General features: G+C 60.1%; 48 protein-coding genes, 2 tRNA genes and 1 pseudogene (1 of these 51 only partly in view). 9 read left to right on the top strand and 42 right to left on the bottom strand.

Annotated features, from left to right (window positions below):
• Window positions 1-78: 78 nt before the first annotated feature.
• From azu to rnr, 12 genes are all read right to left on the bottom strand, one after another.
• The gene (azu, locus tag AO065_RS14340) at window positions 79-525 is read right to left on the bottom strand and encodes an azurin (RefSeq protein ID WP_004883598.1); all 447 of its coding nucleotides are present in this window, start codon (window positions 523-525) and stop codon (window positions 79-81) included.
• 348 nt (window positions 526-873) lie between these two features.
• Window positions 874-1,764, bottom strand: coding sequence for a transglutaminase family protein (locus AO065_RS14345; protein ID WP_004883596.1), 891 nt, complete (start codon window positions 1,762-1,764; stop codon window positions 874-876).
• Window positions 1,764-4,271, bottom strand: a complete 2,508-nt coding sequence (locus AO065_RS14350; protein ID WP_004883594.1) for a circularly permuted type 2 ATP-grasp protein — start codon at window positions 4,269-4,271, stop codon at window positions 1,764-1,766. The genes AO065_RS14345 and AO065_RS14350 overlap by 1 nt, the downstream gene beginning before the upstream one ends.
• Before the next feature lie 88 nt (window positions 4,272-4,359).
• Complete coding sequence (locus AO065_RS14355) at window positions 4,360-7,638, bottom strand: transglutaminase family protein (protein ID WP_004883593.1); 3,279 nt, start codon at window positions 7,636-7,638, stop codon at window positions 4,360-4,362.
• Between the two features lie 421 nt (window positions 7,639-8,059).
• A complete protein-coding gene (locus AO065_RS14360) occupies window positions 8,060-10,375 on the bottom strand; it encodes a YgiQ family radical SAM protein (protein WP_004883591.1) in 2,316 nt (771 codons plus the stop codon).
• Between the two features lie 344 nt (window positions 10,376-10,719).
• The gene (gene dnaB, locus AO065_RS14365; RefSeq protein ID WP_004883590.1) at window positions 10,720-12,114 is read right to left on the bottom strand and encodes a replicative DNA helicase; all 1,395 of its coding nucleotides are present in this window, start codon (window positions 12,112-12,114) and stop codon (window positions 10,720-10,722) included.
• Window positions 12,115-12,237: 123 nt separating this feature from the next.
• Entirely contained in the window at window positions 12,238-12,684 is a 447-nt protein-coding gene (gene rplI / locus AO065_RS14370) for a 50S ribosomal protein L9 (RefSeq protein ID WP_004883587.1), read from the bottom strand.
• 19 nt (window positions 12,685-12,703) lie between these two features.
• Entirely contained in the window at window positions 12,704-13,600 is an 897-nt protein-coding gene (locus AO065_RS14375; protein ID WP_004883586.1) for a YybS family protein, read from the bottom strand.
• Window positions 13,601-13,639: 39 nt separating this feature from the next.
• A complete protein-coding gene (gene rpsR, locus AO065_RS14380; RefSeq protein ID WP_002551829.1) occupies window positions 13,640-13,870 on the bottom strand; it encodes a 30S ribosomal protein S18 in 231 nt (76 codons plus the stop codon).
• A 28-nt stretch (window positions 13,871-13,898) separates the two neighbouring features.
• Entirely contained in the window at window positions 13,899-14,324 is a 426-nt protein-coding gene (gene rpsF / locus AO065_RS14385) for a 30S ribosomal protein S6 (protein ID WP_004883583.1), read from the bottom strand.
• Window positions 14,325-14,569: 245 nt separating this feature from the next.
• On the bottom strand, window positions 14,570-15,331 hold the full coding sequence (gene rlmB / locus AO065_RS14390; RefSeq protein ID WP_004883581.1) for a 23S rRNA (guanosine(2251)-2'-O)-methyltransferase RlmB: 762 nt from the start codon (window positions 15,329-15,331) through the stop codon (window positions 14,570-14,572).
• Window positions 15,328-17,964: a ribonuclease R gene (gene rnr / locus AO065_RS14395; RefSeq protein ID WP_004883578.1), complete on the bottom strand. Its 2,637-nt coding sequence runs from the start codon at window positions 17,962-17,964 to the stop codon at window positions 15,328-15,330. Before rnr ends, rlmB begins: the two co-directional genes overlap by 4 nt.
• A gap of 224 nt (window positions 17,965-18,188) precedes the next feature.
• On the opposite strand from rnr, the gene AO065_RS14400 reads away from it, so the two are divergent.
• Window positions 18,189-18,275, top strand: a tRNA-Leu gene (locus tag AO065_RS14400).
• Window positions 18,276-18,436: 161 nt separating this feature from the next.
• Window positions 18,437-18,523: transfer RNA gene (locus AO065_RS14405), tRNA-Leu, on the top strand.
• 141 nt (window positions 18,524-18,664) lie between these two features.
• Here the strand turns inward: AO065_RS14405 and AO065_RS27840 are convergent.
• The 13 genes and pseudogenes from AO065_RS27840 to AO065_RS14465 form a co-directional block, all read right to left on the bottom strand.
• On the bottom strand, window positions 18,665-19,549 hold the full coding sequence (locus tag AO065_RS27840) for a methyl-accepting chemotaxis protein (protein ID WP_407072027.1): 885 nt from the start codon (window positions 19,547-19,549) through the stop codon (window positions 18,665-18,667).
• A 21-nt stretch (window positions 19,550-19,570) separates the two neighbouring features.
• Window positions 19,571-20,263: pseudogene (locus AO065_RS27845) on the bottom strand (methyl-accepting chemotaxis protein); the annotation flags it as partial.
• Window positions 20,264-20,842: 579 nt separating this feature from the next.
• Window positions 20,843-22,135, bottom strand: a complete 1,293-nt coding sequence (locus tag AO065_RS14415) for an adenylosuccinate synthase (protein ID WP_004883574.1) — start codon at window positions 22,133-22,135, stop codon at window positions 20,843-20,845.
• A 54-nt stretch (window positions 22,136-22,189) separates the two neighbouring features.
• Window positions 22,190-23,377: an ATP phosphoribosyltransferase regulatory subunit gene (locus AO065_RS14420; RefSeq protein ID WP_004883573.1), complete on the bottom strand. Its 1,188-nt coding sequence runs from the start codon at window positions 23,375-23,377 to the stop codon at window positions 22,190-22,192.
• Between the two features lie 284 nt (window positions 23,378-23,661).
• Window positions 23,662-24,531, bottom strand: coding sequence for a protease modulator HflC (gene hflC / locus AO065_RS14425; protein ID WP_004883571.1), 870 nt, complete (start codon window positions 24,529-24,531; stop codon window positions 23,662-23,664).
• Window positions 24,531-25,709: an FtsH protease activity modulator HflK gene (hflK, locus tag AO065_RS14430; RefSeq protein WP_004883569.1), complete on the bottom strand. Its 1,179-nt coding sequence runs from the start codon at window positions 25,707-25,709 to the stop codon at window positions 24,531-24,533. Before hflK ends, hflC begins: the two co-directional genes overlap by 1 nt.
• A gap of 96 nt (window positions 25,710-25,805) precedes the next feature.
• Window positions 25,806-27,107 (bottom strand): ribosome rescue GTPase HflX, encoded by a 1,302-nt coding sequence (gene hflX / locus AO065_RS14435; RefSeq protein WP_004883568.1) that lies wholly within the window; start codon window positions 27,105-27,107, stop codon window positions 25,806-25,808.
• A gap of 12 nt (window positions 27,108-27,119) precedes the next feature.
• Complete coding sequence (hfq, locus tag AO065_RS14440; RefSeq protein WP_002551819.1) at window positions 27,120-27,380, bottom strand: RNA chaperone Hfq; 261 nt, start codon at window positions 27,378-27,380, stop codon at window positions 27,120-27,122.
• A 91-nt stretch (window positions 27,381-27,471) separates the two neighbouring features.
• Window positions 27,472-28,443, bottom strand: a complete 972-nt coding sequence (miaA, locus tag AO065_RS14445; RefSeq protein WP_004883564.1) for a tRNA (adenosine(37)-N6)-dimethylallyltransferase MiaA — start codon at window positions 28,441-28,443, stop codon at window positions 27,472-27,474.
• Window positions 28,444-30,342 carry a DNA mismatch repair endonuclease MutL gene (gene mutL, locus AO065_RS14450; RefSeq protein WP_162234362.1) on the bottom strand — a complete coding sequence of 633 codons (1,899 nt, stop codon included), beginning with the start codon at window positions 30,340-30,342 and terminating at the stop codon, window positions 28,444-28,446.
• Window positions 30,343-30,404: 62 nt separating this feature from the next.
• On the bottom strand, window positions 30,405-31,829 hold the full coding sequence (locus AO065_RS14455; protein WP_004883560.1) for an N-acetylmuramoyl-L-alanine amidase: 1,425 nt from the start codon (window positions 31,827-31,829) through the stop codon (window positions 30,405-30,407).
• Between the two features lie 14 nt (window positions 31,830-31,843).
• A complete protein-coding gene (gene tsaE, locus AO065_RS14460) occupies window positions 31,844-32,314 on the bottom strand; it encodes a tRNA (adenosine(37)-N6)-threonylcarbamoyltransferase complex ATPase subunit type 1 TsaE (RefSeq protein ID WP_004883558.1) in 471 nt (156 codons plus the stop codon).
• Window positions 32,302-33,792, bottom strand: coding sequence for a bifunctional ADP-dependent NAD(P)H-hydrate dehydratase/NAD(P)H-hydrate epimerase (locus AO065_RS14465; protein ID WP_004883557.1), 1,491 nt, complete (start codon window positions 33,790-33,792; stop codon window positions 32,302-32,304). Before AO065_RS14465 ends, tsaE begins: the two co-directional genes overlap by 13 nt.
• 63 nt (window positions 33,793-33,855) lie before the next feature.
• Between AO065_RS14465 and queG the strand changes: the two genes are divergently transcribed.
• Window positions 33,856-34,938 (top strand): tRNA epoxyqueuosine(34) reductase QueG, encoded by a 1,083-nt coding sequence (queG, locus tag AO065_RS14470; RefSeq protein WP_004883554.1) that lies wholly within the window; start codon window positions 33,856-33,858, stop codon window positions 34,936-34,938.
• A 55-nt stretch (window positions 34,939-34,993) separates the two neighbouring features.
• Here queG and AO065_RS14475 read toward each other — a convergent pair whose 3' ends face one another.
• On the bottom strand, window positions 34,994-35,605 hold the full coding sequence (locus tag AO065_RS14475; protein ID WP_004883552.1) for a trimeric intracellular cation channel family protein: 612 nt from the start codon (window positions 35,603-35,605) through the stop codon (window positions 34,994-34,996).
• A gap of 112 nt (window positions 35,606-35,717) precedes the next feature.
• Window positions 35,718-36,251 carry an oligoribonuclease gene (orn, locus tag AO065_RS14480; RefSeq protein WP_004883550.1) on the bottom strand — a complete coding sequence of 178 codons (534 nt, stop codon included), beginning with the start codon at window positions 36,249-36,251 and terminating at the stop codon, window positions 35,718-35,720.
• A gap of 108 nt (window positions 36,252-36,359) precedes the next feature.
• On the opposite strand from orn, the gene rsgA reads away from it, so the two are divergent.
• The gene (gene rsgA / locus AO065_RS14485) at window positions 36,360-37,391 is read left to right on the top strand and encodes a small ribosomal subunit biogenesis GTPase RsgA (protein ID WP_004883548.1); all 1,032 of its coding nucleotides are present in this window, start codon (window positions 36,360-36,362) and stop codon (window positions 37,389-37,391) included.
• A 78-nt stretch (window positions 37,392-37,469) separates the two neighbouring features.
• Here rsgA and motB read toward each other — a convergent pair whose 3' ends face one another.
• A complete protein-coding gene (motB, locus tag AO065_RS14490) occupies window positions 37,470-38,492 on the bottom strand; it encodes a flagellar motor protein MotB (protein WP_004883546.1) in 1,023 nt (340 codons plus the stop codon).
• 3 nt (window positions 38,493-38,495) lie between these two features.
• Window positions 38,496-39,347: a flagellar motor stator protein MotA gene (gene motA / locus AO065_RS14495; RefSeq protein WP_004883544.1), complete on the bottom strand. Its 852-nt coding sequence runs from the start codon at window positions 39,345-39,347 to the stop codon at window positions 38,496-38,498.
• Between the two features lie 207 nt (window positions 39,348-39,554).
• Between motA and AO065_RS14500 the strand changes: the two genes are divergently transcribed.
• From AO065_RS14500 to AO065_RS14515, 4 genes are all read left to right on the top strand, one after another.
• Window positions 39,555-41,090, top strand: a complete 1,536-nt coding sequence (locus AO065_RS14500; RefSeq protein WP_004883543.1) for an HDOD domain-containing protein — start codon at window positions 39,555-39,557, stop codon at window positions 41,088-41,090.
• A gap of 45 nt (window positions 41,091-41,135) precedes the next feature.
• Window positions 41,136-41,951, top strand: coding sequence for a thiosulfate sulfurtransferase (rhdA, locus tag AO065_RS27195; RefSeq protein WP_004883541.1), 816 nt, complete (start codon window positions 41,136-41,138; stop codon window positions 41,949-41,951).
• 53 nt (window positions 41,952-42,004) lie between these two features.
• Window positions 42,005-42,883, top strand: coding sequence for an archaetidylserine decarboxylase (gene asd / locus AO065_RS27200; RefSeq protein WP_161627654.1), 879 nt, complete (start codon window positions 42,005-42,007; stop codon window positions 42,881-42,883).
• A 183-nt stretch (window positions 42,884-43,066) separates the two neighbouring features.
• Window positions 43,067-44,851 carry a hypothetical protein gene (locus tag AO065_RS14515; protein WP_004883537.1) on the top strand — a complete coding sequence of 595 codons (1,785 nt, stop codon included), beginning with the start codon at window positions 43,067-43,069 and terminating at the stop codon, window positions 44,849-44,851.
• 42 nt (window positions 44,852-44,893) lie between these two features.
• Here the strand turns inward: AO065_RS14515 and serB are convergent, their stop codons facing one another.
• Window positions 44,894-46,108 carry a phosphoserine phosphatase SerB gene (gene serB, locus AO065_RS14520; protein WP_004883535.1) on the bottom strand — a complete coding sequence of 405 codons (1,215 nt, stop codon included), beginning with the start codon at window positions 46,106-46,108 and terminating at the stop codon, window positions 44,894-44,896.
• A gap of 130 nt (window positions 46,109-46,238) precedes the next feature.
• Between serB and AO065_RS14525 the strand changes: the two genes are divergently transcribed.
• Window positions 46,239-47,795: a HAMP domain-containing protein gene (locus tag AO065_RS14525; RefSeq protein WP_004883533.1), complete on the top strand. Its 1,557-nt coding sequence runs from the start codon at window positions 46,239-46,241 to the stop codon at window positions 47,793-47,795.
• 85 nt (window positions 47,796-47,880) lie between these two features.
• On the opposite strand, the gene AO065_RS14530 is transcribed toward AO065_RS14525, so the two are convergent.
• The 12 genes from AO065_RS14530 to AO065_RS14585 form a co-directional block, all read right to left on the bottom strand.
• A complete protein-coding gene (locus AO065_RS14530; RefSeq protein WP_032651485.1) occupies window positions 47,881-48,576 on the bottom strand; it encodes a PqiC family protein in 696 nt (231 codons plus the stop codon).
• Window positions 48,577-48,759: 183 nt separating this feature from the next.
• Window positions 48,760-51,015: a DNA topoisomerase IV subunit A gene (gene parC / locus AO065_RS14535; protein WP_004883528.1), complete on the bottom strand. Its 2,256-nt coding sequence runs from the start codon at window positions 51,013-51,015 to the stop codon at window positions 48,760-48,762.
• Between the two features lie 10 nt (window positions 51,016-51,025).
• A complete protein-coding gene (locus tag AO065_RS14540) occupies window positions 51,026-51,547 on the bottom strand; it encodes a retropepsin-like aspartic protease family protein (protein ID WP_004883526.1) in 522 nt (173 codons plus the stop codon).
• Window positions 51,544-52,521 (bottom strand): esterase-like activity of phytase family protein, encoded by a 978-nt coding sequence (locus AO065_RS14545; RefSeq protein WP_004883524.1) that lies wholly within the window; start codon window positions 52,519-52,521, stop codon window positions 51,544-51,546. Before AO065_RS14545 ends, AO065_RS14540 begins: the two co-directional genes overlap by 4 nt.
• Window positions 52,518-54,422 carry a DNA topoisomerase IV subunit B gene (gene parE / locus AO065_RS14550; protein WP_004883522.1) on the bottom strand — a complete coding sequence of 635 codons (1,905 nt, stop codon included), beginning with the start codon at window positions 54,420-54,422 and terminating at the stop codon, window positions 52,518-52,520. The genes AO065_RS14545 and parE overlap by 4 nt, the downstream gene beginning before the upstream one ends.
• Window positions 54,423-54,495: 73 nt before the next feature.
• Window positions 54,496-55,113, bottom strand: a complete 618-nt coding sequence (locus AO065_RS14555; RefSeq protein ID WP_004883519.1) for a YqiA/YcfP family alpha/beta fold hydrolase — start codon at window positions 55,111-55,113, stop codon at window positions 54,496-54,498.
• 88 nt (window positions 55,114-55,201) lie between these two features.
• On the bottom strand, window positions 55,202-56,008 hold the full coding sequence (gene cpdA, locus AO065_RS14560; protein ID WP_004883514.1) for a 3',5'-cyclic-AMP phosphodiesterase: 807 nt from the start codon (window positions 56,006-56,008) through the stop codon (window positions 55,202-55,204).
• Between the two features lie 92 nt (window positions 56,009-56,100).
• A complete protein-coding gene (locus tag AO065_RS14565) occupies window positions 56,101-56,316 on the bottom strand; it encodes a hypothetical protein (RefSeq protein ID WP_004883512.1) in 216 nt (71 codons plus the stop codon).
• Between the two features lie 41 nt (window positions 56,317-56,357).
• On the bottom strand, window positions 56,358-56,861 hold the full coding sequence (locus AO065_RS14570) for a hypothetical protein (protein WP_231500853.1): 504 nt from the start codon (window positions 56,859-56,861) through the stop codon (window positions 56,358-56,360).
• Window positions 56,861-57,064, bottom strand: coding sequence for a DUF4926 domain-containing protein (locus AO065_RS14575; RefSeq protein WP_004883507.1), 204 nt, complete (start codon window positions 57,062-57,064; stop codon window positions 56,861-56,863). The genes AO065_RS14570 and AO065_RS14575 overlap by 1 nt, the downstream gene beginning before the upstream one ends.
• 26 nt (window positions 57,065-57,090) lie before the next feature.
• A complete protein-coding gene (locus AO065_RS14580) occupies window positions 57,091-57,540 on the bottom strand; it encodes a hypothetical protein (RefSeq protein ID WP_004883504.1) in 450 nt (149 codons plus the stop codon).
• On the bottom strand, window positions 57,533-57,671 hold the 3' portion of the coding sequence (locus AO065_RS14585) for a hypothetical protein (protein ID WP_004883500.1). Its footprint extends 185 nt past the window's final position; the window shows 139 of its 324 coding nt (coding positions 186-324); the start codon falls outside the window, past its right edge; its stop codon occupies window positions 57,533-57,535. The genes AO065_RS14580 and AO065_RS14585 overlap by 8 nt, the downstream gene beginning before the upstream one ends.

Here is a 57,671-nt window from a genome sequence, read left to right on the forward strand (position 1 = left end):
TGCTCCGCGTCGGTATGCAGCTCGTGACGCTCTGCGTCACATTCCAGCGTGGCGGACGATCATAGACACGGCGATCAATTACTTCAGCGTTACGCTGCCTTTCATCATCGCGATGTGGCCAGGGAACGTGCAGAAGAACTCATAGCTTTCGGCAGGGTCGAGCTTCGAAACATCGAATGTCACCGAGTCCTTCTCACCCGCGCCGATGATTTTGGTGTGGGCGATGACGCGTGGGTCGCCTTCCTTGATGTAGTCCTTGTCGATTCCGACGCTCATGCCGTCAGTGGTCACGCCTTGAGCGTCGGCCTTCTTGCTCAATACCCAGTTATGCCCCATGACGTTCTTCGGCAGGCTGCCGGAGTGCGTGAGGTTGACGGTGAAGCTCTTGCAGCTCTTGTCGATCTCGATGGCTTTCTTGTCGTACATCATCTGATCGGTAGAGTCGATGGTGGTGGAACACTCGGCCGCCAGCAGTTGACCACTGGCCAGCGTCAACAGGGAAATCGCTACAAGCTTGCGGATCATTTGAATCTCCAGGGCAGGTACTTCAGATTTAAAAGCGACGATTGAAAACAGAGCGTCGAATAGCGGCGGGGTTCCAATGGCGAGCGAAAGGCGCACGAACTATCGGTGCCATCGAAACAATCAAACAGCCAGACACGGAGCGTCACTCTACCATCGGCACATCGCCCTCCCCATGGAAAGACCTTCATGCAACTCAATAGTCTGTTTCGCAGTCTGCTCGCCGCTTACGCCTGTGGCGCAAGCGCCAGTTGTCCGCACGATGCGTACGACCGGGCCCGGCATAGCGTCTGAATGGGTCGATGCCGCCGAGTAATAAACGTTTGGCGGACACCGGGAATTAAGCGCGGCTCAGGCGACCGGCATGACCGTGACCCGCACTTCGGGGTCATGCGTGCCGCCGCCCAGAATGACACCGCGCAATGGCGATACATCGGAGAAGTCGCGCCCCCACGCCAGACTGATGTGTTCCAGCGCAGGCTGCACGTTGTTGGTCGGGTCGAAATCGACCCAGCCCGACGCAGGACAGAACACCGACACCCAGGCATGCGAGGCGTCCGCACCGATCAGGCGAGGCTGTCCGGGGGGTGGCTGGGTCAGCAGATAGCCGCTGACATAACGCGCCGCCAGCCCACGGGAACGTAGGCAGGCGAGCATGAGGTGCGCGAAGTCCTGACAGACCCCGCGCCTGCGCTCCAGCACTTCTACCAACGGCGTCGCCACTTGAGTGGCTTCGCTGTCGAAGGTGAACTCGTCGAATATCTTTTCCATCAGCGCCTGCACACCGAGCAGCAACGGCCGCCCCGGTGGAAAGCAGTCCTGCGAGAACTCGACGAACGAGCGTTTCAAGTGCACGTAGGGCGATTCGAAACGGTAGCGACAGGCTTCCAGCACATCAGCGGTCATTGGCTTGGCACTGTAGGTCAGCGCACTACGCGTGACTTCCCATTCCGGCGACAGGTTGAAGTCCAGATACGGCCGTTCCAGCACCTCGATCTGCAGACGCGCATTGACCTGCAATTCGTCGTGCGGACGTTCGAAGGCCAGCCGGGTCAGCGGATTGCCGAACACGTCCAGTTCATCGCGTCGCGTGGTAGGCGTCGGAAAAATCTCCAGGCTCTGTTCGATGCAACGCTGCCAAGGGCTGCTTCGCGGCCACAGGTGCGCCAGTTGCTGGGCCAGCGACACCGGGCTGTCGTACTTGTAGTGTGTGTCGTGAAAAATCTGGTAAAGGGCGCTCATCAGACGGACACCGTGCGTTGGCTGACGTCATCGACGTGGGCAAAGTGACGCAAGGCCAGACGATCAGAGGCTTGACCGGCGCTTTCGCCGATGCCTTGCAAGAGGTCCGCGAGACCGTCCAGCACCGCATCGATGCTGCTCTGACCGAACAGCGGATTTTCCAGACTGCCGAGATCGAAAGCCGCCAGACGCTGTGCCATAACCGTGAGGCTGTTGTCACGCGGCGCGTCGAAGTTGTCGCTCAAGCGGCGCAACGAGCGCTGCACCAGCTTGAGCTGAAACAGCACGGCGTGGGGGTTCTGGTCATCGAGCAACAAAAGGTCCAGCACCGGAATCAAGTGCGGCACCGCCATGTAGCGCGAGCGATACGTGATGCTGCTGTTGCCCAGCTCCAGCAGCCATTCCAGGCCTGCCTGATCCGACACGGTGGTGCCACGCAAGAACGCCGCCAGGCTCATGCTGAGAAACTTCAGGCGCTCGATACGCCGCCCAATCATCAGAAAGCTCCAGCCCTCGTCGCGGGTCATGTCATCCAGCGCAAAACCGGACAGCGCGGCCAGCGACATCACCAGACGGTTGAGGAAATCCAGCAGTTCGCCGAAGTCGGGATCTTCGGATTCCAGGCTCATGGCTTCGCGCTGCAACTCGACCAGTGCCTGCCAGTTCTCTCTCGACAGCTTGCCGCGCACTTGCGAGGCCGCCCACTGCAGACGCTGCAGGTTGGCGCGCAGGCTGAACGGCCACTCATCACCCAACAGTGCAGTCAGCAGCCGGTGTTGCAGCGTTTCGTCTTCCTCGGCCTCGGGCAGTACGCCGAGACTTTCGGCCAGCGTCACGGCAGCCTGCAAGGCTTGCGGATCATCATCGTCGACATAGCGGGTGAACATGATGCGCAGCAGGCGCGCGCTGTCGTCGCAGCGCTCGCAGTAACGCCCGAACCAGAACAGGTTTTCCACAACCCGCGACGGCAGGTAGGGATCACGCCGGATCAGGTCATAGACGCCCAAGGCACGCTGGCCTTTCAAAGGCTCGCCGGGATGCACGCCACTGTAGGAGCGCTCGCCCAGCACCCAGGTGTCCTTGCTGGCACCGCCACGCTGCATCGAAACCACATCGGCATCGGCATCGGCCGCCACGCGGGTCAGACCGCCGGGCAGGACACGATAACCGTCAAGGCCCGCGACGGCGTACACCCGCATGCCAATGGCGCGCGGCTGCAAGGCTTCGCCATCAGCCTGCAGAACGGGCGCGTGAGACAGCTGCGCCAGTTCCTGCGCGACGTAGGCATAAGGCCGGGCCTGCATGCGCGCGGCCAGTGCCTTGCGTTGTTCCTCGTCCAGGTCGCGGCCAAATACGGGCACGAAATGCTGCGACGGAAACGCAGGTTTGATCAGGAGTTCAGGAAGCTTTTCGAGTGCCTGTGCCAGCACGGGCGGCTCGCCGCACCACCAGGTCGCCACGGACGGCAGGATCAGTTCCTCGCCGAACAGGTACTCGCAGATTTTCGGCAGAAAGCCCAGCAGCCCCGGCGACTCCAGCACACCACTGCCCAAGGCGTTGGCCACCAGCACATTGCCTTGACGCACGGCTTCCAGCAGCCCCGGCACGCCCAGTGCCGAGTCAGTACGCAGCTCCAGCGGATCGCAGAAGTCATCGTCCAGACGGCGCATGATGGCGTGCACCCGGCGCAGACCGCTGAGAGTCTTCAGAAAGACCGTGGCGTCACGCACCGTGAGGTCGCCACCTTCCACCAGTGGATAACCCAGCTGCCGCGCCAGGTACAGGTGTTCGAAATAGCTTTCGTTGAAACGGCCGGGCGTCAGCAACACGATCAGCGGCGCTTCATTGCTGGTAGGCGCCTGGCGCGCCAGCGTTTGCTGCAAGGCACCGAAGAAACCGGATAGATGCCGCACCTGCAGATCACGGTAGGTTTCCGGCAAGGCACGGGCGACGATCTGGCGGTTTTCCAGCGCATAACCTGCACCAGAGGGCGCCTGGGTCCGGTCAGCCGTCACCCACCAGCGACCATCGGGCGTGCGCGCCAGATCAACGGCGTACATGTGCAGGAACGTGTCCTCGGGCGGCTTGACGCCCTGGCACGGCCACAGAAAGTTGTTATGCCCGAAGACCAGCTCGGCAGGCAGCAGCCCCTGGGCGATCAGGGTCTGCGGGCCATACAGGTCGGCAAGCACCGCATTGAGCAGCCGTCCGCGCTGAGCGATACCGGCCGCCACATGCGCCCACTCGTCAGCCGGAATGATGTGCGGCAACAAGTCCAGTTCCCACGGACGATCAGCGCCCTTGGGATCGGCATAGACGTTGTAGGTCACGCCGTTTTCCTGAATCTGCCGGGTCAGCAGTGCCTGACGCTGGGTCAGCTGCGCAGGCGAGCTGCGTCGCATGTGCTCGTAGAGACGCCGCCAATGAGGACGAACTGTCCCGTCGGCATCGAGCATCTCGTGGTAGGTACCCTCGGACAGCGGGTATCGGTCAAGCAAGTCGGGCATGGAAGGCTCGGCAGGGCAGCAAAAAGGACTTCAGATGAAGCGGTCAGGTGTCACGTCCGTGCGCACCCGACTCACTGTTGACGCAGACTCAGTGCAGGCGCATATCCAGCGTCATCGGCAGTTCGTCGTTAATGTTGAGCGACGGGACCTCCAATTTGCCCGGTGTATGGCCAATGCGGAAGAAACGCGACATGCGGCGGCTTTCCGCTTCGTTGGCGTTGACCGGCAAGGTTTCATAGTTGCGCCCGCCCGGATGGGCGACATGATACTCGCAGCCGCCCAGTGAGCGGTGCATCCAGGTGTCGAGCAGGTCGAAGACCAATGGCGCATGCACACCGATGGTCGGTTGCAGACAGTTGGCAGGCTGCCAGGCGCGATAACGCACGCCCGCGACGAACTCGCCTGCCTGTCCGGTTGGCTGCAGCGGCACGGGAATGCCATTGCAGGTCAGCATGTAGCGCTGCGGCGGCAGGCCGGTGAGATGCACCTGCAGGCGCTCCAGTGACGAATCCACGTAACGCACTGCACCACCGCCCGACCCCTCTTCACCCAGTACATGCCAAGGCTCCAGCGCCTGACGCAATTCAAGCTGGATACCATTGACGGCGTAATCACCGACTTTCGGGAAACGGAACTCCAGGTGCGCCGCGAACCAGTCGGCACGCACCGGATAACCGGCGCTGTTGAGGTCGGCCACGACGTCAGCGAAATCCTGCTCGATGAAGTGCGGCAACATGAACCGGTCATGCAATTGCGTGCCCCAGCGGGCCAGCTTGGCGGGCGCATAAGGTTCACGCCAGAAGCGCGCCACCAGTGCGCGCAGCAGTAATTGCTGAGCCAGGCTCATGCGCGCATGCGGCGGCATCTCGAAAGCACGCAGCTCCAGCAAACCCAGACGCCCGGTTGCACCGTCAGGCGAGTACAGCTTGTCGATGCAGAACTCGGCACGGTGTGTGTTGCCGGTCACGTCGATCAGCAGGTTGCGCAGCAAACGGTCCACGACCCACGGTGCCACTTCTTCACCGGGCTCGGGCATTTGCGAGAAGGCGATTTCCATCTCGTACAGCGAGTCGTTACGCGCTTCGTCGATGCGCGGGGCCTGCGAGGTCGGGCCGATGAACAGGCCGGAAAACAGGTACGACAGCGACGGGTGATTGTGCCAGTAGCTGATCAGGCTGCGCAGCAGGTCGGGACGGCGCAGGAACGGCGAGTCGGCAGGTGTTGCGCCACCCATGACGAAGTGGTTGCCGCCGCCTGTCCCGGTGTGGCGACCGTCGATCATGAATTTTTCGGTGGTCAGACGCGTCAGGCGCGCCTGCTCGTAAAGAAACTCGGTGCGTTCAACAAGCTGATCCCAACTGGCGGACGGCTGCACGTTCACTTCGATCACGCCCGGATCCGGGGTAATGCGGAAATTGCACAGACGCGGGTCGCTCGGCGGCTCGTAGCCTTCCAGCAACACCGGACACTTCAACTCTTCGGCCGTCGCTTCGATCACCGCGACCAGTTCGAGGTACTCCTCAAGCTTCTGCAGCGGCGGCATGAACAGGTACAGACGCCCTTCACGCGCTTCGGCACACAGGGCTGTGCGGGTCAGCCAGTCGGCAGACTCGTCAAGCTTGGGCGCGCGCTCGGCATCGGTGTCGGAGGACTTGAGCTGCTCGATCAGCGAGTCGCTGTCATCCAGTTCCGGGAAGGCCTGGTTGTGGTCGGTCGGATGAATGAACGGGTACTCCGCCGCCTTGACCCACGGCTGCGAAGCCAGCGGCAGACGATAGCCCAGCGCCGAATCGCCCGGCACCAGACGGCAATGATCGTCACGCAGGTACCAGCGCCCGCTCTGCCAACTGTCGCCATCAGCGGTACGCGCCAACGGCAGCACCTGACCGATGACCTTGTCCAGGCCCTGAGCGAAGACCTTGCGCAGACGAGCACGCTCCATCTCGTCGCCGAGCCTTGAATCCTCGGCGGTGACATTCACCGGCAGCGCGCCTTCGCGCCACAGGTAGTAGTAATTGTCTTCATAGGCCGGAAACACGAAGCGGGTCGGCAGCTTCAGCCGCTCGGCGACGCTGGCCAGAAAGCGCCCTGCCAGTTCGCCGGTGACACCGTAGTCTTCAGTCTCGCTGGCGATCAGCGCGTCGTTGTGCCAGACCGGCTGACCGTCCTTGCGCCAGAAGCAGTTCAGCGACCAGCGCGGCAGTTGCTCGCCCGGATACCACTTGCCCTGTCCGAAGTGCACGATGCCCAACGGTGCGTAATGCGCCCGCATGCGCTGGAACAGCTCGGCTGACAGCTCGCGTTTTTTCGGGCCGAGCGCGGCGGTGTTCCATTCCGCGCCGTCACGATCATCAATGGAAACGAAGGTCGGCTCACCGCCCATGGTCAGGCGCACGTCGTCGCGTTGCAGGTCAGCGTCGATCTGATGACCCAAGGCCTGAATGTCCTGCCATTGCTCTTCCGTGTACGGCTTGGTGACGCGTGGCGCCTCCCAGATCCGTTCGACCGACATTTCATGGCTGAACTGCGTTTCGCACGGTTCGACCAGCCCGCTGATCGGCGCCGCAGAAGACGGTTCCGGGCTGCACGCCAACGGAATATGCCCTTCGCCCGCAAACAGGCCGGAGGTAGCGTCCAGACCGACCCAGCCTGCGCCTGGCAAATAAACCTCGCACCATGCGTGCAGGTCAGTGAAGTCGACGTCAGTACCGGACGGACCGTCCAGTGCGGCAACGTCGGCCTTGAGCTGAATCAGGTAGCCCGACACAAAGCGCGCCGCCATGCCCAGGTGGCGCAGCAACTGCACCAGCAGCCAGGCCGAGTCACGGCAGGAGCCTGAGGCGTTTTCCAGGGTGTACTCAGGGGTTTGTACACCCGGCTCCATGCGGATCAGGTATGCGACGTCCTGGCTCAGGCGCTGGTTGAGCCCAACCAGAAAGTCGATGGCCGGTATCGGTTCGCGACTGATGCTGTCCAGGTACGCCTGGAATTTAGGCGTCAGCGGCAGTTTTTCCAGATACGGCGCCAGCTCGCGCTGCTCTTCGCTGGCGTACAGGAACGGGATGTTTTCGGCATAGGGTTCGAGGAAAAAGTCGAACGGATTGAAGACCGCCATCTCGGCGACCAGATCGACCTCGACACGAAACTCGTCGGTTTTCTCGGGGAAGACCAGACGTGCCAGGTAGTTGCCCTGCGGGTCCTGCTGCCAGTTGATGAAGTGGTTTTCAGGCTGCACTTTCAGCGAGTAGGACAGCACACGCGTGCGGCTATGGGCCGCCGGGCGCAGGCGAACAATCTGCGGACCCAGTTCGACGGCGCGTTCGTAGCGGTAATGCGTGACATGGTGCAAGGCAATATGAATCGACACGGCGTGCCTCCTGCGAGCCTGAACGGTAAATGATCCGCGCAAGACTTATGCCATCCGGCCAAAGTCCTGCGCCTGCGACGCTGGCATTACGTGCCTGAACGGACAAGGCACCAAAATCGCGCCAGCCGGCGCCGAGCGTGCAAGGGTCGCACGATAATGTGGCAGACAGTGTGGCAGAGGGATGAGACGGGAGGTGAAGTATCTGATTGACGCTAGGGAGCTGCGGGGAAGCGGACTGATCCGAGTAATCAGTGCCATTGGGACGCGGAGCGTCCCGTGAGGCCCCGACACTGATCGTTCCCACGCTCTGCGTCCGGCCGTGATGTGACGCAGAGCGTCACGAGATGCGCGCCCACGCGCGACGGGCACGATCAGCGTCGAGGCAGGCTTGTGTATAAGCCCGCGTTCGCTTGCAGGTGACCTAGCGCGGCACCACTGGCTTGCGGGGTGGCTTGCCGCCTTTGCCCTTCCCGCCCTTGGCCGCTTCCATACGTTCCTTGGCAGCCTGCTTGTTGCGGGCCATGGCAGCGGCCTTGGCTTCCTCGCGCTTGTCCCATGGCTTGCTGCCGTCACTGCCGCGTGGCGGCAGGCCGGTGTGCTGGGTCTGGATCAGCGTGGTCTTGGCTGCCTTGGCAACCTTGTGACTGCCCGCCGGTGTCGAGTTCTTGCGACGCGCACTCTGGTAGCTGTCGGTGGCAGGCTGATGCAGCGGAATCAGTTGATCCTTGCCCGAACCGATCAGGTCGGAGCGACCCATGCGTTCCAGTGCTTCACGCAGCATCGGCCAGCCTTTCGGATCGTGGTAGCGCAGAAATGCCTTGTGCAGACGACGCTGCGCCTCGCTTTTGACGATGGTGACCGCGTCGCTTTTGTACGTGACCTTGCGCAGCGGGTTCTTGCCTGAATGGTACATGGCCGTGGCGGTGGCCATTGGCGACGGGTAGAACGCCTGCACCTGATCAGCACGGAAGCCATTGCCCTTGAGCCACAGCGCCAGGTTCATCATGTCTTCATCGGTGGTGCCCGGGTGGGCCGCGATGAAGTAAGGAATCAGGTACTGCTCCTTGCCCGCTTCCTTGGTGTACTTCTCGAACATGCGCTTGAACTTGTCATAGCTGCCAATGCCCGGCTTCATCATCTGATTGAGCGGACCTTCCTCGGTGTGTTCCGGGGCGATCTTCAGGTAACCGCCGACGTGGTGCGTCACCAGCTCCTTGACGTATTCCGGCGATTCGACAGCCAGGTCGTAACGCAGCCCCGAAGCGATCAGGATCTTCTTCACGCCCGGCAAGGCACGCGCACTGCGATACAGCTGAATCAGCGAGGAGTGATCGGTGTTCAGATTCGGACAAATACCGGGGAACACGCAGGACGGCTTGCGGCACGCGGATTCGATTTCCGGGCTCTTGCAGGCGATGCGGTACATGTTCGCGGTCGGCCCGCCGAGATCGGAAATGACGCCGGTGAAGCCAGGCACTTTGTCGCGGATCTCTTCGATTTCGCGAATGATCGACTCTTCGGAACGGTTCTGAATGATGCGGCCTTCGTGCTCGGTAATGGAGCAGAAGGTGCAGCCGCCGAAGCAGCCACGCATGATGTTCACCGAGAAGCGGATCATGTCGTAGGCCGGAATTTTTTCCTTACCGTACGCAGGATGTGGAACACGTGCGTAGGGCATGCCGAACACGTAGTCCATTTCTTCGGTGGTCATCGGAATGGGCGGCGGGTTGAACCAGACGTCCACTTCGCCATGCTTCTGCACCAGCGCACGGGCGTTGCCCGGGTTGGTTTCCAGGTGCAACACACGGTTGGCGTGGGCATACAGAACGGCGTCGTTACGCACTTTCTCTACCGACGGCAGACGAATGACTGTCTTGTCACGGGTCATGCGCGGGCTGGCGAGAATCTGCACAACCTTGGGTTCGTTCGGGTCTTCAACCGGGCCTTTTTCCTGCTCGATGGCGCAGGCCTCAGTGTCCTGGGTGTTGACGTACGGGTTGATGATCTTGTCGATCTTGCCCGGACGGTCGATGCGCGTGGAGTCGACTTCGTACCAGCCTTGCGGCGTGTCACGACGAATGAACGCGGTGCCGCGCACATCCGTGATGTCTTCAACCTTCTGGCCATAGGACAGGCGCTGGGCAACTTCAACAATCGCACGCTCGGCGTTGCCGTACAGCAGAATGTCGGCGCAGGCGTCGATCAGGATCGAGTTGCGGACCTTGTCCTGCCAGTAGTCGTAGTGCGCAATGCGGCGCAGCGAGGCTTCGATGCCGCCGAGCACGATCGGCACGTGCTTGTACGCTTCCTTGCAGCGCTGGCTGTAGACCAGGCTCGCGCGGTCCGGACGCTTGCCCGCCATGCCGCCTGGCGTGTAGGCGTCATCGGAGCGAATTTTCTTGTCTGCGGTGTAGCGGTTGATCATCGAGTCCATGTTGCCGGCAGCGACACCGAAGAACAGGTTCGGCTCGCCGAGTTTCATGAAGTCGTCTTTGGACTGCCAGTTGGGCTGGGCAATGATGCCCACGCGAAAGCCCTGGGACTCGAGCAGACGCCCGATGATCGCCATGCCGAACGACGGGTGATCCACGTACGCATCACCGGTCACGATGATGATGTCGCAGGAATCCCAGCCAAGCAGATCCATCTCTTCCCGACTCATGGGCAGGAAGGGTGCTGGTCCGAAACATTCGGCCCAGTACTTGGGATAGTCAAATAACGGCTTGGCTGCTTGCATGTTCAGGACCTACGTTTGCACGTTGGAAAAATCGCGGGCGCGGAATATAGCACATTTTTTGATCAAGTCCGACTGCGGCGGTCGGAATTGAATGGAGCGATGCAACTCCATGATGTTCGCGAATCGGGACGCGGAGCTGCGCCTGGCGTTATACACAAGCCTACCTCGACACTGATCGTGCCCATTGCTCCGCGCTCGTCGTTATACACAAGTCTGTATCTACACTGATCGTGCCCACGCTCTGCGTGGGTATGCCGCCCGTGACGCTCTGCGTCACATTCGAGAGCGGACGCGGAGCGTTCTGGGCGGCGTTACCACGCTGGAGCGTGGGAACGATCAAATCCTCAATCGTCGTCGAAGTTGTAACTGCCCGGCGCGAGGTTCTCGAAGCGGGTGTATTTACCGATGAACGCCAGGCGCGTGGTACCAATGGGACCGTTACGCTGTTTACCGATGATGATCTCGGCAATGCCCTTGTGCTCGGTCTCCGGGTGATACACCTCGTCCCGGTACACGAACATGATGACGTCGGCGTCCTGCTCGATCGCTCCGGATTCCCGGAGGTCGGAGTTGATCGGGCGCTTGTTGGGGCGCTGTTCCAGCGATCGGTTGAGCTGCGACAGGGCGATGACCGGGCAGTTGAATTCCTTGGCCAGCGCTTTCAACGAGCGGGAAATCTCGGAAATCTCGTTGGTGCGGTTATCACCGCTCGATCCCGGAATCTGCATCAACTGCAGGTAATCGATCATGATCATGGCCACATCGCCATGCTCGCGCACCACACGACGGGTACGGGCGCGCATTTCCGAAGGGCTGATACCGGCCGTATCGTCGATGAACAGCTTACGGTCATTGAGCAGGTTGACGGCCGACGTCAGGCGCGGCCAATCGTCGTCGTCCAGTTGACCAGCACGCACCTTGGTCTGGTCGATACGACCCAGCGACGACAGCATACGCATGATCAGCGATTCGCCTGGCATCTCGAGGGAGTAGACCAGCACGACCTTGTCGCTGCGCAACACGGCGTTCTCGACGAGGTTCATCGCGAAGGTGGTCTTACCCATCGACGGACGACCGGCAACGATGATCAGGTCGGACGGTTGCAAGCCGCTGGTCTTTTCATCCAGATCGGTATAACCGGTGGACAGGCCGGTGATCGCGTTATCACTGTTGAACAGGGTATCGATACGGTCGATGGCCTTGGTCAGCAGGTCGTTAACGCTGACCGGACCGCCGGTCTTGGGCCGCGCTTCGGCAATCTGGAAGATCTGCCGTTCGGCCTCATCAAGAATCTCTTCGGCGGTACGGCCTTCGGGGTTGAACGCGCTGTCGGCAATTTCGGTGCTGATGCCGATCAATTGCCGCAGGGTTGCCCGCGCGCGAACAATTTGCGCATAAGCCTTGATGTTGGCAACCGACGGCGTGTTCTTGGCCAGCTCACTGAGGTAGCCAAGGCCGCCGACCTGCGAGGTCTGCCCTTCCTTGTCCAGTTGCTCGGCCAGCGTCACCACGTCGATCGGGCTGTTCTGGTCGGCCAGACGAGCGATAGCCCTGAAGATCAGGCGGTGGTCATGTCGATAGAAATCGCCATCCGAGACTTGATCGAGCACCCGCTCCCAGGCGTTGTTGTCCAGCATCAGACCACCGAGTACAGCCTGTTCGGCCTCGATGGAGTGTGGCGGCACCTTGAGGGCAGCGGTTTGCAGATCGTATTGCTCAGGGCTGGAGATTTCGTTCATGGCCACTTGAATTCGAGGTTTACAGAATAGGGATGCCACAAAGACAAAGGGCACGACCTGTGAACAGGATCGTGCCCGATGTTAATCCTCTGACGGCAATGCCGCCAGACGATTACGTACTGCTTAAGCAGCCACTACGACAACGCGTACGGTCGCTTCTACGTCGCTGTGCAGGTGCACGGCTACGTCGAATTCGCCAACGTTGCGGATAGTGCCGTTCGGCAGACGAACTTCGCTTTTTGCAACTTCAACGCCAGAGGCGGTCAGTGCATCAGCGATGTCGTGAGTACCGATCGAACCGAACAGCTTGCCTTCGTCACCAGCGGTGGCAGTGATAGTCACTTCCAGCTCAGCCAGTTGGGCAGCACGAGTTTCGGCAGATGCTTTCTTGTCTGCGGCCAGTTTTTCCAGCTCGGCACGACGCTCTTCAAACGCAGCCAGGTTGGCAGCGGTTGCAGCGGTGGCTTTGCCGTAAGGCAGCAGGTAGTTACGACCGTAACCGGCCTTAACGTTTACTTTGTCGCCCAGGTTGCCCAGGTTGGCGACTTTTTCCAGAAGGATCAGTTGCATGTGGAAATCCTCTTAACTTTTAACCTTCACCGTTCGCAGGACCATTGCCGGAATCTTTCGATACCCGGCGACCGCGAAAATCAATCAGGCTGTCGACAATGGCAATTACCACGAGCAACGGATAGATCAGCTGCATGAACACCAGCAGCGTGATGTACATCCCTACCAGCCAGAACCTGGACAGGCGCTTTTCAGCGACCAGTCCGTGTATCAATGCCAGCCCTGCAAATACCAGCGGTACGCTGCAGAGAGGTGTAAGCATTGCCATCTGCGGACCGAAATTCGGTCCCACCAGCATGCACACCAACAGCACCAACGACGGTACCAGCGGGAGTCTCACGGCGCGAAATTCACGCCCGAAACCACCAGGGTTGTACAACAACGCTTGCCAGTAGCGCCCAAGAATCAGGCTCAGCACACTGACGATTTGCAGCAAGGCCGCTATCAGGCCAATCAGGACGGAGGCAATCAGTGCTCCCAGACGCGCGCGTTCTTCTACGTTCATTTGCTCGTAGAGCCCAGAGAGCATCGCCGGCAGGTGTTTCTGCAACTCCTGCGACATTGCTTCAATGGGTTCGCCAAAAACCGCACCCAGAACCACTGCGTACACCACACCCAACGCTACGCTGACCAGCAGCACGCGGACCCAGGACTCGCTGGCACGCAACACCATTGCCAAGCTCAGCGAACCAGCCAGCACCATGGCTACACGTGGTTCGCCGAAATACCACCAGACCAAAGCCGGCAGCAGAGCCCAGGACAGGACACCAACGGCATCACTGAACCCGCGCCGCAGAAGCACAAGGCATCCTGCGGCAGCACTCAACCAGAAAAACAGCGGCAATGCCGCACATCCAGCCACTACGAGAGTGGCCTGCATACGGCCGCGCATGATGAATTCAGCCAGGGCACGCATGCTTTCTATCCCTTGTTACGTTTTGTCGACTACCTGGTCTCAGCGGCCGTGGCTGTCGGTGTAGGCCAGCAGGGCCAGGAAGCGGGCGCGCTTGATAGCGGTGGCCAGCTGACGCTGATAACGTGCTTTGGTACCAGTGATACGGCTTGGAACGATTTTGCCGGTCTCGGATACGTAGGCTTTCAGAGTGTTGAGATCTTTGTAATCGATCTCTTTGACGTCTTCAGCGGTGAAGCGGCAGAATTTACGACGACGGAAGAAACGTGCCATGTAATTGGCTCCTCAAAAGGTCCGTGGATTACTCGTCAGCGTTATCGCTAACGTCGCTGTTGTCGCCGTCATCGCCATCGGCGCTGTCGGAGTGCTCAGGACGGTCACGACGCTCACGGCGCTCACTGCGGTTTTCTTCAGCCTTGAGCATCTCGGACTGGCCAGTTACGGCTTCGTCGCGACGGATGACCAGGTTACGGATCACAGCATCGTTGTAACGGAAGTTGTCTTCCAGCTCGGCCAGAGCCTTGCCAGAGCACTCAACGTTCAGCATCACGTAGTGAGCCTTGTGAACATTGTTGATTGCGTAAGCCAGTTGACGACGGCCCCAATCTTCCAGACGGTGGATTTTGCCGCCGTCTTCTTCGATCAGCTTGGTGTAACGCTCTACCATGCCGCCGACTTGCTCGCTTTGATCCGGGTGGACCAAAAAGATAATTTCGTAATGACGCATGAATGCTCCTTACGGGTTGTAGCCTGCCGCCGAAAGCGGTCAGACAAGGAGTGAATGACACTGTTGGTCTTGCTCAGGAACAGGCACATGCGCGCCTGCCATGACAGCAAGGGGCGCAATTGTAGAGAAGGGGCGTGTGGGGCGCAAGGCAATTGGTGATTATTTGAACAGATCACCAGTGCCTAGGCGGAGCAGATGATCGTGTCCACGCTCAGGCGCGGACACGATCAATCAAAAGCTGATTATCAGCCTTTCTTGCCGGTCGCCTTGGCGCTGCGCTGACGCAGCGCTTCGAACAGACAAACGCCTGTCGCCACGGATACGTTCAGGCTACTGACGCTACCGGCCATGGGCAGGCGCACCAGATAATCGCAGTGCTCGCGGGTCAGGCGACGCATGCCCTTGCCTTCGGCGCCCATGATGATGATCGTCGGGCCAGTCAGGTCCTGCTGATACAACTCCTGCTCAGCCTCCCCCGCCGTACCGACAACCCACAGGCCGCGCTGCTGCAGTTTTTCCAGCGTACGCGCCAGGTTGGTCACAGCCACCAGCGGGATCACTTCCGCTGCGCCACAGGCCACTTTTCGTACAGCCGGTGTCAGCGTTGCAGACTTGTCCTTGGGCACGATCACTGCCAGCGCACCCGCCGCATCGGCGGTACGCAGGCAGGCACCCAGGTTGTGCGGATCGGTCACGCCGTCGAGCACCAGCAACAAAGGCGGGCCTTCGGTGCGGTCCAGCAGCTCATCAAGCATTGCTTCGCCCCAGACCTGGCTCGGGCTGACATCGGCCACAACGCCCTGATGCACACCCTCAACCCAGGCGTCCATTTCGCGGCGCTCGGCCTGGCCGATGGTGACGCGATTCTGACCCGCCAGCTCGACGAGCACCTGAACGCGCGGATCGCTGCGACCCTCAGCGAGCCAGATGTGCTTGACCCGCTTCGGGTGATGACGAAGCAACGCTTCCACGGCATGAACGCCGTAGATTTTTTCCAGCTGACTCATGACTTGGCCTTGGGTTTACGAACGCTACCGCCCTTGGACGATGACGCGGAGCCCGTTTTCGACGAGCCACCTTTACGATGTTTACTGGTCTTGCCTGAGGAAGGTGCAGAGCCCGAATCGGGCCTTTCAGACTTTCCCGACGACGCCTTGCTACCACCCTTCGCTTCCGCCAGAAGGGCTTTTTTCATTTCACGGCTCTTGCGCACTTCTGCGTTTTTCGCCGCCGCATCGCTCGGGCGATAGGCCTCGACCGGTGCTTCCTTGGTAGCCGCTGTACGACGCCCGGATTTGGCCGGAGCCTTTTCCTTTTCGGCCGCAGCGGCAGGCGCTGCAGTTTCCTGGCCACGGCGCTTACGGCCCGGCGAAGAAGTGGTCGCGGCAGACTTCTCGGAGATTTCGAAGTCGATCTTGCGCTCATCCAGATCGACGCGCATGACCTTCACTTCTACCGTGTCGCCCAGGCGGAAATTACGCCCGGTACGTTCGCCGGCAAGACGATGGTGCAGCGGATCGAAGTGGTAGTAGTCACCTGGCAAGGCAGTGACGTGCACCAGACCTTCGACATAGATATCGGTCAGCTCGACGAACAGACCAAAGCCGGTGACGGCCGTGATCACACCCGGGAACGACTCGCCGACGCGGTCTTTCATGTACTCGCACTTGAGCCAGTTCACCACGTCGCGAGTGGCTTCGTCGGCACGGCGCTCGCTCATTGAGCACTGCTCGCCCATTTGCTCCAGCAACGCTTCGTCGTACGGATAGATGCGCGCTTTCGGAATGGTTGCCGCACCGGCACGACGCACGTGCGGCGTGTCCTGCTTGGAGCGGATCACACTGCGGATTGCGCGGTGAGTCAGCAGGTCCGGGTAACGACGGATCGGCGAGGTGAAGTGCGTGTAGGCTTCATAGTTGAGACCGAAGTGGCCGTTGTTGTCCGAACTGTACACAGCCTGGCTCAACGAACGCAGCATCACGGTCTGGATCAGATGGTAGTCCGGACGGTCACGAACGGTTTCAAGCAACGCCTGATAATCCTTTGGCGTCGGACCATCCTTGCCCTTGTGCAATGACAGACCCAACTCACCCAGGAAAGCACGGAGCTTTTCCAGACGCTCTGGCGGCGGGCCATCGTGCACGCGATAGAGCGCAGGGATTTCGTGCTTCTTCAGGAACTCAGCGGTGGCCACGTTGGCCGCCAGCATGCATTCCTCGATCAGCTTGTGAGCATCGTTGCGCGTGGTCGGACGAATCTCCGCAATCTTGCGCTCGGAACCGAAGATGATCCGGGTTTCCTGCGTTTCGAAGTCAATGGCACCACGCACATGACGTGCACCCAAGAGCACTTTGTACAACGCATAAAGCTGCTTGAGGTGCGGAACGACATCGCCGTATTCGCCACGCAGACTCTTGGCTTCAGCCGTTTTCGGCTGTTCCAGAATCGTGCTGACCTTGTTGTAGGTCAGGCGCGCATGGGAATGGATAACGGCTTCGTAGAACACGTAATCCGTCATCTCGCCGGTCTTGGAGATGGTCATTTCACAGACCATGGCCAGACGATCGACGTGCGGGTTCAGCGAGCACAGGCCGTTGGACAACTGTTCAGGCAGCATCGGCACGACACGCTCGGGGAAGTACACCGAGTTGCCGCGCACCTGGGATTCGGCGTCCAGCGCCGAGCCGATCTTCACGTAGCTCGATACGTCGGCAATCGCCACGTAGAGTTTCCAGCCACCGGAGAACAGGCGCAGCTTGCCCGGCTTGGCTTCGCAATAGACGGCATCGTCGAAGTCGCGTGCGTCTTCACCATCGATGGTCACGAACGGCAGGTGACGCAGATCGACGCGGTGCTCCTTGTCCTTGTCCTCGACTTCCGGCTTGAGTTTCGCCGCTTCCTTGAGCACAGCCTCAGGCCATACATGAGGAATGTCGTAGGTACGCAGCGCGACGTCGATTTCCATGCCCGGCGCCATGTAATTGCCGACCACTTCAACCACATCGCCCTGCGGCTGGAAGCGCGGCGTTGGCCAGTGGGTGATTTTCACCTCGACGAACTGACCGATCTTCGCGCCATTGTTGCGACCCGGCGTTACCAGCACTTCCTGCTGGATTTTCGGGTTATCCGGAATGACGAAACCGATGCCGCTCTCTTCGAAGTAGCGACCCACAATGGATTCGTGACCGCGGGAAATAACCTCGACGATCACGCCTTCACGGCGCCCGCGACGGTCCAGACCGGAAACGCGAGCCAAGGCACGGTCGCCATCGAACACCAGACGCATCTGCGCCGGGCTCATGAACAGGTCATCGGAGCCGTCATCAGGGACCAGAAAGCCGAAACCGTCGCGATGGCCGGAGATGCGGCCGAGGATCAAGTCGAGCTTGTCCACTGGCGCATAAGTGCCACGACGTGTGTAGATCAGTTGCGCGTCGCGCTCCATCGCACGAAGGCGACGGCGCAGAGCCTCGAACTGGTCTTCTGTGGTCAGGCCGAACTCTTCGACCAGTTGCTCGCGACTGGCCGGCGAACCACGCTCGGCAAGGTGCTGAAGGATCAGCTCACGGCTGGGAATAGGGTTTTCGTATTTTTCCGCTTCACGAGCGGCCTCGGGATCGAGGGACTGCCAATCGGCCATTAGATAGTTTTCACCTTGTATATATAGGGGTTAGTTTGGCATAGACCTTATGAAACGGGAAATTTCACGCTCAATCAGCTCACTGAAAACGCTTGAAACTGCCCTGAAAGACCCGATTCACGCCGCTGGCGAAATTTTTGGAGTTTTTTTCATCGATGGGCTTTACAGCCCAAAAGACGCTCCGTATAGTGCGCGCCATCGACAGGTCAAGGCCTCAAGATACTGCCCAGATGGTGAAATTGGTAGACACGCCAGCTTCAGGTGCTGGTGACCGCAAGGTCGTGGAAGTTCGAGTCTTCTTCTGGGCACCAATTCAAGGCAACAGCCTACAACAGGTTGATGTCACACAAGAACCCGCGAAAGCGGGTTTTTGCATTCTGGGGTTTTGATTATTAAATCAAAACAGGGGTTTACAGAATAAAACGATCGCCGTATAGTGCGCCCCATCAGCAACGGCGACGTCGCTGATACTGCCCAGATGGTGAAATTGGTAGACACGCCAGCTTCAGGTGCTGGTGACCGCAAGGTCGTGGAAGTTCGAGTCTTCTTCTGGGCACCAATTCAAAAAAACCGAGCCAATGGCTCGGTTTTTTGCTTTTCGGTATTTGAAACTGTTGCCGTCTGCGCCACCTCGACCTCCATATACCAGAAGGCGCCTTGGCAGATGATTGCCATCCGCCAGCCCTGACCCAGCACGCAGTTACGCCCTGAACTGCCCAAGACTCGCCTTCAGACGCACCGAAAGCTTGTCCAGCGTTCGGCCGCTTGCCGTGGTCTCCACCACCGCCTGGGCGGCTTTCTCGGCCTGTGCATGAATCACTTCAACACGTCCTTTCACGGCATGAGCGCCCTGCGCCTGATGTTCCGCTGCTCGCGTGGCCAGACCAATTGCTGCATGCACCTGCTCGACCGAGGCCTGTACGGTTTGCTGCAGCCTTGCGCTGTCACGCAGCACGGCCAGCCCTTCCTTCGCCTGACGCCCGGCCAGACCGATGGTTGCGACCGCTTCTTTGGCACCGGCCTGCAACTTGGTGATGTGCTCCTGAATATCACCAGTTGAACTCTGGGTCTTGCTGGCCAGGGCGCGGACTTCATCAGCCACCACGGCAAAGCCGCGGCCGGTTTCACCTGCGCGCGCTGCTTCGATGGCTGCGTTGAGGGCCAACAGGTTGGTCTGCTCGGCGATGCCATGAATCACTTCAAGCACCACCTCGATCTGCTCGCTCTGCCGCGCCAGACGCTCGATCACCTGAGCACCGGTTTCCACCTGACCGGCCAGCGCTTCTATGAGCCCGCCAACCTGAGTGGAAGTACGCGTGTTTTCATCGGTGGCCTGTTTGATGTCGATGACCTGACGCAATGCTTCCTGCATGGCCTGGCTTTCCGCCTGAGCCTCATCAGCCATTTGTTCAAGCGCTTGCAGGCTCGCCGCCACCTCATCCCGCTGCAACGCAGCAGCGGCATCGGCGCCCGCGTTTCGCTGACTCATGGCGCCGATTTCGACACCGGTCAGTTGCGCCACCTCGCCTGCTTCTCGAACGATGGGCTGAAGCTTGTCGATGAAACGATTGACCGCCGCCGACATGTCGCCGATCTCGTCGTTGCTGTCGAGCTTCACGCGGCGCGTCAGGTCGCCCTCACCTGCTGCAAGGTCATTGAGCGCCGCGATCAGCAGATGCAGCTTGCTGACCACACGACGGCCCAGCACCACTGCCAACAGAAGCAGTACGCCGAGACCGATGACGGCAAGTCCGACGGCGATATTCCAGCGCAAGGTTTGAGCAGCGTCCTGAACGGCAGAACGGGTATTGCTGGCCATCGCGGTTGCTGCTGCTTGCGCGGACTCCAGACGAGTACGCAGCGCCGCTGAACTGTCTTTTGAAGCACCCGCCAGGCTTTCTGATACCAACTGCTCGCCACTGGTGATCAACGTGGCGAAACGCTTGTCCAGCGCAGCCAGGTTTTCCTCGACCGTCGCCGTCGAGACGCCCATGCGCACCTTGCCGATCTCGACACCGTTAGGACTGATGGAGGCTTCGACGTAATACACCGACGGATCGTTTTTCGCAGCGTTGAGAATCTTGTCCATCGCCCGCTCGCCCTCCCCCTTGGCGAGAAGCGCCTTGACCAGGGGATTGTCGCGGTTCATGTAGCGCGTCAGGTGCTCTCCCGCCGCATCGTCATACACCACGAACAGCACATTGGGATTGCGCTGCGCACGGCGGGCAAACTCCGACAGTGTTGGCGTGTCGTTGTCCCACATGGCACGCGGCGCAACCGCAGCCAGCAGTTCTGCCATATCTGTGGCGGATTCCCTGAGGTCTTTTTCCAGCGTGGCCCGCAGTTGCGCCTGCTCTTCTTTCAGGCGCGTGGACAGGCCGGTACTGAGACGCTGACGGGTACTGGTAGAAAGCGCATCCAGACTGGATGTCACTTCACTACTCGCCCGCTCCAGCTCGGACGAGACATGTTGCGAATCTACCCCCAGCCGATTGGCCAGATCCGCTTCAAGCGCGGTGACGGTGCTCCGGGTGAGCGCAACCGCGACCACCACCTGCACCAAAAGGGCGATGCCCAGTGCAATGAACACCGGGCGCAGCAAACGACTTTGCAAAAGAGATAACACAGCCGACACAGGAGAATCCCTCCAACCTGAGCGCCATTAAAATAGTGGCACTTTTCTGTCGTTTGTATAGCAAGGGCCGTGCCGTGATGCAATTCACATTTCGCCCGTCCCTAGAGGATCGGACGCGGAGCGTCCTGAGCGGCATTCCCACGCAGAGCGCGAGGAACGATCAGTGGTGCCGTGCCCATGCTCTGAATGAGCTACAAAAAAGGGCCGCACATGGCGGCCCTTCTTTTTGCAGCTGACGACGTGTTACGCGAAAGGGTGACGCAGAACGATGGTTTCGTTGCGATCAGGACCGGTCGAGATGATGTCGATAGGTGCGCCTACCAGCTCTTCGACACGCTTGATGTAAGCGCGCGCATTGGCTGGCAACTGCTCCAGCGTCTGAGCGCCCAGCGTGGATTCGCTCCAGCCTGGCATCTGCTCGTAGACCGGCTCCAGACCCAGGTAGCTGTGGGCATCGGTCGGCGCGTCGATCACCGCGCCGTTTTCATTCTTGTAACCCACACAGATGTTGATGGTTTCAAGACCGTCGAGCACGTCCAGCTTGGTCAGGCACAGGCCCGAGATGCTGTTGATTTCGATAGCACGACGCAGGATGACGGCGTCGAACCAGCCGCAACGACGGGCACGACCGGTGGTAGCACCGAACTCATGGCCACGCTTGGCCAGGAAAGCGCCAACGTCATCGAACAGCTCGGTAGGGAACGGACCCGAGCCGACGCGCGTGGTGTAAGCCTTGGTGATACCCAGAATGTAATCCAGGTACATCGGGCCGAAACCCGAACCGGTGGCGATGCCGCCAGCCGTGGTGTTGGAGCTGGTGACGTACGGATAGGTACCGTGGTCGATGTCCAGCAACGAACCCTGAGCGCCTTCGAACATGATGTCCTTGCCGTCGCGACGCATCTCATGCAGCGTGGCGGTGACGTCGAGCATCAGGGGTTCGAGCATGTCGGCGTATTCCATGCACTCGTCGAGTGTCTTCTGGAAATCGATCGCAGGCTCTTTGTAGTAATTGACCAGCACGAAGTTGTGGTAATCCAGCAACTCGCCCAGCTTGGACGCGAAACGCTCACGGTGGAACAGGTCGCCGATGCGCAGACCGCGACGTGCAACCTTGTCTTCGTAAGCCGGGCCGATGCCGCGACCGGTCGTACCGATCTTGAATTCGCCACGAGCCTTCTCACGCGCCTGATCCAGCGCAACGTGATACGACAGGATCAGCGGGCAGGACGGGCTGATGCGCAGACGCTCGCGCACCGGAATGCCTTTCTCTTCCAGCTTGATGATTTCACGCAGCAGTGCGTCGGGAGCAACCACCACACCGTTACCGATCAGGCACTGCACGCCTTCGCGCAGTACACCGGACGGAATCAGGTGCAATACGGTTTTCTCACCGTCGATCACCAGGGTGTGACCCGCATTGTGGCCACCCTGATAGCGAACTACGGCGGTAGCATGTTCGGTCAGCAGATCAACGATCTTGCCTTTGCCCTCATCACCCCACTGGGTGCCCAGGACTACGACATTCTTACCCATAACACTCGTCCTCATTCACGCAAACTTGGTGCCGGCGGCGGCCGGCAGGAATACTCAAGAAGCCAGCGGCATTACCTGCCAGTGCTCGCCATGCTGAATCAATTGCCGGTCACAGTCGGCTTCACGTGCCGCGCTTACCTGCTGCCCAGGCAACGCCTGAACCACACGTTGACCTTCGCTGCGCAACTGGCAAACCTGCTGCCAGAGTGCTGCATCCGTGCTGTCCGGCATCCAGATGCCACCGGACGGTAATACGATTTCTGCCTGTCCCAGCGTGACCAGGGTTTTCAGGTCAGTGGAAAAGCCGGTGGCCGGACGTGCACGGCCGAAGTCGGCGCCGATGTCGTCGTAGCGACCGCCCTGGGCAATCGACTGCCCGACGCCCGGCACAAAGACCGCGAACACGACGCCGGTATGGTAGTGATAGCCACGCAGCTCACCGAGATCGAAATACAACGGCAACTGCGGGAAGCGCGCTGCGAGGCGGTCGGCGATGCTCACCAGATCGTCCAGCGCAGCGAGCACGGGTTGCGGCGCACCGGCCAGACGATCACGGGCCGCAGCCAGGACTTCATGACCACCACAAAGGTCGACCAGCGCACGCAGCATCGACGCAAGCTCCTGCGGCAGATTGGCCGTCAGGGCGATCACTTCATCGATGGCCTTGCGTTGCAGCGCATCGAACAGCTGTTGCTCAACTTCGCCCGACAGACCGGCAGCACGCGCCAGCCCACGATAGATACCGACATGCCCCAGATCCATGTGCACATCCGGCACATCGGCCAGTTGCAGCATGGCGAGCATGAGGCTGATCACTTCAACGTCACTGCTCGGGCTTGCATCGCCGTACAGCTCGGCGCCGAGCTGGATCGGGCTGCGCGAAGACGACAGCGCGCGGGGCTGGGCATGCAGAACACTGCCTGCGTAGCACAGACGGCTCGGGCCTTCACGCTTGAGGGTGTGTGCATCAATGCGAGCAACCTGCGGCGTGATGTCGGCACGAAAGCCCATCTGCCGACCCGATTGCGGATCGATGACCTTGAAGGTGCGCAGATCCAGATCCGAGCCTGCGCCAGTCAGCAGAGACTCCAGATACTCGATATGCGGGGTGACGACGAACTCATAGCCCCAGCTCTGAAACAGATCCAACACCTGACGGCGCGCTACTTCAATACGCGCCGCTTCCGGTGGCAGTACTTCTTCGATGCCATCTGGTAGCAGCCAGCGGTCAACCGTTGCCATTACGCCATTCCCCTATGATCCGGGCGGCCAGCCTTGAGGCCAGCCTTGAGTGAAGCAGAAAGTGGTGCGCTGTATGACGGGCACGACAAACGCCCGAGACAGGCCTTGCAGACCACTTTCCTCGAAAAATCTTGCTGATCGCCACGCGGGCTTCAGCCAATCAATCGTGCAGACGCAAAAAAGCCGGGAATTTCCCGGCTGCCGCATGATACACACGTTTTACCGAACGATCACCCCACCGGACGGTTTTGCCGCCCGGCGGGGTAATTTATTACAGCCAGATATTACGGCTTGGCTTTTTCCAGATAGCGGAAAAACTCGCTGTTCGGGTCAAGCACCAGCATGTCACTCTTGTTCGCGAAGCTTTCACGGTAGGCGCGCAGGCTGCGATAGAACGCATAGAACTCCTGATCCTGACCGTAAGCCTTGGAGTAGATCGCCGCTGCCTGGGCATCACCGTCACCGCGCGCTTCTTCAGACTCGCGATAGGCTTCGGCCAGCAGCACACGGCGCTGACGATCGGCGTCGGCACGGATGCCCTCAGCCAGCTCGTTACCCTTGGCACGGTGTTCACGGGCTTCACGCTCACGCTCGGTGCTCATGCGCTCGAAAACACTGCGGTTCACTTCCTTGGGCAGGTCGATAGCCTTGACGCGAACGTCGACCACTTCGATACCCAGCTCTTTCTCGGCCATGCGGTTCAGGGAACCGGTGATGTCCGCCATCAGTGCGTCACGCTCACCCGACACGACTTCGTGCAGGGTGCGCTTACCGAACTGGTCACGAAGACCCGATTCCAGACGGCGCGACAGACGCTCGTCGGCAATCTGCTTCAGACCGGAAGTTGCCGTGTAGAAACGCTCGGCATCCTTCACGCGCCATTTGGCGTAAGCGTCGACCATCACGGCTTTCTTCTCCAGCGTCAGAAAACGCTGGGTCGGAGCATCGAGGGTCAGCAGACGGCCGTCGAACTTGCGCACCTGGTTCACGTAAGGAACCTTCACGTGAAGGCCCGGCTGTACATCAGCCTGCACCACGCGACCGAATTGCAGCAGAACTGCGCGTTCGGTCTGGGACACGATGTAGAAGCTGTTCCAGGCAATGACTGCCAGTACCACACCAACAATTAGGGTGATCAGCGATTTATTGCTCATCAGCGACTCTCCCTGGTACGTACATCGCGCTGCTGAGTATCGGTCGCTCGCACGCCGGCATCAGTTCCAGTCGCGGATGAACCACCGGTACTCGAGGTGTTACCGGTACCGCTGCGACTGTTTTCCATCATCTTGTCGAGCGGCAGATACAGCAGATTGTTCTGCCCTTTATCACCGGTCACGAGCACCTTGCTGGTATTGCTGAAGACTTCCTGCATGGTGTCCAGGTACAGACGCTGACGGGTCACTTCAGGTGCCTTGCGGTATTCGGCGACCAGCTTGGTAAAGCGGTCAGCCTCACCCTTGGCACGGGAAACCACTTCGTCGCGATAACCGTTGGCGTCTTCAAGAATACGCTGGGCCTGACCACGGGCTTCCGGGATCACACCGTTGGCGTAGCTTTCCGCCTGGTTGCGTGCACGCTGCTCGTCTTCACGAGCACGAATCACGTCATCGAACGCTTCCTGCACTTCACGCGGCGCAGCAGCACTCTGCACGTTGACCTGAGTCACGGTGATACCGGTGCGGTAGGTGTCGAGGAAACGCTGCAGGCGCTCCTTGATCTCGCTCGCCATCAGTTCGCGGCCTTCGGTCAGCACCTGGTCCATCGCCGTGGAACCCACGACATGGCGCAACGCACTTTCAGTGGCGTGCTGCAGGCTGATCTCAGGCTGATCGACGTTCAGGACGAAATCCTGAAGGTTGCTGATCTTGTACTGCACGGTCAACGGCACTTCGACGATGTTCTCGTCCTCGGTGAGCATCTGGCCCTGCTTGCTGTAGGCACGTTCGCGAGTCACGTTTTCCATGTACTTGCGATCGAACGGCGGGAAATAGATGTTCAGACCCGGACCCACGGTTTCGTGGTACTGGCCGAAACGCAGTACAACCGCCTGTTCCTGTTCGTCGACGACATAGATCGCGCTGTAAAGCCAGAAAGCGACGAGCACGACCAGGCCGATGCCGAGCAGGCCGAAGCCGCCGCCCTTGCCTGAACTTCCGCCACTGCCGCCATCACCACTGCGTTTCTTACCGCCGCCGAACAGCCCATTCAGGCTTTCCTGCAGCTTACGGAAGGCCTCGTCGAGATCAGGTGGCCCCTTGCGGTCGCCGCCACGGCGTTTACCACCCCAGGGATCTTGATTATTCGAGTTGCCACCCGGCTCATTCCAAGCCATAGCGCTCTCCATCTGATAAAGCAAAGACGCACCATCGGCGCGCCGCCCCATGCTACAGAATGCCCGCGAAAGCCGTACAACGGCTTTCTCGTGCTTTTATTGCAAAGTGTGTTGCTCGATGAACTCCAGCGGCTGCAATCCTTCGCGAGTCACCAGACGATTGAGTTCAACGCGCGGTATACGCACTGCCAGAAGACTTGAGCCTTCCTCGTCGTGCGTCTCGCTCTGCACGGCACCCAGCTCGAAGAACTGGGCACGCAGTCGGGCAAGACGCTGAGGCAGACACAGGGTGCCGACGAACAGATCGTCACCCAGCAGCTCGGCCACGGCCTGCTTCAGCAGGTCCAGCCCCCGACCATCACGGGCAGACACCCAGACACGTTGCGGCTTGCCATCGGCATCACGCTGTATCTGAGGCTCTACGCCTTCAAGCAGATCGAGTTTGTTATAGACCTCAAGTATCGGCAAGCCCTCGGCACCGATCTCGCCAAGCACGGCAATGACCTGCTCGATCTGCGACATGCGGTCCGGCTCGTGGGAGTCGATCACATGCAGCAGCAGATCGGAGTTGCTCGATTCTTCAAGCGTGGCGCGGAAGGCTTCGACCAGTTTGTGCGGCAGGTGGCGAATGAAGCCCACTGTATCGGCCAGCACGATCGGGCCCAGGTCGTCGAGTTGCAGACGACGCAACGTCGGGTCCAGCGTGGCGAACAGCTGATCGGCTGCGAACACGTCGGAATCGGTCACGGCGTTGAACAGTGTGGATTTACCGGCGTTGGTGTAACCCACCAGCGAAACCGAAGGGATGTCGGCGCGACGACGGCCGCGACGGGCCTGATCACGCTGACTGCGAACCTTCTCGAGACGGCCCTTGATCTGGCGCAGACGTACCCGAAGCAGACGACGGTCCGTTTCGAGCTGGGTTTCACCCGGTCCACGCAGGCCGATACCACCCTTCTGACGCTCAAGGTGAGTCCAGCCTCGCACCAGACGGGTACTCATGTGCTCAAGCTGGGCCAGTTCGACCTGCAGCTTGCCTTCATGGGTCCGTGCGCGCTGGGCGAAGATATCCAGAATCAGACCGGTACGATCAAGCACGCGGCACTCGAAAACACGTTCGAGGTTACGTTCCTGACTGGGCGTGAGGGTGTGATTGAAGATCACGATGTCGGCCTGCTCGGCCTTGACCTGGTCGCGAAGCTCCTCGACCTTGCCAGAACCAATCAGGTATTTGGCGGATGGCCGATGACGCGGCACGTTGATAAACGCGACGGTATCGGCGCCAGCCGACATGGCCAACTCCTGAAACTCCTGCGGATCTTCGCGCGCCTCAGGGTCCTGACCATCCAGGTGAACGAGAATCGCACGTTCACCACCGCTGTGGCGCTCAAAGAACAAGGCAGACTCCTATCAGGCGTTACCTGGCTCGGCATCGGCGCCGTCAGCGTCGGTGGCGCTGGGCAGACGAATCGGACGAACCGGTACGACGGTGGAAATAGCGTGTTTGTAAACCATCTGGCTGACAGTGTTTTTCAGCAAAATGACGAACTGGTCGAAAGACTCGATCGTGCCCTGCAGCTTGATACCGTTGACCAGGTAGATCGATACCCCGACCTTCTCTTTACGCAAGGTATTCAAGTAAGGGTCTTGTAGCGAATGCCCTTTTGACATGTGCCGCACTCCTTTAAGGATCAATAAATAATAAATCGAATTCGATTGGCTTACCGGCCACCCCCCAAGGATAGACGGCTATTGCAAGGACTCAGCCCAATATGGAGACCGATCCCAGGTATTTCAAGGCGCGTGGCAGATTGTCGCTGGCCAGGCTGTCCAACCAGTGCAAATTCTCCCAGCTGCGAAGCCAGGTAAATTGCCGTTTGGCCAGTTGGCGCGTTGCAATGATGCCGCGCTCCTGCATTTCATCCCGTGTCAGCTTTCCATCCAGGTGATCCCAGACCTGGCGATAACCGACGGCTCGTATCGATGGCAGACCTGAATGCAGGTCGCCTCGTGAGCGCAATGCCAGTACTTCGTCCAGAAACCCCTGGTCCAGCATTTGCAAAAAACGTAGTGCGATGCGGTCATGCAGTACCTTGCGATCAGCCGGAGCTATCGCAAGATTCGCGACAGTATAGGGCAATTGCTGACGCCCCGATGCCGCTGCTTCGGTACTTTGCGCAGTTTGTTGCTCGCGGTGTGCGGTCATGCTCGTTCCGCTGACGCGATAAACCTCCAGTGCACGGATCAATCGCTGCGGATCGTTGGGGTGAATACGTGCCGCCGACACCGGGTCGACCACCGCCAATTGATCATGCAACCACTGCCAGCCATGGGCCAGCGCATCGGCTTCGAGCTGTGCCCGAACCTGCGCATCCGCCGCCGGCATATCCGCCAGTCCGTCCAATAGAGCCTTGAAATACAACATAGTGCCGCCCACCAGCAAAGGAATATTTCCCCGGGCGGTGATTTCAGCCATGGCGGCCAGTGCGTCAGTACGAAAATCAGCCGCCGAATAGCTCTGAGACGGGTCGCGTATGTCGATCAGGCGGTGCGGAAATTCGGCCAGTTGCGCCTTGGAAGGCTTGGCCGTGCCGATGTCCATGTCGCGATAGACCAGCGCCGAATCGACGCTGATCAGCTCACACGGCAGGACCTTGGTGAGTTCGATTGCAAGATCGGTCTTGCCCGCTGCGGTTGGCCCCATGAGAAAGATGGCCGGAGGTAAAGCATTCATTCATTGTCCGCGCAGGAATAATTTATCCAGATCGTTGAGCCCCATCTGGGTCCAGGTAGGACGACCGTGGTTGCATTGCCCGCTGCGCTCGGTGTTTTCCATGTCGCGCAACAAGCCGTTCATTTCCGGGATCGCCAGACGACGGTTGGCCCGGATTGCGCCATGACAGGCCATGGTGCCCAATAGCTCGTTCATGTGCGCCTGCACCCGGTCACTGGTGCCATATTCCATCAGGTCTGCGAGCACATCACTGACCAGCCGGTTGGCCTCGGCCTGCTTGAGCAACGCCGGGATCTGTCGGATGGCCAGCGTCTCGGGGCCAAGACGCTGCAATTCGAAACCCAGGCGCTGGAAGGTCGCCAAGTGTTCTTCAGCACAATCCGCTTCACGCTGACTGACCGCGATGGACTCAGGCACCAGCAGCGGCTGTCCGCTCAGGCCTTCGTTGGCCATGGCGATTTTCAGGCGCTCGTACATGATCCGTTCATGGGCGGCGTGCATGTCCACCAGCACCAGCCCGTGGGCATTTTCAGCCAGGATGTAGATGCCTTTGAGCTGCGCGAGCGCATAACCCAGCGGTGGAATATCAGCAGGCGAATCTGGCAACGACGTCGGCGTGGTGCCCGGCAGCGGCGCGAAAAACTCGCGGTAGGCGCTTTGCACTTCGGCGACTGGCGCACCCGGCGAAGCAGGTCGCGGCGAGTATTGATACTGATAGCCGCCGCCCGAGCCGGAGCCTGCGGGACGTGCATAGGTCTCGCCCTGCGGCTGTTCGAGCACGTTATTGGCCAGACGCATCTCGCCCTGCGGCCCGAACTCGCCCGCTTCGGGGCCGGTCGGACGCACAATCGCTGTCACAGGTGCGCTGCCGGACAACTGATCTTCCGGCCGAACGTCACCCAGCGCACGGTGCAGCGTGCCGTACAGAAAATCGTGCACAGTGCGTCCGTCACGGAAGCGCACTTCGTGCTTGGTCGGGTGAACGTTGACGTCTACAGCCGCCGGATCGACTTCGAAAAACAGCACGAAGGTCGGGTGACGGCCATTGAACAACACATCGCGATACGCCTGACGCACCGCATGGGCGACGAGTTTGTCGCGCACCGCTCGGCCATTGACGAAGAAATACTGCAGATCTGCCTGGCTGCGAGAGAACGTCGGCAACCCGACCCAGCCCCACAGATGCAGACCGTTACGCTCGATCTCGATCGGCAGCGCCTGCTCCAGGAAGCCCGGTCCGCAGATGGCCGACACGCGACGCGCTCTGGCGGTGTCGTCATGGGCTTCGTGCAGACTGAGAATAGTCTTGCCGTTATGACGCAAATGGAAGGCCACGTCGAAACGCGCCAGCGCCATGCGCTTGATCACCTCCTGAAGATGATCGAATTCAGTCTTTTCAGCCTTGAGAAACTTGCGGCGAGCAGGCGTGTTGAAAAACAGATCACGCACTTCCACGGACGTACCGACCGGGTGCGCAGCGGGCTGCACACGGGGCGCCATGTCGCGACCTTCGGTCTCGACCTGCCAGGCCTGATCCGCGTTTCGGGTGCGGGACGTCAGGGTGAGACGTGCCACCGAACTGATCGATGCCAGGGCCTCACCGCGAAAGCCCAGGCTCATCACGCGCTCAAGGTCTTCCAGATCGCGGATCTTGCTCGTCGCATGGCGCGCCAGCGCCAAGGGCAGGTCATCCGAAGAGATACCGCTACCATCGTCGCGCACTTTCAGCAGCTTGATACCGGCCTGCTCTACATCGACGTCAATGCGTCGCGCACCGGAATCGAGGCTGTTTTCCAGCAATTCCTTGATCACCGACGCAGGACGCTCGACCACCTCGCCCGCCGCGATCTGGTTCGCCAGTCGCGGACTGAGCAGCTCGATGCGAGCGGCGTTCAGGATGGCCTGTTCGATTTGCGGCTCGACGCCTTCAAGCAGAAGGTCGCTGCTGGCGGCTTCTTCATTCATGGCTGTGTTGCAACCTCGGAGCTCGGAATGCGCAGGTCCTGACCGATTTTCAACTCATCGGTCTTCAAGCCATTGGCGCTGCGCAATGTGGCGATGTTCATGTCGTAACGTGCCGCCAGCATGGCCAGCGTTTCGCCGGAGCGTACGACATGATTGCGCGGGCCCTGGGCCAGCTTGCCGTTGTCTCGCAGCCAGGCGATGTAAGTGCCCTGTGGCGGGTTCTGCTGGAAGAACTGCTTCACGCCGGAGTTGATCGAACGCGCCAGTGCCTGTTGATGCGAGGCCGAGGACAACTTGTTGGCTTCGTTGGCATTGGAAATAAAGCCGGTTTCCACCAGGATCGACGGAATGTCCGGCGATTTGAGCACCATGAAGCCTGCCTGCTCGACACGGGACTTGTGCAGCGAAGTCACCCGGCCGATGTTGCTCAGGACTTTCTGGCCGACGTTCAGGCTCGACGACAGCGATGCCGTCATGGACAGGTCGAGCAGTACGCCCGCCAGCATGCGGTCCTTGTCATCGAGACTCACGGCACCGGCACCACCAATCAGGTCGGAACGGTTTTCACTGTCCGCCAGCCAGCGTGCGGTTTCGGACGTTGCACCACGATCAGACAGGGCGAACACCGACGCGCCAAAGGCCGCCGTGGACGGCGCAGCGTCGGCGTGAATGGAAACGAACAGGTCCGCCCCCTTGGCGCGGGCGATCTCGGTTCGTTTGCGCAACGGGATGAAGTAGTCGCCGGTTCGCGTCAACTCGGCGCGATAGCCCTTCTCGGCATTGATCTGACGTTGCAGCTCACGCGCAATCGACAGCACCACGTTTTTCTCTTTCTCACCGCCCCTGCCGGAAGCACCCGGATCTTCGCCACCATGACCTGCGTCGATCACGACCACGATATCGCGCTTGCCGTTGGGCACCGGCGTCAGCTTGACTTCAGGCTTGGACGGGCTGATCGGCACCGCTGGCGCAGTGTTCGCAGGGGTGTCTGCAATCGTCGGCACCGGCGTCGGGTTCGCGTCGGCAGCGTTGTCGAACAGATCAACCACAAGGCGGTTGCCATACTGCTGATTCGGCGCCAGCGTGAAACTCTTTGGCGTCACGGCCTTTTTGAGGTCGATGACCACGCGCAGATCGGTCGCAGTGCGCTGCGCAGAACGCATGCTGGTGATCGGCGTGTTGGCGGTCGACACATTGAGCGGTCCGCCCAATGTCGCGCCATTGATGTCGATCACCAGACGGTCAGGTGAAGTCAGGGTAAATACGCTGTGCTGGACAGGTCCTGAAAGGTCGAATACCAACCGAGTGTTGTCCGGCGCTCGCCATAAGCGGACACTTCGTACTTGCGTAGCGGCCAGCGCTTCGACAGCCAAGGCCATCAACAGCAGACCTACTACAGTAACCAGCGCGCGCATGCGCATACCTAACCCCATATCTATTTGAATTCCAAAGCCAAAGTGGCACACCAGCGTTCGCCAAGCGAACCCGTGGGGCTCAATATCACGGAACGACCTTCTCCGTGCGGGCTAATGGTAATGGTCAGGTCAGGCTTTGGCAAAAAGCCTGCACCACGCTGGGGCCACTCAATGAGACAAAGTGAGTCACCGTCGAAGTAATCACGCACGCCCATGAACTCCAGTTCTTCTGGATCGACCAGGCGATACAAGTCGAAGTGGAAAACCTTGATCGACCCTATTTCATAGGGTTCAACGAGGGTGAAGGTCGGGCTCTTCACAGCCCCTTCGTGCCCGAATCCACGTATCAGGCCTCGCGAAAGCGTGGTCTTGCCCGCGCCCAGATCCCCGTCCAGAAAAATGACGCCCACACCCTCGGTGACCTGCGCGAGGCGTGCGCCGAAAGCCATCATGGCCTCTTCGCCAATCACATGCAGCGTTAAATCAGACACGGTTTCAGCTCCTCCAGTAACTGACGAATGGCGGGAATACTATCGCTGGCTGCCATGCCACGACCCGATGCGCCGATTTTCTGGCCAGCGCTGGCATGCAGCCACACCGCCAGACAGGCCGCATCGAACGCACTCATGTGTTGAGCCATCAGCGCACCGGTCAGCCCGGCCAGCACATCGCCAAGGCCTGCTGTGGCCATGGCAGGGTGACCGCGATCACACAGCGCCAGTCGCCCATCGACATCAGCGATCAGGCTGCCTGAACCCTTGAGCACGCAGACGGCATTGAATGTACGCGCCAGCGCGTGAGCTGCAGCGGCGCGGTCGTTCTGCACCTCCTGAGTACTGATACCCAGCAGGCGCGCCGCTTCACCGGGATGCGGGGTGATAACGCTGTTCTTCGGCAGGACCACCTGCCCGGTTGCCAGTTGATTGAGCGCATCGGCATCCCAGACCTGCGGCCGATCTGCGTTGGCTGCCGCAGACAGCAGGCTGCGCCCCCAACTGTCCTGACCCAGACCAGGCCCGACAACCAGTACGCTGGCTGCCTCGATCAGCGTCATGAGCTGGTTGGCCGAGTGGATGCCAGCGCTCATGATCTCGGGCATGCGCGTCAGCGCGGCGGGCACATGTTCGGTGCGGGTCGCCAGCGTGACCATGCCTGCCCCGCTGCGTAACGCGCTTTCGGCGCTCAACAATGCCGCGCCGCCGAAACCGTGATCGCCACCGATGACCAACACGCGACCATACATACCTTTATGAGCAGTGCGCGGCCGAGGCGCCAGAAAAGGCAGGCTGGTTTTGTCGAGTCGTTTTGCGGTCACCGGCGCCTGGGCGACGATGGCCTTGTCGGCCTGTAGATCATCAAAGATCAGTTGCCCGATCAGGTCGGGGGCATCGCCGGTCAGCATGCCCATTTTCAGGCCGATAAATGTCACGGTGAGGTCTGCTCGGACGGCGACACCCAGGCAATGCCCGGTATCGGCACACAGCCCCGAGGGAATATCCACCGCCGCCACCGGCAAGCCGCTGGCATTGATCGCCTCGATAGCTGAACGATAAGGATCGCGCACATCACCCTGAAGCCCTGTACCCAGCAGCGCATCCACCACGATGCCAGCCATGGCCTGATTGGCCCAGGGCTGGATATTGACGCCCGACGCAGCGGCGTAGGCCAGTGCAGCGTCGCCCTTCAACGCAGCAGGATCACCGACGGCCAGTACACGCACCTGCCAGCCGGTCTTGTGGGCCAGCGAGGCCACCAGATAACCGTCTCCGGCGTTGTTGCCATGCCCGGCCAGCACCGTCAGCTCGCTCGCTTCGGGCCAGCGCCTGCGGATCGCCCGCCAGGTTGCGTGCGCGGCGCGCTGCATCAATTCGAAGCCTGGCGTGCCTGCGGCAATCAGCCGGGCATCGAGGTCACGCACCTGCGCAGCGCTGTACAGCGCGTCGGGTAATTCGGGTTTCGTGTCTAACATGCGTCTCTAGGCTCCGATGTCTGGCAGAATTATACGCACCTTGTCTCTGGTTTCTCTCTGCGCATGTCCGCTATTACCGCTGAACTTCCCACCGCTGACGACCTTGTCACCCTTGCGCAATCGATCAAGGCGTGGGGCCGTGAGCTCGGCTTTCAGGAAGTCGGCATCTCAGGGCTCGATCTGGCAGAGCACGAGCAGCATCTGCAGCGCTGGCTCGAAGCGGGCTATCACGGCGAAATGGACTATATGGCAGCCCATGGCAGCAAACGTTCCCACCCTGACGAGCTGGTGCCGGGAACGCTGCGGGTAGTATCGCTGCGTATGGACTATCTGCCAGGCGACACCGAAATGGCTCAGCGCCTGACCGAGCCTGAAAAAGCCTACGTGTCCCGCTACGCCCTGGGACGCGACTACCACAAGCTGATCCGCAAACGCCTGCAGCAACTGGCAGAGCGCATCCAGCAAGCCATCGGTCCGTTTGGTTTCAGGGCCTTCGTGGACAGCGCGCCGGTGCTGGAAAAAGCAATCGCCGAACAGGCCGGTCTGGGCTGGATCGGAAAGAACACGCTGGTGCTCAATCGCAAGGCCGGCAGTTTTTTCTTTCTCGGCGAGCTGTTTGTGGACATCCCGCTGCCGGTCGATCCGCCACACGCCACCGAACATTGCGGGCGCTGCACGGCGTGTCTCGATATCTGTCCGACGGCAGCCTTTGTCGGCCCTTACGTGCTGGATGCGCGCCGCTGCATTTCCTACCTGACCATCGAGCTGAAGACCTCCATCCCCGAAGAGCTGCGCCCTTTGATTGGGAATCGGGTATTCGGCTGTGATGACTGCCAGATCGTCTGCCCCTGGAACCGCTTCGCCCGCCCCACCGACCAGAGCGACTTTCAGCCGCGCCACAACCTGGACAACGCGGGGCTGGCCGAGCTGTTTCTGTGGGACGAGGATAAATTTCTGAGCAGCACCGAAGGCTCACCCTTGCGACGCGCCGGGTATGAGCGGTGGTTGCGCAATCTGGCGGTCGGACTGGGCAACGCACCTTCGACCATTCCCGTGATAGAAGCGCTGGAAGCCCGGCGTGATTATCCATCCGAGATGGTCAGAGAGCATGTGGCGTGGGCGCTGGGCAGGCATGGGCGCTCCTGACGCATGTGCGATCAGTTAAGCCCCCGCACCCACGCGCGTTAGAGCGCCCATCAGATCAAGGCTCATCCTTGTAGACGAACTTGGGCATTTCCCAGTGGAAACGGATCGCCAGCAGGCGCAGCAGCAGGCCGCCGAACAGGGTGATCAGCACGCTTTGCTCGGAGGGCAACTCCAGATAACCGCACAGCAGGAAGCACCACGCGGCGAGGAACGAGACGCTGGCGTACAGCTCGCGACGGAAGATCAGCGGAATGTCGTTGCAGAAGATGTCCCGCAGGATGCCGCCGAACACACCGGTAATCACCCCACACACCGACGCGATCAGCATGCCATGCCCAGCTTCAAGCGCAGTCATGCAGCCAATCAATGTGAAGGCCACCAGCCCGAGCGCATCGAGCACCAGAAACAGCGAGCGCAGATGCCGCATCAACGGGGCGATGAAAATGGTCACCAGCGCCGCAATGCTGGTCAGCACCAGGTATTCCGGGTGCTTGACCCAGGTCAGCGGGTAATGGCCGATCAGCACATCACGCACCGAACCGCCACCCAACGCCGTGACGCAGGCGATCAGCACCACGCCAAACCAGTCCATGCCGCGTCGTCCGGCCGACAGCGCGCCGGTCATGGCTTCAGCAGTGATTGCAATCAGGTAAAGCATCAGCAACATGGTGACGACTCGGCGACAAGGGCGCGCAGTTTAACCAGCGCCGTTGTGCGCCGAAAGGCTTATGCACTGAAAGGGTGCAGCGAAGGTTCATTCGCTGCACGGACCTCACGTGTTACTTGATGAAGTGCTCGCGGTAAAAGCGCAGTTCGGCAATCGACTCGCGAATGTCGTCCAGCGCCAGGTGCGTACTGCCCTTCTGGAACTTGAGGTTCGGCGACCAGCGCGCGGCCAGTTCCTTGAGGGTCGAGACGTCGAGGTTGCGGTAGTGGAAGTAGTGTTCCAGGGTAGGCATATGGCGATACAGGAAGCGACGGTCCTGGCAGATGCTGTTGCCGCAGATCGGCGAACTGCGCTCAGGCACCCATTGCATGATGAAGGCCAGAGTCTGCGCCTCGGCATCCGCCATCGTCACCGTGCTTTCACGTACGCGCTGGGTCAGGCCCGAGCCGCCGTGCTGACGGGTGTTCCACTCGTCCATTCGCGCCAGCGTCTCATCGCTCTGATGAATCGCGAGTACCGGACCTTCGGCCAGGGTGTTCAGCTCACTATCGGTGATGATCGTGGCCATTTCGATGATTACATCGGTGTCAGGGTCCAGACCGGTCATTTCCAGGTCGATCCAGATAAGGTTCTGCTTGTTCTGCATATCACGACTCCTCAGCGTAGGCGCGCAGTTTAGCTTACCCGGCCGTGCTAGACTGCCGCCCGATTCAACGTACTGCCTATTCATCTGCTTCATCACATCGGAACACCCATGGCCAAACGCCAACTCAATCGTCGTCAGAACTGGCGCATCGAAAAGATTCAGGGCGAACGTGCTGCCCGCGCCGCGAAACGCGAGTCTGTCGCGCTCGAAACACTCGAAGGCGGTGACCTCGGCCCGGAACAGACCGGTCTGGTGATCGCCCACTTCGGCGTTCAGGTCGAAGTCGAGGCCCAGGAAGGCGAACAGATCGGCCAGGTGTTCCGCTGTCATTTGCGTGCCAACCTGCCCGCACTGGTGACCGGTGATCGCGTGGTCTGGCGCGCTGGCAATCAGGGCATCGGCGTCATCGTCGCCCAACTGCCCCGCACCACCGAACTGTGCCGTCCGGATTCACGCGGCCAGCTCAAGCCGGTGGCAGCCAACGTCGACCTGATCGTCATTGTCTTCGCCCCGATGCCCGAGCCGCATGCCAACCTGATCGACCGTTATCTGGTCGCCGCCGAGCATGCCGGGATCCATCCGCTGCTGCTGCTCAACAAGGCTGACCTGATCGACGAGCAGAACGCTCCTGCGCTCAACGCCTTGCTGGCGGTCTACCGCACACTGGGCTACCCGGTGCTGGAAGTGTCTGCGCATCACGGCGACGGCATGCAGCAGCTGCAGGCGCGCCTGGATGGTCATATCAGCGTGTTCGTGGGTCAGTCCGGCGTGGGCAAGTCTTCGCTGGTCAACAGCCTGCTGCCTGAAGTCGGGACGCGTGTCGGCCCGTTGTCGGAGCTGTCCGGTCAGGGCACGCACACCACAACCACTGCGCGACTGTTCCACTTTCCGCGTGGCGGCGACCTCATCGACTCGCCGGGCATCCGTGAATTCGGTCTGGGGCATGTCAGCCGCGCCGACGTGGAGGCGGGCTTCATCGAGTTCAACGACCTGATCGGCACATGCCGCTTCCGCGATTGCAAGCACGACCGTGAACCAGGCTGCGCCCTGCTCAAGGCCCTCGAAGACGGACGCGTTCAGCAGCAACGCATGAACAGCTATCGCTCGATCATCACCAGCCTGCCGGAAGACAGCTACTGAGATACCTGTCTGCACCGACCTTCTGCCGAAAACAAAAAAATGCCGCGATGATCGCGGCATTTTTGCAGGTGTCAGGACTCAGTTCTGGGTCGGCTCGACCTTCAGCGTGCCCTGATCGAAGATGTTCAGCTTCTGCCGAATCTCATGGGGCTGGGCATAGGCCTGCGGATCGACCGGCGCAGGCGCCGCCGAAGCGCCAGGCACTGCACCCGGTGCTGGCGGGGCAGCAGGCGCCTGCGGGGCACCACCAGAGTTTTGAGCACCTTCAATACGTTCCTGAGCCTTTTTGGTCAGCACAACGATATCGATACGGCGGTTCACGGGGTTGGTCGGGTTTTCACGGTCATAAAGCGCCGATGAGGCATAACCGACCACGCGTGCCACCTGCGGATCCGGATAACTGCCTGCAACCAGAGCACGGCGCGCAGCGTTGGCCCGGTTGGCCGACAGTTCCCAGTTGCCAAATCCGCCATTGCCTACGAACGGCGTGGCATCGGTATGACCGCTGATGCTGATCTTGTTGGGCACGCTTTTGATGGTGTCAGCCATCGCCAGCAGAATGTCCTCGAAGTAAGGCTTCAAGCGCGCACTGCCGGAATCGAACATCGGCCGGTTGTCAGCATCCATGATCTGGATGCGCAGACCGTCCTGCGTGATCTCGAACAGAATCTGGTCCTTGAACTTCTGCAGTTGCGGGTTCTCTTCGACCTTGTTCTGCAATTCCTGCAGAAGCATTTCGAGACGTTCCTGCTCGACCTCTTCAGCCTTGGATTCCGAGGTGTCGGACTCTATCGGCACCGTATCCGGTGAAGGCGTGGTTTTCACTTCAGGGTTGAGCGTCTGGTTGGGCGACATTTCCGGCGAGCCGCCCAGGTCGATCACATAGGGCGAACCACTGTCTGAGAACCCGACCGGATCCTTGAAGTAACCGGCCACGGCAATCAACTGCTCGGGCGTGGCGGAGGACATCAGCCACAGCACCAGAAAGAACGCCATCATGGCCGTCGCGAAGTCGGCAAAGGCGATTTTCCACGCGCCGCCGTGATGCCCTCCACCGAAGCGCTTGACGCGCTTGATGATTATCGGCTGATTATTTTCCATGGCTTAGCGACCGCGAACCGCTTGTTCCAGCTCACTGAAGCTGGGGCGATGCAGCGGATACAGTACCTTGCGGCCGAACTCGACAGCCAGTGAAGGCGGCATGCCGGAGGCCGAGGCCACCAGAGAAGCCTTGATGCATTCGTAGACGTTCATTTCTTCCTTGGCATCGTGAGCCAGGGAAGTGGCCAGCGGACCGAAGAAACCATAAGCCGCGAGAATACCGAAGAAGGTACCCACCAGCGCCGCACCTACGTGCATACCGATGGCCGCCTTGTCGCCCGAACCCAGGGATGCCATGGTCACCACGATCCCCAGTACCGCCGCCACGATACCGAAACCGGGCATGCCGTCGGCAATACCGGTGATGGCGTGCGACGGATGCTCGAGCTCTTCCTTCATGCTCAGCAGTTCCATGTCGAACAGGCCTTCCAGCTCGTGAGGAGCCATGTTGCCCGAGGACATGATGCGCAGGTAATCGCAGATGTACGCCGTCATGCGTTCATCTTTCAGTACACCTGGATATTTGGCGAAGATGGGGCTTGCGGCCGGCTCTTCGATATCCCCTTCAATCGCCATCATGCCTTCGCGACGGCTCTTGTTGAGGATCTCGTAAACCAGCCCCAGCACCTCAAGGTAATAGGCGTGGGTGAAGCGTGTGCCGAACATCTTCAGCGACTTCTTGAACACGTGCATGGTCATGTGGCCAGGGTTGGCCTGCAGAAATGCACCCAGCGCAGCACCGCCGATGATCAACACCTCGTAGGGCTGAAACAGGGCCATGATCTTGCCGTGAGACAGGACGTATCCGCCGAGGACACTCGCGAAAACGACAATGATGCCGATAATTTTAGCCATAGGAGAAAATACTTTACTGAGTCGGGTTCAGGGACAGTCCGGAAGTTCTTGAAACTCTTCTTCTCCTTATCGGCCTAACTGGGCCAGACTATAGGCAGTTATTGCTAAAAAACCAGTTCCGCCCGGAATCGCGGGATCGAAAAAGGCTGTCGCGCCCCAGAACGCTGGCAGCCTCCCAGCTCGAAAATCAGCTGCACAGGGCATCGAATGTCGACAACGCATGTTCCACATCCGCCGGTTCCAAAGACGCTTGAATCCTGGGTCAGACTGCTCGACGGCGTCGATCTGCCAGTGCCTGCGGCCAACCACGACCGGGTTCGTGCGGCACTCAATGACAGTCGCCGCTCGTTGCGTGAAATTGCGGAAATGATGCAGGAAAGTCCTGCGCTGGTGCTCAGCGTGATGCGCGAGGCCAATCACCACACGCACGGCATCACTGAACAGGCCGAGAGCCTGGAAATCGCGATCAACCGGCTGGGGCTGGCGCGTACTGAAGTGCTGCTGGGTCGTTTGCCGGCCAAGCCGCCTGAAGAAATTCCGGCGGCATTCCGCCAGTTGATCCTGATCAGCCAGCACGCCACGCAGCAGGCCAACGGGCTGTTCGCCAGCCGTCTGGCGCGACTGTGGCAGGACATTCATCTGGGCAGCCTGTTGTTTCTGGCACCACTTTGGCCGATGGCGCTTGCTTACCCCAAATTGCTGGAAGAACTCGAACTTCGAGTCATTCACAAAGGCCATTCCAGCATCGCCGTCGAGAAGGAACTGTTCGGCGTCAACCTGCTGGAACTGGCGCTGGCGCTGGCCGAGTTCTGGCGTCTGCCGGTCTGGGTGACCCGCGGCTACAAACTGCTGCTCAGCGAGCGGCGTGATCTGGTCAAGGTGCTGCGCATCGCGCGCGAAGATCAGGATCCCTTGCTGCAACAGCAGCTGATGGATGCCGACCCCAACCTGCGTCGCTGGCTCAACCAGCCCGCCAATACCGTATTGCTGGGCAACGGACTGGCGCTGGCCGCGCAGCACGCCTGGAACAGCCCGCACTGCCTGCGCTGGGAGCGACTCACCAGCCTGTACCTGCAGCAGCCTCTGGATGACGTGCAGCAGCAGGCCCACCAGAATGCGGCCAGCAGCGCACGCAATCACAGCGAAAAGGACTTGTGGCATCCGGCCGAATCGCTGATCTGGCCGTGGGATGCGCGACGCGTAAGGCGAGACAACGATCCTGCACCACCGCCCTCGGCCGACGCTCTGCAGCTCTGGCGCAAGCAATGCGCGGAACTGCTGCAGGACCCTACGCCGTTCATCAATGCCATGCACTTGACCACTTCTGCGCGCGAAGCGCTTGTCGCCTGCGGGATGCAAAGGGTCATGCTGCTGATGATGGACAAGACCGGAGCGGCGTTGCGCGTGCATCAGTCTGCAGGACTGCCGCCCGAGGCTTCAGCGATGCAGCTGTTCCTGAAGGAAAGCACCGTGCTGCAACGGCTTCTGACCCAGCCGACCCAGTTGCGCATGACACCTGCCAACATCGCCCAGTTTTCTGCCCTGCTGCCTGCGCCGCTCAAAACGCTGTTCAGCGGTCAGCACTGGCTGATTCGCTCCCTGAGCAGCAACGGCAAAGTCATGATGCTGGTGGTCGCTGATCAGGGCGGCGGTGCACTGTCGGAAATTTCCGTTCAGGCATTCGGAAAAACCGCGCAATGCATTGAACGCGCGCTGGGCATCTTTAGTCATCGCAAAGCCTGAGGCCTGGCGTACAATTCGCATCTTTCTTTTCATCGGAGGCTGCAAATGTCCGTATTCGCTGGCTTACCGTTGGTCATCGAGCCCAACGATCTGCTTGAGCGCCTTGATGCCCCGGAACTGATTCTGGTGGATCTGACCAGCAGCGCTCGCTACGACGCAGGGCATATCCCTGACGCTCGCTTCGTTGATCCCAAGCGCACTCAACTTGGCCAGCCACCTGCGCCCGGCCTGCTGCCCGCGCACTCCGATCTGGAAAAGCTGTTCGGCGAACTGGGCCACAACCCCGATGCCGTCTATGTTGTCTATGACGACGAAGGCGGCGGTTGGGCCGGGCGCTTCATCTGGTTGCTGGACGTGATCGGCCACCATCGCTATCACTACGTGGACGGCGGCCTGCTGGCCTGGGAAGCCCAGTCACTGCCGCTGACCCGTGATGTTCCGCCAGTTAAGGGCGGTCCGGTCGAACTGAAACTGCACGACGAGCCGACGGCGACCCGCGAATACCTGCAAAGCCGACTGGGCGCTGCCGATCTGGCCATCTGGGATGCACGCGGACCCACCGAATACTCGGGTGAAAAAGTACTGGCGGCCAAGGCCGGGCATGTACCGGGCGCCGTCAACTTCGAATGGACGGCTGGCATGGACAAGGCACGCCAACTGCGCATTCGCGATGACATGCCACAGATTCTGCTGGACCTGGGCATCACGGCCGACAAGGAAGTGATCACCCACTGCCAGACCCATCACCGCTCCGGCTTCACCTATCTGGTGGCCAAGGCGCTGGGCTATCCCCGGGTCAAGGCGTATGCCGGCTCGTGGGGCGAATGGGGCAACCACCCGGACACGCCTGTCGAAAAATGACCAGGGCCGGGCTCACTTTTCGAGCACCGCCCGCTTCCTTATCAAGTTCAGGAATATCAATGAAAGATCGTTTGTTTATCCTCAGTCAGTACCTGTTGCCGCATCACCTGCTGTCCCGTATCGCCGGCCTGGTTGCCGAATGCCGCGTGACCTGGTTCAAGAACGCCTTCACCGCTTGGTTCGTTCGCCGCTATCAGGTCGACATGTCGCAGGCACTGGTCGAAGACCTGACCGCTTACGAGCACTTCAATGCCTTCTTCACTCGCGCATTGAAAGCCGATGCCCGCCCGCTGGACAACACGCCGGGCGCGGTGCTTTCGCCTGCCGATGGCACTATCAGCCAGTTGGGCTCGATCGATCACGGCCGCATCTTCCAGGCCAAGGGTCACAGCTTCAGCGTGCTTGAACTGTTGGGCGGCGATCCAAAACTGTCCGCGCCGTTCATGGGCGGCGAGTTCGCCACTGTTTATCTGTCGCCGAAGGACTACCATCGCGTGCATATGCCTCTGGCCGGCACGCTGCGTGAAATGGTTTATGTGCCTGGCCGTATTTTCTCGGTCAACCAGACCACGGCCGAAAACGTTCCAGAGCTGTTTGCCCGCAACGAGCGCGTTGTCTGCCTGTTCGATACCGAGCGCGGCCCGATGGCTGTCGTACTGGTCGGCGCCATGATCGTTGCATCGGTTGAAACGGTCTGGGCCGGGCTGGTCACGCCACCCAAGCGCGAACTGAAGACATTCAGCTACGACGAAGCCGCACGTGCACCGATCCATCTGGAAAAAGGCGCCGAGATGGGTCGCTTCAAGCTGGGTTCCACAGCCATCGTGCTGTTCGGACCGAACCAGGTGAAGTGGGCCGAGCAGTTGAGCGCCCTCTCCAAGGTTCAGATGGGGCAGGCGCTCGGCGCTGCGAAGCAAACCACCGAGGCTTGATGGCGTCAGGCCATAATAGCTGCGTGGTTGCACCGATACTGGTAGAGTCACAGCATCGGTGCGTAAGGATACGTTGCACTTTTTCAGTGGCACCGGGTCCACATCCTCCTACCGAAGGATGTGGCTCATTGCCAGCATGGAGTCGCCGTCCGGGCCAGAGAGTCGTTGGAGTTCACCTGTCACATGAGTAATTTGAGCCTTCCTCTGTTGTTGCGTGCCCCCACGCCAACGCAGTCGAGCCTGTCATTCAGTGAACCCACGCCCCGCGACCTCAAACGCTGGATCTCCCGACTGCCCAAGGCAAACCTCGGCGAAATGGCCCGTCAGTTGTATCAGGGGCTCAGCGAACTCAACCAGTTGATCACCCCAAGCGACAATCGCCTGCAGATGCTGGAATTGTTGCGCCCCGAAGTCTATTTCGTCTGCAAGCACCTTGAGCGGCACTTTCTCAATCAGGCCATCGTGCTCGACGAACGCCCGCGCAAGGTCGCCAACCTGTGTCAGGCGCTGCAAAACCACTTGGCAACCGGCTACAAGCAGGTCATCCAGCAGATCGCCCCGCGCTTCAGCAAGGACCAGAGCACGATGCTCGCCACGGCGTTGCAGCGGGCTCTGCATGGCCTGAATGGTCCCCTGATTCGTGCCAATCAACTGTATTGCCCGGTGCAGGAAGGCCTCTGGCTCGAACTGCACCAGCTCTACCAGATTGCCCGTCAGTTCCAGTTGCATCGCACCCAGGTAGATGAACCTCTGGCTCATCACACCCGCACGCTCAGCGCAGAGCAGACCTACGTGATCGCGCTGTTGATGGGGTGTTCGCGCTGCAACCAGATGCGCCAGTTGAACATCGGCAAGCTGGCCGACGCGCTTGAAGCGTGGAGCGCACTGGTGACGCTGCAGGTGCCCGCCGACGAGCACAGCCTGCTGGCTCTGGACCCTGCCAGCGACAAGCCACCGCTGTACCGGACGCTGTTTACCGACGAACAAATGCCCAGGATGCTGGGGATTCAGCCGCTGGCGCTGGCGGATGCAATCAATCATTACCTCGCTCTGCCGGCCGATCAGCGCGGTCCTGCCAAGCTGCTCATTCCCACCGGCGTCAACACCGACCTGCTGCAACACCTGGCAGCGGCCTGGGGTGATGTGGCCGAGCGGACCTTCCAGCGCACGGTGGGCCAGGGCACGCTGAAACTGTGCATCGGCATGAGCGCAGTCCATTACTACGTTGCCGGGCAGAAGTCGTTCAGCGAACTGCTGCAACTGAATGCGACCAGCCATATTGCCGATTTCGCGCTCAAGGTGGTCAACGAGAACGACGACGATCCCTGGTCGTCGGCGTTCGATACCCAGCGCGGCAATACCTCATCGGTCCTGCTGCCCTACGAAGAAATCGAATACCAGAAGTCAGACGCCGATGGCGACTCCGCCTCCAACGCACAGCGCACGTTTGCGACGTTTGATGTGAACATCGTCAACCACAGTCCGGGCGGTTACTGCCTGGCGTGGCAGAAGGACGTGCCGCAGCAGTTGCAGGCCGGCGAGCTGGTGGGCATTCAGGATGATTCCGGGCAAGGCTGGAGCATCGCCATCGTGCGCTGGGTCAGGCAGGTGCGCAGCGGCGGCACGCAGATGGGCATCGAGTTGATCGCGCCCTTTGCCCAGCCATGCGGCATGCAACTGATCCGCGAATCGCAGAACAGTCAGTACCTGCGCACCCTGATGCTGCCGGAAGTACGGGCGATGGACAAACCGGCGACCGTGCTTGCACCTCGCCTGCCGTTTCAGGACGACAGCAAGGTCATGATCAACGTCAATGGCGAAGAGCGGCGCGCGACACTGAGCAATCGCCGCATCAGCAGCGCCAGCTACAACCAGTTCGAATATCAGATCTACGACGCGCCCAAGGCAGCCGAGAGCGAAAAACCCAAACCGGGGCAGGAGTTCGATTCGCTGTGGGGCTCGCTGTAACGGCCGCGATCTCTTACGCGATCACGGCCTTACATTGCGATTTCAGCGACTGGCTTCGCGGTCGCGAAACCCCAATAGATAAAGAACCCCGTCCAGACCCAGCGTCGAGATCGCCTGTTTGGCTGACTGCTTGACCAGAGGCTTGGCGCGGAATGCAACGCCCAGCCCGGCAATCGCCAGCATCGGCAGGTCGTTGGCTCCGTCGCCCACGGCGATGGTCTGCTCAAGACTCAAGCCTTCATTGTGGGCCAGTTCGCGCAGCAGGTCCGCCTTGCGTTTGGCATCGACGATCGGCTCGACGGCCACACCTGTGACCTTGCCATCTTCCACCGCCAGTTCGTTGGCGAACACGTAATCGATGCCCAGCTTCGCCTGAAGCTGCTTGGCAAAGTAGGTGAAGCCGCCTGAGAGAATTGCAGTCTTGTAACCCAGACGCTTGAGTTCCGCGAACAGGGTTTCGGCACCTTCAGTGAGACGCAGCGACGCACCGATCTCGTCCAGCACGCTGACGTCCAGCCCTTTGAGCAACGCCAGACGCTCCTTGAAGCTGGCACTGAAATCCAGTTCGCCGCGCATGGCGCGCTCGGTGATTTCGGACACTTGCTCGCCAACGCCAGCCGCCTTGGCCAGCTCGTCGATCACTTCGGCCTCGATCAGGGTCGAGTCCATGTCGAAGACTGCCAGCCGACGATTACGACGGAACAGGGAATCCTGCTGGAACGCGATATCGACGTTCAGGTCCTGCGCGACGGCGAGAAACTCCGCCTGCATGGCCTTCATATCACCGGGTTCGCCACGAACGGAGAACTCGATGCAGCCCTTGCCCTTGTCGGCTGGCGTATCGAGGGGCATGCGGCCGGACAGGCGATCGATCTGGTCGATGTTCAATCCGTATTTGGCCGTGATGGAACTCACGCATTGCAATTGCTCGGCCGTCACCTTGCGGGTCAGCAGCGTCACGATATGACGCGCCTTGCCCTGACCTTCGACCCAGTGCTGGTAATCCTCTTCGGACACCGCCGTGAAGCGCACCTGCTGGTCCAGCTTGTAGGCCGTGAACAGGATGTCCTTGAGCACGGAAGAACCTTGCTCGGTACCCGGAATTTCAACCAGCATGCCGAACGACAGTGTGTCGTGGATCACCGCCTGACCAATATCGAGAATGTTCACGCCACCCTGGGCGAGGACGCCGGTGATGGCCGCAGTGAGACCGGGACGGTCTACACCGGTGATGTTAATCAGGACGATTTCGCGCAAGGCGCACCCCCGCAGTGGAAAAAAACCGCATTCTAACCACTTTCAGTGACCACCGGGCACAGGCAGCGCTTTGCCGCTACAAGGTCGGTCGTTATACTGCCCGGCAACTTCACCGAAAGAGCCGTGCTCTGTGAACCGGCCCACGCCCGTTAAAACCGATAATTTCTTCCTGCTCATCTTTCGTGCCCTGCGTCATCGCCGTGTACCGATCGCTTTGCGCATTGCCAGCCATAACGTGATCCTGGTCGCGTTGGCGTTGGTGATCTACGCCGGTGTCATGGGCCTGCAGTTCAAGCAGGCCATGCATGAACAGGCTGACGCACTGGGGCAGGCCCTGACGACCCAGACCGCCACCTCGGCTACCGAGCTGTTGGTGTCCAACGACATCCTCAGTCTCAACGTGCTGCTGGGCAATCTGGTCAAAAATCCGTTGGTGGCGCATGCCGCGATCTACAGCGTGGATAACCGCATCCTTGCAGAAGCCGGCCAGCGCCCGAAAAACGGGCTTCTGGGTGAAGCCCAGGGCCTGTACGAAATCAAGATCACGTTTCAGGACGTGATGGCGGGCCACCTGCGCATCAGCCTCGACATGTCGCAGTTCCAGCAGCCGATGACCATCAGCCTGCAAAGCATGGGCATCCTGGCGGGCATTCTGTTGGCGCTGGCGCTGGCCTTGAGTCTGCGTCTGGGTCGCCACATTTCTACGCCATTGATGCAGATGCGCATCTGGCTGCGAGATATCGATCCCTACACGCCGGCTACCGATCGCCAGGATGAAATCGGTGATCTGGCGCGTCAGCTGCGTACATCCTTCGCCCCGCCCGTTCCAGAGCCTGAGCCGGTGCCGGAACCCGAGTACGAAGAGGAAGACGAAGGCGAAGATCCTTATCTGGAGCCGGACGAAAAACCGGGTCCCTCTTTCTCTGCGCGCGATACCGCACCTGTGGCCAAGCCTCGACTGCCTGCGCCACCGGTTCAACGCCGTATCGTTGCCGAGGAAGATGAGGATGACGACGGCGATGATCCGTTTGCCGAGCTGCGTGACACGTCCGAAAGTGCCAGCTCCGCGCCCGTCGCCCGCCCTGTTGCAGCGCCCGTGGTATCGAGTGAACCTCAGCACAGCGCCGTTCTGGCAGTACAGCTGGGCGCGCAGGACCAACTGCGTCGCCTGCCTCGTGCCCGTCTGACTGAACTGCTGCAGCGCTACCGCGACTGCCTTGATCAAGCCGCCTCGCTGTACGAGAGCGAACTGCACACCCTGAACGATGGCAGCACGCTGATGCTGTTCCACAGCCAGGAAAGCGGCGACGACTACCTGACCAATGCCATCTGCTGCGGCGAACTGCTGCGTGCGCTGAGTCATGCCTTGCAGATTGAGGTCGCCGACAGCGGCATTACCTTGCAACTGCAATTGGGCCTGACGCTGGGTGAAGGCTTGGGCGGTCTGAGTCAGATCGACCTATTGCTGACTGAAACCGCGCAGGACGCACTGGCGCTGTCGCAACACAGCCGTAACCTGCTGCTGGTTGAGCGCAAGATCAACGACGATCCTCTGATCCGCCAGCGCGCCCGCATCCGCCCTATCGCAAGCCCGGAAGGCGCATGCTGCGTGGAGCGCCTGATGGAGCCCTACCCGTCCATGCTGGAGCGTCAACTGGCGCGCATGCACGAGACGAACAAGGTCTGACGCATACACACTGATCGCTGATCGCGCTCAGGATAAGGCCCAATAAAAAGCCCGCATCGCTGCGGGCTTTTTGTTGGCTGCACCTTTAGAAGCGGAACACTTCAAGGTCAGTGCGTATCGGTGAAGCCATTGGAATTCTAGGCTTGTCGGCCTCTTTGGCGCGGGCCACAGGGGCTTTCTTCGGTTCTTCGAATGGCTGCCAGGAGATCGGCTTGATGGCCGTACTGACCTGATCGGCCAGACGCTGAAGCAGCATGCCTTGCGCCTTGACTTGATCGGCCGAGCTGCCCGCATGGACCTGCTCAAGGTGCACCAGACGGCTGTCGCGCACGTGTCCCTTGCGGTCCAGCAGACGCCATTGCGCATCCAGCACCGCAGGCTGCTTTGCACCGGAATCAAGGCGGGTAATCGACAACACCACCTGAACATCAGGCGAGAAGTTGGCGACTGCCGGGGCCAGCACGACGCGCTGGCTGTCCAGTTTCCAGGCCAGTTGACGCAGCAATAGTTGATCGATATCCGACGACAGATTTCCCGCCCAGCGCCCATCGGGCGAAGCGGTCAGGGTGCCGTCAGGCTGTCGTTGCAGAAGGGTTTCGCGTTGCAGGTAGTCGGCCACCGAAACAGGGCCCAGCAAGACTGCCAGACCACTACTCTGTTTCGGCTGACCAGGCTCACCGCTGTCGAGTTGATAAAGCGCGGTCGGCTGGTGCACGCTGCAGCCAGCCAGACCCAGGACGCCGGTCATCAACAGGACAAGGGGAAGGCGTAGAAAATTCATCATCCCATCCAGGTGGCTGCCCCTCGGGAAGCCACAGTATAAGTACTTTCCAGACCCATGCAGGCACTGCGCCACGCTTGCGCCCCAAGACCCCATATCATCCGTGAATATTCGCCATGACTCCAGCGATTATGCATCGTACTTCATGGCAAAACGAAGAACACCCGCGTCAGATCAATGTTTTCAGCCATTTTCCACCAACAGGGCATCGACTCGCTGGAAGCCGCGCGGGAGTTTATTGCCGCGACGGCCGCGCTCGCCCTTGTAATGTTCCAGATCCTCGGGCTTGAGCGACAGCGTGCGTTTGCCTGCCTGAAGCACCAGCGTAGCGCCCTGTGCGATGACTGCAAGATCGGTGACGTATTCTTCACGACTTGCCACCCGCTCGCCGGGGATGCCAATGATCTTGTTGCCCTTGCCCTTGCCCAGTTGCGGCAGGTCGCTGATCTTGAACACCAGCAGACGGCCTTCAGTCGTCACCGCTGCCAGCCAGTTCTGCTCGCGGTCAGTCACCGGCCGAGGCAGGATGACTTTCGCGCCATTCGGCAGGCTCAGCAACGCCTTGCCCGCCTTATTCTTGGCCTGCAGATCCTCACCCTTCACGACGAACCCGTAACCAGCGTCGGAGGCGATCACGTACAGCGACTCATCGTCAGGCAGCAGCACGCATTCAAACGTCGCACCTGGCGGCGGCTGCAGCTTGCCGGTCAACGGCTCGCCCTGTCCGCGCGCAGACGGCAAGGTATGTGCGGCGACCGAATAGCTGCGTCCGGTGGAGTCGATGAACACGGCAAACTGATTGGAGCGCCCGATGGCTGACGTCTTGAAGCCATCGCCCGCCTTATAGGAAAGCCCGGTTGCATCGATGTCATGCCCCTTGGCACAACGCACCCAGCCTTTCTCGGAGAGCACCACGGTGACAGGCTCGGTCGGCATCAATTCGTTTTCGGACAGCGCCTTGGCTTCAGCACGCGCCACGATAGGCGAGCGACGATCATCGCCATAGGTTTCCGCGTCAGCAATCAGCTCGGCACGCACCAGCTTGCGCAGCTTGGACTCGCTGCCCAGCAGCGCCTGAAGCTTGGCCTGCTCCTTGCGCAACGCATCCTGCTCGCTGCGCAGCTTCATCTCTTCCAGGCGCGCCAATTGGCGCAAACGGGTATCGAGAATGTAGTCGGCCTGAATTTCCGACAGATCGAAGCGTGCAATCAGCTCGGCCTTGGGATGTTCGGCCGTGCGGATGATGTGAATGACTTCATCGAGGTTCAGGTAAGCCGTCAGCAAACCATCCAACAGGTGCAGACGATGCTCGACCTTGTCCAGACGGAACTGCAGACGACGGCGCACCGTTCCGATACGGAAGGTCAGCCACTCGCTGAGCAGTGTCTTGAGATTCTTGAGCTGCGGCTTGCCGTCCAGACCGATGATGTTGATGTTGACCCGGTAGCTGGATTCCAGCTCGGTGGTCGCGAACAGGTGCTGCATCAACTCGTCGAGCTCGACGCGGTTGGAGCGTGGAATGATCACGATGCGACACGGGTTCTCGTGGTCCGACTCGTCACGCAGGTCGGCCACCATCGGCAGTTTCTTGGCCTGCATCTGGGCAGCGATCTGCTCCAGCACCTTGGCACCGGAGACCTGATGCGGCAGCGAGGTGACCACGATGTCGCCGTCCTCGATGCGGTACACCGCACGCATGCGTACCGAACCGCGACCGGTTTCATAGATCTTCAACAGGTCGGCGCGAGGCGTGATGATTTCCGCTTCGGTCGGGTAATCCGGCCCCAGGATGTGCTCGCACAGCTCCTGAATGGTCGCCTTTGGCTCGTCCAGCAAGTGAACACAGGCGCTGGCGACTTCGCGCAGGTTATGCGGCGGTACGTCGGTTGCCATGCCCACGGCGATACCCGTGGTGCCATTGAGCAGAATGTTCGGCAAACGCGCAGGCAGGACTGCCGGTTCGTCCAGCGTGCCGTCAAAGTTCGGTACCCAGTCCGCCGTGCCCTGCCCCAGTTCGCTGAGCAGCACCTCGGAATAGCGAGACAGGCGCGCCTCGGTGTAACGCATGGCCGCGAAGGACTTGGGATCGTCCGGCGCACCCCAGTTGCCCTGGCCGTCCACCAGCGTGTAGCGATAGCTGAACGGCTGGGCCATCAGCACCATGGCTTCGTAGCAGGCCGAATCGCCGTGCGGGTGGAATTTACCGAGCACATCACCGACGGTACGCGCCGACTTCTTGTGCTTGGCATCCGCACCCAGGCCCAGCTCGCTCATGGCGTAGATGATACGGCGCTGTACAGGCTTCAGGCCGTCGCCGATATGCGGCAGGGCACGGTCCATGATCACGTACATGGAATAGTTGAGGTAGGCCTGTTCGGTGAAGTCAGCCAGCGAGCGGCGTTCTACGCCATCCAGGCTGAGGTCAAGGGAGTCGCTCATGCGGGCCTCATCATTGTGTTGACTGGCGCAGCAGCAAGTTGCCGCCGCGCTGTGTGAATTCGAGTTGTTTCATTGCGCTCATGCCCAGCAGCACCTGATCACCTTCCAGACCCGGCGCAACAAGGGCGCGCACGTTGGTCAGGACAATGTCGCCCAGTTGCAGCCGGTCGAGCGAGGTCCGGAAACCCTGGCTGTTGCCGTTGGCCGTGCTGACCGTCACCGGCATGCCGCGTTTCAGGCCCAGGCTGTCGGCCATATCACCGGGGATGGCGACGTCCGTCGCCCCGGTGTCGATCATGAACTCTACCGTCCGGCCATTGATCTGGCCGGTACTGACGAAATGCCCCTGACGATTGCCTGCCAGCTGCACTTCGATATAACCGTCACCGTGCTGCGAAGAGACCACAGTATTGGGGTTCTGCTGTTTTTCTTCCCACTCGCCGAAAAAGCGCGTGGCCAGAAAGATACCGGCCGCCCAGGCCAGAATCATCAGGACCTTGCCCGCGCGCCTGCCGGGAACCGCCTGGTTCATTGAACTTCACTCCAGCCCGCCGCAGGTGCAGCGAAACGCCACACAATCGGGCGTTCTTCGCCATCGGCGCGGGCACCGGAATTGTTGTCGATGCCAATCCAGGCGCCAGTCTCATCCACCACCAGCGCCTCGGTCAGACCATAAGGCTGATCATAGCGACGCGACGGCAGCATGGCTTCCTTGGAAAACGACCAGCAACGCTCGATCTGCCCGCTTTCCAGCTCCCGGCGACAGATGCGATACACCGAACGCTCCAGGGTGAACAGCTTGCCGTTGTACAGCGAGATATCGGAAAAATCCGTCGAGACCTTCTTGCGATTCTGTTCCGGCGGCAGCGTATCTTTCCCCGCTTCGGCCAGCAGCACGCAACTTTGCCCACAGGTCCACTGATCCTTGTCACGCTGCACTACCAGCAGCCCGCGCTTCTCGCGTTCGGCCGCCAGCCAGATCCGGTCGCCCGCAGCATTTACCGCAATGCCCTCGAAGATCGCATTGAAGTGCTGCAACATCCCGTTGGCACGCGCCTGTTCAACCAGCGCTGCTGGCAATGGCAGCCAGACCGGAGCACCTTCCACCGGCACTTTCAGCACCGTGCCGTAGGCCTCACTGACGAGATAACGATTGCCCGCCGCATCGCAGCTGATGCCTTCGAAATCCATGCTGCCACCGCGCACTATCGACGACAGATTCGCCAGCGAGCGCAGACTCAGCGGCAGATAGCTCTCAGGCTTCGGCATATCGATGACATGCGGTTCGGCCTTCCAGGTGCGATCTGACACATCAAGGCTGTAAAGCAGGCTGTCGTCACGGTCGGAAACCGTCCACAACCGGCCATTGCACGAGGCAAGGCCCGAAAGATTGCCGCCGACCATACCGTCTACCGGATGCTCGGATTGCAGTTTCAGGGCCTCGAGCGGCGCCGCAAAAACCGGCGCGACCACAAGGGACAGGGCGGCGAGCCAGGCTCGTATCAAATCATGACCTCGGCGAGGTTGCCTTTCGATTCGAGCCAGCTTTTGCGATCACCGGCGCGCTTCTTGGCCAGCAGCATGTCCATCATTTCCGAGGTCGCCGCGTAATCATCCAGCGTGAGTTGCACCAGACGCCGGGTGTTCGGGTCCATGGTGGTTTCACGCAGCTGTGGCGGGTTCATTTCGCCCAGGCCCTTGAATCGGGTGACCTGCGGCTTGCCGCGCTTCTTCTCGGCCACCAGACGATCAAGAATCCCGTCGCGCTCGCTCTCATCCAGCGCGTAGTAGATTTCCTTACCCAGGTCGATGCGATACAGCGGCGGCATGGCCACGTACACATGGCCTGCGTCGACCAGCGGACGGAAGTGCTGAACGAACAGCGCACACAGCAACGTTGCGATGTGCAGACCGTCCGAGTCGGCGTCGGCCAGGATGCAGATCTTGCCGTAACGCAACTGACTGATATCGGCCGCGCCCGGATCGACACCGATGGCGACCGCGATGTTGTGCACTTCCTGACTGGCAAGCACTTCGCCGCCGTCCACTTCCCAGGTGTTCAGAATCTTGCCGCGCAGGGGCAGAATCGCCTGAAATTCCTTGTCGCGCGCCTGCTTGGCCGAACCGCCCGCAGAGTCACCCTCGACCAGAAACAGCTCGGAGCGCGCCGGATCCTGCCCGGCACAATCGGCCAGCTTGCCCGGCAATGCCGGACCTTGGGTAATGCGCTTGCGCTCGACCTTCTTGCTGGCCTTCAGGCGGCGACCGGCGTTGTTGATCGCCAGATCGGCCAGTTGCAGGCCCAGCTCGGAGTGGGTGTTGAGCCACAGGCTGAATGCGTCCTTGACCACGCCAGAGACGAACGCGGCCGCTTCACGTGAGGACAGACGCTCTTTGGTCTGGCCGGAGAACTGCGGTTCCTGCATCTTCATCGACAGCACGAACGCGATGCGCTCCCAGACGTCTTCCGGCGCCAGCTTCACGCCACGCGGCAGCAGGTTGCGGAATTCGCAGAACTCGCGCATCGCATCCAGCAGGCCCTGGCGCAGACCGTTGACGTGGGTGCCGCCCTGCGCGGTCGGAATCAGGTTGACGTAGCTTTCCTGAACGCTGTCGCCACCTTCCGGCAACCAGAGCAAAGCCCAGTCGACCGCTTCCTTGTTGCCCGCAAAGCTGCCGCAGAACGGCTCGTCCGGCAGACGCAGGAACTCGGTGACGGAGTCCTGCAGATAGGAGCGCAGGCCGTCTTCGTAATGCCACTCGACTTTTTCGCCGGTGGATTTGTCTTCGAAGCTGACCAGCAGGCCCGGGCACAGCACAGCCTTCGCCTTGAGCACATGCTTGAGGCGGCTGACGGAGAACTTCGGTGTGTCGAAATACTTGGGATCGGGCGCGAAATACACGCTGGTACCGGTGTTGCGCTTGCCAACCGTACCGATGACCGCCAGCTCAGTGGCCTTGAAGCCATCGGCGAAGGTCATTTCGTATTCGTTGCCATCACGCTTGACCCGCACCCGGACCTGAGTGGAAAGCGCGTTGACCACCGAAATCCCCACGCCGTGCAGGCCGCCGGAAAACTGGTAGTTCTTGTTGGAAAACTTGCCGCCCGCGTGGAGCTTGGTCAGGATCAGCTCGACGCCCGACACGCCCTCTTCCGGGTGAATGTCCACCGGCATGCCGCGACCATCGTCGGACACTTCAAGAGAGTTGTCGGCATGCAGAATGACCTGCACCGACTTCGCATGACCGGCCAGGGCTTCGTCGACACTGTTGTCGATGACTTCCTGCGCCAGGTGGTTGGGCCGCGAGGTGTCGGTGTACATGCCCGGACGTTTGCGAACCGGATCGAGGCCCGAGAGGACTTCGATGGCGTCTGCGTTATAAGAGCTAGCGCTGGGATTGGCCATGGGTTCTCGTTATCAATCGTTCATTAAATTTCGGGAGTTGAATGTTCTTTATATGCCTTTGATCGGCAGTCATTTACAGCGCTGACAGATCAATCCCTTGCAACAGGCTCGGGGCAAACCCGGCAAAACTAAGCAGCGCCGGCATTTGCTCGGCAAAACCCTGATAGCTGTGGTCGCCACCGGGCTGGATGCGCAATGCGCAGGCACGGTAGAAAGCCTGAGCGCGGCGGTAATCCAGCGTCTCATCGCCCGTCTGCAGCCAGACCTGAATCTGCTGCGGATCCTGGGGAGCAGGCACTTCCAGCCCCGCCAGCGCGTCGATATGGTCTTGCGTCAGTTGCCACTGCTCACCGGTGTACAGATTCTGCTGCGTGCCAAGAAACCCGTCGAACAGTTGATGCGGATTGACAGCCGGGTTGATCAGCACGGCCTTGAGACCGTGGCACTGCGCCAAATGAGTCGCATAGTAGCCGCCGAGCGAGCTGCCGACCAGCAAAGGCCGACCCAGCGCAGCAATGGCCGACTCAAGCTGAACCATGGCCTGGCGCGGATGATGATGCAGTTCAGGGACTTGAAGCTGTTCGGCGAGACCCAGCGTCTTCATCAGCGCGAGCAGTTGGCAGGCCTTTCTCGACAAAGCCGAGCTGTTCAGGCCATGGATGTACAGCAATGAGGGGGTTTCACTGGTCACGCTGCCGCTCCTGGGTGCAAAGCAAAGCCGCGCAGTTTACAGGGACTAACGCGACAAAACCTTACTGGAAATAGTTACGTAAGACGATTCAGTAGCCGGTGCCGCCGTAATCGGCCTCGAACACCATGCCGACCACGCGGGAAACCCCCGTTTCAAGCTGTCCGTCGTCGTGCAAACGCAGCCATCGATAGCCTGGCGCAAGGGTGTCCAGCTTGAAGTCTTCACTGCCCGGCGCGAACTGAATGCAGGTCGAAGGTGAAGCCAGCAACCTCACACCCTGGCGCATCTGGTCGAACTCCTGATGCACATGCCCCCAGAGCACGGCGCGGACCTGTGGAAACCGATCCACAACCGCGAAAAACGCCTCGGCGTTGCGCAAACCAATCGGCGCCATCCATTCACAGCCGATCGCCACCGGATGGTGATGCAGGCAAACCAGATGATGCCGGTCGGGCGCTTCGCTCAACGACTGCGCCAGCAGCTGCAACTGTGATTCAGCCAGAAAACCCGGCACCGAGCCCGGTACCGCAGAATCCAGCAACGTGACACGCCACTGGCCAATATCCAGCACCGGCTCCAGCAACCCGGCCCCCTGCGCCACCTGTTCCATCTGCGGCAACTCATCGTGATTGCCGGCAAACCAGCGCGCAGGCGCTGCGATCTGTCCGCTGAGCCGACGAAACGCCTCATACGACTCCACGCTGCCATCCTGGGAAATATCCCCACTGGCAATCACCGCATCAATATCCGACTGCTCGGCCAGCACCCGCTCGACCACCTTTTCCAGGCTGTCACGGGTATTCATGCCCAGCAACGTGCCGTCCGCCTCGGCAAACAGGTGGCTGTCGGATAGCTGGACCAGCAAAACTGACGATGAAGGGGCTGCGCTCGGCAAGGCCGTCTCCTGGAAGGGATTCAGCGCGATTATGTGACGGCGAGCGATACGGGTAAACCCGGAATGTGGGTGTGGGTCACATTTGCAGGATGTCAGGGGAGACGTTGGCTCTTGGCTCGAGCTTTGCGAACTGTCTGTGCAATCAACGCACCCAACGCCATACCTGCCAACCCGGCAAAGGACAGATAGCCCAGCGCCTGTTCGTAGGGCATTTCAGGCCAGTAGTGACCGAGGATCAGCACTGTAAAAACCAAGCCAATTAGCAGACCGGACAGTGACGCCAATAAAGCTCGTACTATACCCATCATCGCCTCACACCTTAGTGGCTCCCGTGTACATCAGATCAACATCAAGCCTTGCACAGGGTCACCCAGACCTCATCCAGATCATCTTCCAGACATAGCAGCGCCTCAAACCCCGAATCCGGGAACAGCCGATTGAGCTTCGCGCCCCAACAGTCCCGAATAACCGCGCCCAGCTCAGCAGCCTCCTCGTAACCGATATCACCCAGCAAGCTGGTGATTTCGACCATATTTATCCAGTACGGTATCTTCTGAAGAGGCACCTGCCGCTCCAGCGAGTCTTCATACTTGGAATATGTGAAGTTCTCTTCGATGAAGTACCCGCCTTCATGAACAATGATCGTGGGGTTGAAGAGCGCGGCGAAACTTTCGATGAAGTCCGCCGGGAAATCCAGACGCGACAGATTCATGTACAGATAACAGAACTTTGATGTATTGGTCCTACCCCCCACCACATAATCCGCATAAGGATAGATGATCGGCACATCACCCCGGGCCGAAGACTCCGACCGAAAGAGTCCCTTGAGTCGTTTAACTACTTTTAAGCTCATCATATCCGCGCCAAAAGAGACAACTGCGAAGGAAGCAATGTCAACTGCGCCGTCGTTCTGCCTTGCGAATCGGCAAACTCGACCTCGTACGCAATATCCGGAACAAAGAACTCATGCACAATCGTCCCCATTGCACCCTTGACCAAACCTTCATCAGGAACATTCACTTCAAGCCTGACCACGTCGAGCAACCTAAAATCCATTTGGCACATCCAAAACCCTTCAAGCGTTAATCCGAAAAGCCAATCGTCACAAATACCTCGCAACCCTCATCATCGACAATCGCTCTGGCTTGGGCAAAAGACGGGCCGAATTCAGAGGCAAGCTTGGCGTTCCAACTTCCTGCCAATGCATTCGCGACGACCGTCGATTGAGGCATCGAAAGATTTTCAAAAAGTCCCGTCACTTCGAGCAGATTCGTCCAGAACTGACTCTTGGCTGGCGAATTATCCGATTCCAACAGCGAGAGATAATAAGCCTCATCAAAGTTTTCCTTAACAAAAATCCAACCATCCACACGCATGAACTCGGGCCAGTACAGCTTTGCCATACAGAGCGCAAAATCTGCCGACAGCCGCTGCGTATGATGAACCGCATGAATGTAATCGAAGCCTGAGACGAGATGATGAGCGTTATCGGCCCGGAACGACGCAAAATCAAAAGTTTCAAGCTCAGCCATTTAACTCACGCAACGCCGAAAACGGATTCAGCAGTTCAGGAGCATCACTCCATATAATCCACTCATGACTGTCAAAGGCCTCAAGCGCGATAAAACAGTTCTGCGGCGGTTCATCCACCTCGATGGGTTTC

The sequence above is a fragment of the Pseudomonas viridiflava genome (assembly GCF_001642795.1).
Taxonomy (GTDB): Bacteria; Pseudomonadota; Gammaproteobacteria; order Pseudomonadales; family Pseudomonadaceae; genus Aquipseudomonas; species Aquipseudomonas viridiflava.

Bases quoted from the DNA above. Each gene is read 5' to 3' on its own strand.
- azu (WP_004883598.1), bottom strand. From the start codon at position 525: ATGATCCGCAAGCTTGTAGCGATTTCCCTGTTGACGCTGGCCAGTGGT.
- AO065_RS14345 (WP_004883596.1), bottom strand. From the start codon at position 1,764: ATGAGCGCCCTTTACCAGATTTTTCACGACACACACTACAAGTACGAC.
- AO065_RS14350 (WP_004883594.1), bottom strand. From the start codon at position 4,271: ATGCCCGACTTGCTTGACCGATACCCGCTGTCCGAGGGTACCTACCAC.
- AO065_RS14360 (WP_004883591.1), bottom strand. From the start codon at position 10,375: ATGCAAGCAGCCAAGCCGTTATTTGACTATCCCAAGTACTGGGCCGAA.
- dnaB (WP_004883590.1), bottom strand. From the start codon at position 12,114: ATGAACGAAATCTCCAGCCCTGAGCAATACGATCTGCAAACCGCTGCC.
- rplI (WP_004883587.1), bottom strand. From the start codon at position 12,684: ATGCAACTGATCCTTCTGGAAAAAGTCGCCAACCTGGGCAACCTGGGC.
- AO065_RS14375 (WP_004883586.1), bottom strand. From the start codon at position 13,600: ATGCGTGCCCTGGCTGAATTCATCATGCGCGGCCGTATGCAGGCCACT.
- rpsR (WP_002551829.1), bottom strand. From the start codon at position 13,870: ATGGCACGTTTCTTCCGTCGTCGTAAATTCTGCCGCTTCACCGCTGAA.
- rpsF (WP_004883583.1), bottom strand. From the start codon at position 14,324: ATGCGTCATTACGAAATTATCTTTTTGGTCCACCCGGATCAAAGCGAG.
- rlmB (WP_004883581.1), bottom strand. From the start codon at position 15,331: ATGAGTCAGCTGGAAAAAATCTACGGCGTTCATGCCGTGGAAGCGTTG.
- rnr (WP_004883578.1), bottom strand. From the start codon at position 17,964: ATGGCCGATTGGCAGTCCCTCGATCCCGAGGCCGCTCGTGAAGCGGAA.
- AO065_RS27840 (WP_407072027.1), bottom strand. From the start codon at position 19,549: ATGTCGGCGGCGGTCAATCGTTTCATCGACAAGCTTCAGCCCATCGTT.
- AO065_RS14415 (WP_004883574.1), bottom strand. From the start codon at position 22,135: ATGGGTAAGAATGTCGTAGTCCTGGGCACCCAGTGGGGTGATGAGGGC.
- AO065_RS14420 (WP_004883573.1), bottom strand. From the start codon at position 23,377: ATGGCAACGGTTGACCGCTGGCTGCTACCAGATGGCATCGAAGAAGTA.
- hflC (WP_004883571.1), bottom strand. From the start codon at position 24,531: ATGAGCAATAAATCGCTGATCACCCTAATTGTTGGTGTGGTACTGGCA.
- hflK (WP_004883569.1), bottom strand. From the start codon at position 25,709: ATGGCTTGGAATGAGCCGGGTGGCAACTCGAATAATCAAGATCCCTGG.
- hfq (WP_002551819.1), bottom strand. From the start codon at position 27,380: ATGTCAAAAGGGCATTCGCTACAAGACCCTTACTTGAATACCTTGCGT.
- miaA (WP_004883564.1), bottom strand. From the start codon at position 28,443: ATGAATGCTTTACCTCCGGCCATCTTTCTCATGGGGCCAACCGCAGCG.
- AO065_RS14455 (WP_004883560.1), bottom strand. From the start codon at position 31,829: ATGCGCATGCGCGCGCTGGTTACTGTAGTAGGTCTGCTGTTGATGGCC.
- AO065_RS14465 (WP_004883557.1), bottom strand. From the start codon at position 33,792: ATGTTAGACACGAAACCCGAATTACCCGACGCGCTGTACAGCGCTGCG.
- queG (WP_004883554.1), top strand. From the start codon at position 33,856: ATGTCCGCTATTACCGCTGAACTTCCCACCGCTGACGACCTTGTCACC.
- AO065_RS14475 (WP_004883552.1), bottom strand. From the start codon at position 35,605: ATGTTGCTGATGCTTTACCTGATTGCAATCACTGCTGAAGCCATGACC.
- orn (WP_004883550.1), bottom strand. From the start codon at position 36,251: ATGCAGAACAAGCAGAACCTTATCTGGATCGACCTGGAAATGACCGGT.
- rsgA (WP_004883548.1), top strand. From the start codon at position 36,360: ATGGCCAAACGCCAACTCAATCGTCGTCAGAACTGGCGCATCGAAAAG.
- motB (WP_004883546.1), bottom strand. From the start codon at position 38,492: ATGGAAAATAATCAGCCGATAATCATCAAGCGCGTCAAGCGCTTCGGT.
- motA (WP_004883544.1), bottom strand. From the start codon at position 39,347: ATGGCTAAAATTATCGGCATCATTGTCGTTTTCGCGAGTGTCCTCGGC.
- AO065_RS14500 (WP_004883543.1), top strand. From the start codon at position 39,555: ATGTCGACAACGCATGTTCCACATCCGCCGGTTCCAAAGACGCTTGAA.
- rhdA (WP_004883541.1), top strand. From the start codon at position 41,136: ATGTCCGTATTCGCTGGCTTACCGTTGGTCATCGAGCCCAACGATCTG.
- AO065_RS14515 (WP_004883537.1), top strand. From the start codon at position 43,067: ATGAGTAATTTGAGCCTTCCTCTGTTGTTGCGTGCCCCCACGCCAACG.
- AO065_RS14530 (WP_032651485.1), bottom strand. From the start codon at position 48,576: ATGAATTTTCTACGCCTTCCCCTTGTCCTGTTGATGACCGGCGTCCTG.
- parC (WP_004883528.1), bottom strand. From the start codon at position 51,015: ATGAGCGACTCCCTTGACCTCAGCCTGGATGGCGTAGAACGCCGCTCG.
- AO065_RS14540 (WP_004883526.1), bottom strand. From the start codon at position 51,547: ATGAACCAGGCGGTTCCCGGCAGGCGCGCGGGCAAGGTCCTGATGATT.
- parE (WP_004883522.1), bottom strand. From the start codon at position 54,422: ATGGCCAATCCCAGCGCTAGCTCTTATAACGCAGACGCCATCGAAGTC.
- AO065_RS14565 (WP_004883512.1), bottom strand. From the start codon at position 56,316: ATGATGGGTATAGTACGAGCTTTATTGGCGTCACTGTCCGGTCTGCTA.
- AO065_RS14570 (WP_231500853.1), bottom strand. From the start codon at position 56,861: ATGAGCTTAAAAGTAGTTAAACGACTCAAGGGACTCTTTCGGTCGGAG.
- AO065_RS14575 (WP_004883507.1), bottom strand. From the start codon at position 57,064: ATGGATTTTAGGTTGCTCGACGTGGTCAGGCTTGAAGTGAATGTTCCT.
- AO065_RS14580 (WP_004883504.1), bottom strand. From the start codon at position 57,540: ATGGCTGAGCTTGAAACTTTTGATTTTGCGTCGTTCCGGGCCGATAAC.